General features: G+C 39.7%; 55 protein-coding genes and 2 pseudogenes. 28 read left to right on the top strand and 29 right to left on the bottom strand.

The window, feature by feature from the left end; genetic code table 11:
* Positions 1 to 102: 102 nt before the first annotated feature.
* Positions 103 to 303 (top strand): ribosome alternative rescue factor ArfA, encoded by a 201-nt coding sequence (arfA, locus tag H4J63_RS07510; protein ID WP_024591136.1) that lies wholly within the window; start codon positions 103 to 105, stop codon positions 301 to 303.
* A gap of 591 nt (positions 304 to 894) precedes the next feature.
* Here the strand turns inward: arfA and H4J63_RS20645 are convergent.
* Together H4J63_RS20645 and H4J63_RS20640 are read right to left on the bottom strand one after the other, a co-directional pair.
* Positions 895 to 1,461 (bottom strand): helix-turn-helix domain-containing protein, encoded by a 567-nt coding sequence (locus H4J63_RS20645; RefSeq protein ID WP_259365587.1) that lies wholly within the window; start codon positions 1,459 to 1,461, stop codon positions 895 to 897.
* 210 nt (positions 1,462 to 1,671) lie between these two features.
* Positions 1,672 to 1,875: a hypothetical protein gene (locus H4J63_RS20640; protein ID WP_259365586.1), complete on the bottom strand. Its 204-nt coding sequence runs from the start codon at positions 1,873 to 1,875 to the stop codon at positions 1,672 to 1,674.
* 219 nt (positions 1,876 to 2,094) lie between these two features.
* On the opposite strand from H4J63_RS20640, the pseudogene H4J63_RS07500 reads away from it, so the two are divergent.
* The 3 genes and pseudogenes from H4J63_RS07500 (at position 2,095) to eat (ending at position 5,863) form a co-directional block, all read left to right on the top strand.
* Positions 2,095 to 3,517 (top strand): annotated as a pseudogene (locus H4J63_RS07500) (ethanolamine ammonia-lyase subunit EutB).
* Positions 3,514 to 4,401, top strand: a complete 888-nt coding sequence (eutC, locus tag H4J63_RS07495; RefSeq protein ID WP_182195762.1) for an ethanolamine ammonia-lyase subunit EutC — start codon at positions 3,514 to 3,516, stop codon at positions 4,399 to 4,401. The pseudogene H4J63_RS07500 and the gene eutC overlap by 4 nt, the downstream one beginning before the upstream one ends.
* Positions 4,402 to 4,459: 58 nt before the next feature.
* Positions 4,460 to 5,863, top strand: a complete 1,404-nt coding sequence (gene eat, locus H4J63_RS07490) for an ethanolamine permease (protein ID WP_182195759.1) — start codon at positions 4,460 to 4,462, stop codon at positions 5,861 to 5,863.
* A gap of 125 nt (positions 5,864 to 5,988) precedes the next feature.
* Here the strand turns inward: eat and arfB are convergent, their stop codons facing one another.
* Positions 5,989 to 6,402, bottom strand: coding sequence for an alternative ribosome rescue aminoacyl-tRNA hydrolase ArfB (gene arfB, locus H4J63_RS07485; protein ID WP_002959105.1), 414 nt, complete (start codon positions 6,400 to 6,402; stop codon positions 5,989 to 5,991).
* A 193-nt stretch (positions 6,403 to 6,595) separates the two neighbouring features.
* Between arfB and H4J63_RS07480 the strand changes: the two genes are divergently transcribed.
* Complete coding sequence (locus H4J63_RS07480) at positions 6,596 to 7,168, top strand: short-chain dehydrogenase (RefSeq protein WP_182195756.1); 573 nt, start codon at positions 6,596 to 6,598, stop codon at positions 7,166 to 7,168.
* Between the two features lie 103 nt (positions 7,169 to 7,271).
* Here H4J63_RS07480 and katG read toward each other — a convergent pair whose 3' ends face one another.
* Entirely contained in the window at positions 7,272 to 9,452 is a 2,181-nt protein-coding gene (katG, locus tag H4J63_RS07475; protein WP_182195754.1) for a catalase/peroxidase HPI, read from the bottom strand.
* Positions 9,453 to 10,329: 877 nt separating this feature from the next.
* Here katG and H4J63_RS07470 point away from each other — a divergent pair.
* Positions 10,330 to 11,220, top strand: a complete 891-nt coding sequence (locus H4J63_RS07470; protein ID WP_002959108.1) for a TPR end-of-group domain-containing protein — start codon at positions 10,330 to 10,332, stop codon at positions 11,218 to 11,220.
* Between the two features lie 887 nt (positions 11,221 to 12,107).
* Here the strand turns inward: H4J63_RS07470 and deoD are convergent.
* Complete coding sequence (gene deoD / locus H4J63_RS07465; protein ID WP_024596283.1) at positions 12,108 to 12,812, bottom strand: purine-nucleoside phosphorylase; 705 nt, start codon at positions 12,810 to 12,812, stop codon at positions 12,108 to 12,110.
* Positions 12,812 to 14,044: a phosphopentomutase gene (locus tag H4J63_RS07460; protein WP_182195752.1), complete on the bottom strand. Its 1,233-nt coding sequence runs from the start codon at positions 14,042 to 14,044 to the stop codon at positions 12,812 to 12,814. The genes deoD and H4J63_RS07460 overlap by 1 nt, the downstream gene beginning before the upstream one ends.
* Before the next feature lie 192 nt (positions 14,045 to 14,236).
* Between H4J63_RS07460 and udk the strand changes: the two genes are divergently transcribed.
* The 3 genes from udk (at position 14,237) to H4J63_RS07445 (ending at position 17,118) form a co-directional block, all read left to right on the top strand.
* Positions 14,237 to 14,869: a uridine kinase gene (gene udk / locus H4J63_RS07455; RefSeq protein WP_024596281.1), complete on the top strand. Its 633-nt coding sequence runs from the start codon at positions 14,237 to 14,239 to the stop codon at positions 14,867 to 14,869.
* 17 nt (positions 14,870 to 14,886) lie between these two features.
* Entirely contained in the window at positions 14,887 to 16,113 is a 1,227-nt protein-coding gene (locus H4J63_RS07450; protein ID WP_149592762.1) for a NupC/NupG family nucleoside CNT transporter, read from the top strand.
* A 333-nt stretch (positions 16,114 to 16,446) separates the two neighbouring features.
* A complete protein-coding gene (locus H4J63_RS07445; RefSeq protein WP_050582216.1) occupies positions 16,447 to 17,118 on the top strand; it encodes an ABC transporter substrate-binding protein in 672 nt (223 codons plus the stop codon).
* A 2-nt stretch (positions 17,119 to 17,120) separates the two neighbouring features.
* Here the strand turns inward: H4J63_RS07445 and H4J63_RS07440 are convergent, their stop codons facing one another.
* The 12 genes from H4J63_RS07440 to H4J63_RS07385 all read right to left on the bottom strand — a co-directional run bounded on the left by H4J63_RS07440 (position 17,121) and on the right by H4J63_RS07385 (position 26,467).
* A complete protein-coding gene (locus H4J63_RS07440) occupies positions 17,121 to 17,834 on the bottom strand; it encodes an ABC transporter substrate-binding protein (protein WP_241764502.1) in 714 nt (237 codons plus the stop codon).
* A gap of 152 nt (positions 17,835 to 17,986) precedes the next feature.
* A complete protein-coding gene (locus H4J63_RS07435; RefSeq protein ID WP_002959120.1) occupies positions 17,987 to 18,196 on the bottom strand; it encodes a cold-shock protein in 210 nt (69 codons plus the stop codon).
* Between the two features lie 240 nt (positions 18,197 to 18,436).
* Entirely contained in the window at positions 18,437 to 19,153 is a 717-nt protein-coding gene (locus H4J63_RS07430) for a hypothetical protein (RefSeq protein WP_002959122.1), read from the bottom strand.
* Positions 19,150 to 19,890 carry a hypothetical protein gene (locus H4J63_RS07425; protein ID WP_024595838.1) on the bottom strand — a complete coding sequence of 247 codons (741 nt, stop codon included), beginning with the start codon at positions 19,888 to 19,890 and terminating at the stop codon, positions 19,150 to 19,152. Before H4J63_RS07425 ends, H4J63_RS07430 begins: the two co-directional genes overlap by 4 nt.
* Positions 19,877 to 20,230, bottom strand: a complete 354-nt coding sequence (locus H4J63_RS07420; protein WP_024605197.1) for a cupredoxin domain-containing protein — start codon at positions 20,228 to 20,230, stop codon at positions 19,877 to 19,879. Before H4J63_RS07420 ends, H4J63_RS07425 begins: the two co-directional genes overlap by 14 nt.
* Positions 20,223 to 21,536 (bottom strand): ATP-binding protein, encoded by a 1,314-nt coding sequence (locus tag H4J63_RS07415; RefSeq protein WP_182195751.1) that lies wholly within the window; start codon positions 21,534 to 21,536, stop codon positions 20,223 to 20,225. The genes H4J63_RS07420 and H4J63_RS07415 overlap by 8 nt, the downstream gene beginning before the upstream one ends.
* Positions 21,537 to 21,562: 26 nt before the next feature.
* Positions 21,563 to 22,222 (bottom strand): response regulator transcription factor, encoded by a 660-nt coding sequence (locus H4J63_RS07410; protein WP_182195749.1) that lies wholly within the window; start codon positions 22,220 to 22,222, stop codon positions 21,563 to 21,565.
* 7 nt (positions 22,223 to 22,229) lie between these two features.
* Positions 22,230 to 22,877: a hypothetical protein gene (locus tag H4J63_RS07405; RefSeq protein WP_182195747.1), complete on the bottom strand. Its 648-nt coding sequence runs from the start codon at positions 22,875 to 22,877 to the stop codon at positions 22,230 to 22,232.
* 21 nt (positions 22,878 to 22,898) lie between these two features.
* On the bottom strand, positions 22,899 to 23,669 hold the full coding sequence (locus H4J63_RS07400; RefSeq protein ID WP_182195745.1) for an SDR family oxidoreductase: 771 nt from the start codon (positions 23,667 to 23,669) through the stop codon (positions 22,899 to 22,901).
* Positions 23,666 to 24,355: a TenA family transcriptional regulator gene (locus H4J63_RS07395; RefSeq protein WP_182195743.1), complete on the bottom strand. Its 690-nt coding sequence runs from the start codon at positions 24,353 to 24,355 to the stop codon at positions 23,666 to 23,668. Before H4J63_RS07395 ends, H4J63_RS07400 begins: the two co-directional genes overlap by 4 nt.
* Positions 24,348 to 25,817 (bottom strand): AMP-binding protein, encoded by a 1,470-nt coding sequence (locus tag H4J63_RS07390; RefSeq protein ID WP_182195741.1) that lies wholly within the window; start codon positions 25,815 to 25,817, stop codon positions 24,348 to 24,350. Before H4J63_RS07390 ends, H4J63_RS07395 begins: the two co-directional genes overlap by 8 nt.
* Positions 25,814 to 26,467, bottom strand: a complete 654-nt coding sequence (locus tag H4J63_RS07385) for a thermostable hemolysin (protein WP_182195738.1) — start codon at positions 26,465 to 26,467, stop codon at positions 25,814 to 25,816. Before H4J63_RS07385 ends, H4J63_RS07390 begins: the two co-directional genes overlap by 4 nt.
* Before the next feature lie 265 nt (positions 26,468 to 26,732).
* Here H4J63_RS07385 and H4J63_RS07380 point away from each other — a divergent pair, with 265 nt between their 5' ends.
* The 5 genes from H4J63_RS07380 to H4J63_RS07360 all read left to right on the top strand — a co-directional run bounded on the left by H4J63_RS07380 (position 26,733) and on the right by H4J63_RS07360 (position 30,967).
* Entirely contained in the window at positions 26,733 to 27,356 is a 624-nt protein-coding gene (locus H4J63_RS07380; RefSeq protein ID WP_182195735.1) for a fused MFS/spermidine synthase, read from the top strand.
* Positions 27,349 to 28,233, top strand: coding sequence for a spermidine synthase (locus tag H4J63_RS07375; RefSeq protein WP_182195732.1), 885 nt, complete (start codon positions 27,349 to 27,351; stop codon positions 28,231 to 28,233). Before H4J63_RS07380 ends, H4J63_RS07375 begins: the two co-directional genes overlap by 8 nt.
* Before the next feature lie 133 nt (positions 28,234 to 28,366).
* Positions 28,367 to 28,834: a MarR family transcriptional regulator gene (locus H4J63_RS07370; protein ID WP_002959150.1), complete on the top strand. Its 468-nt coding sequence runs from the start codon at positions 28,367 to 28,369 to the stop codon at positions 28,832 to 28,834.
* An 8-nt stretch (positions 28,835 to 28,842) separates the two neighbouring features.
* Positions 28,843 to 29,907, top strand: a complete 1,065-nt coding sequence (locus tag H4J63_RS07365) for an HlyD family secretion protein (protein ID WP_182195729.1) — start codon at positions 28,843 to 28,845, stop codon at positions 29,905 to 29,907.
* A 10-nt stretch (positions 29,908 to 29,917) separates the two neighbouring features.
* Positions 29,918 to 30,967 (top strand): DUF2955 domain-containing protein, encoded by a 1,050-nt coding sequence (locus H4J63_RS07360; protein ID WP_024605206.1) that lies wholly within the window; start codon positions 29,918 to 29,920, stop codon positions 30,965 to 30,967.
* Positions 30,968 to 31,080: 113 nt separating this feature from the next.
* Here H4J63_RS07360 and H4J63_RS07355 read toward each other — a convergent pair whose 3' ends face one another.
* Complete coding sequence (locus H4J63_RS07355; RefSeq protein WP_024605207.1) at positions 31,081 to 32,238, bottom strand: benzoate/H(+) symporter BenE family transporter; 1,158 nt, start codon at positions 32,236 to 32,238, stop codon at positions 31,081 to 31,083.
* A 378-nt stretch (positions 32,239 to 32,616) separates the two neighbouring features.
* On the opposite strand from H4J63_RS07355, the gene H4J63_RS07350 reads away from it, so the two are divergent.
* Positions 32,617 to 33,321 carry a hypothetical protein gene (locus H4J63_RS07350; protein WP_182195726.1) on the top strand — a complete coding sequence of 235 codons (705 nt, stop codon included), beginning with the start codon at positions 32,617 to 32,619 and terminating at the stop codon, positions 33,319 to 33,321.
* A 120-nt stretch (positions 33,322 to 33,441) separates the two neighbouring features.
* Positions 33,442 to 34,185: a zinc-dependent metalloprotease family protein gene (locus H4J63_RS07345; RefSeq protein ID WP_002959157.1), complete on the top strand. Its 744-nt coding sequence runs from the start codon at positions 33,442 to 33,444 to the stop codon at positions 34,183 to 34,185.
* A 90-nt stretch (positions 34,186 to 34,275) separates the two neighbouring features.
* Here H4J63_RS07345 and H4J63_RS07340 read toward each other — a convergent pair whose 3' ends face one another.
* Positions 34,276 to 35,496, bottom strand: a complete 1,221-nt coding sequence (locus H4J63_RS07340; RefSeq protein ID WP_182195724.1) for an alkaline phosphatase family protein — start codon at positions 35,494 to 35,496, stop codon at positions 34,276 to 34,278.
* A gap of 162 nt (positions 35,497 to 35,658) precedes the next feature.
* Here H4J63_RS07340 and dgt point away from each other — a divergent pair, with 162 nt between their 5' ends.
* Entirely contained in the window at positions 35,659 to 37,125 is a 1,467-nt protein-coding gene (dgt, locus tag H4J63_RS07335) for a dGTPase (protein WP_182195722.1), read from the top strand.
* Between the two features lie 72 nt (positions 37,126 to 37,197).
* Positions 37,198 to 38,841, top strand: a complete 1,644-nt coding sequence (locus H4J63_RS07330; RefSeq protein WP_182195720.1) for a cell surface protein — start codon at positions 37,198 to 37,200, stop codon at positions 38,839 to 38,841.
* A gap of 304 nt (positions 38,842 to 39,145) precedes the next feature.
* Here the strand turns inward: H4J63_RS07330 and H4J63_RS07325 are convergent, their stop codons facing one another.
* The 3 genes from H4J63_RS07325 to H4J63_RS07315 all read right to left on the bottom strand — a co-directional run bounded on the left by H4J63_RS07325 (position 39,146) and on the right by H4J63_RS07315 (position 41,346).
* Positions 39,146 to 40,009: a bile acid:sodium symporter family protein gene (locus tag H4J63_RS07325; RefSeq protein ID WP_182195719.1), complete on the bottom strand. Its 864-nt coding sequence runs from the start codon at positions 40,007 to 40,009 to the stop codon at positions 39,146 to 39,148.
* Between the two features lie 248 nt (positions 40,010 to 40,257).
* Positions 40,258 to 40,839, bottom strand: coding sequence for a uracil-DNA glycosylase family protein (locus tag H4J63_RS07320; RefSeq protein WP_138490136.1), 582 nt, complete (start codon positions 40,837 to 40,839; stop codon positions 40,258 to 40,260).
* A gap of 150 nt (positions 40,840 to 40,989) precedes the next feature.
* Positions 40,990 to 41,346, bottom strand: coding sequence for a VOC family protein (locus tag H4J63_RS07315; protein ID WP_182195717.1), 357 nt, complete (start codon positions 41,344 to 41,346; stop codon positions 40,990 to 40,992).
* A 227-nt stretch (positions 41,347 to 41,573) separates the two neighbouring features.
* On the opposite strand from H4J63_RS07315, the gene H4J63_RS07310 reads away from it, so the two are divergent.
* The 3 genes from H4J63_RS07310 to H4J63_RS07300 are packed head-to-tail and all read left to right on the top strand — an operon-like array spanning position 41,574 to position 43,845.
* Complete coding sequence (locus H4J63_RS07310) at positions 41,574 to 41,915, top strand: hypothetical protein (RefSeq protein ID WP_182195716.1); 342 nt, start codon at positions 41,574 to 41,576, stop codon at positions 41,913 to 41,915.
* Positions 41,912 to 43,513: a PepSY domain-containing protein gene (locus H4J63_RS07305; protein ID WP_182195714.1), complete on the top strand. Its 1,602-nt coding sequence runs from the start codon at positions 41,912 to 41,914 to the stop codon at positions 43,511 to 43,513. The genes H4J63_RS07310 and H4J63_RS07305 overlap by 4 nt, the downstream gene beginning before the upstream one ends.
* On the top strand, positions 43,510 to 43,845 hold the full coding sequence (locus H4J63_RS07300) for a DUF3325 domain-containing protein (protein WP_182195713.1): 336 nt from the start codon (positions 43,510 to 43,512) through the stop codon (positions 43,843 to 43,845). The genes H4J63_RS07305 and H4J63_RS07300 overlap by 4 nt, the downstream gene beginning before the upstream one ends.
* 222 nt (positions 43,846 to 44,067) lie before the next feature.
* Here H4J63_RS07300 and H4J63_RS07295 read toward each other — a convergent pair whose 3' ends face one another.
* Positions 44,068 to 44,598: a lipocalin family protein gene (locus H4J63_RS07295; protein WP_182195711.1), complete on the bottom strand. Its 531-nt coding sequence runs from the start codon at positions 44,596 to 44,598 to the stop codon at positions 44,068 to 44,070.
* 130 nt (positions 44,599 to 44,728) lie between these two features.
* Here H4J63_RS07295 and H4J63_RS07290 point away from each other — a divergent pair, with 130 nt between their 5' ends.
* Genes H4J63_RS07290 through H4J63_RS07280 form a run of 3 tightly spaced genes read left to right on the top strand, consistent with a single transcriptional unit; the run spans position 44,729 to position 46,143 of the window.
* Positions 44,729 to 45,184, top strand: a complete 456-nt coding sequence (locus H4J63_RS07290; RefSeq protein WP_002959175.1) for a YaiI/YqxD family protein — start codon at positions 44,729 to 44,731, stop codon at positions 45,182 to 45,184.
* A gap of 1 nt (position 45,185) precedes the next feature.
* Positions 45,186 to 45,731, top strand: coding sequence for a DUF6942 family protein (locus tag H4J63_RS07285; RefSeq protein ID WP_182195709.1), 546 nt, complete (start codon positions 45,186 to 45,188; stop codon positions 45,729 to 45,731).
* A gap of 19 nt (positions 45,732 to 45,750) precedes the next feature.
* A complete protein-coding gene (locus tag H4J63_RS07280) occupies positions 45,751 to 46,143 on the top strand; it encodes an ACT domain-containing protein (protein ID WP_002959178.1) in 393 nt (130 codons plus the stop codon).
* Between the two features lie 182 nt (positions 46,144 to 46,325).
* Here H4J63_RS07280 and H4J63_RS07275 read toward each other — a convergent pair whose 3' ends face one another.
* The 4 genes from H4J63_RS07275 to H4J63_RS07260 form a co-directional block, all read right to left on the bottom strand.
* Positions 46,326 to 46,982, bottom strand: a complete 657-nt coding sequence (locus H4J63_RS07275; RefSeq protein ID WP_182195707.1) for a class I SAM-dependent methyltransferase — start codon at positions 46,980 to 46,982, stop codon at positions 46,326 to 46,328.
* A 28-nt stretch (positions 46,983 to 47,010) separates the two neighbouring features.
* Positions 47,011 to 50,661, bottom strand: coding sequence for an AAA family ATPase (locus H4J63_RS07270; RefSeq protein WP_182195706.1), 3,651 nt, complete (start codon positions 50,659 to 50,661; stop codon positions 47,011 to 47,013).
* Positions 50,658 to 51,905 carry an exonuclease SbcCD subunit D C-terminal domain-containing protein gene (locus tag H4J63_RS07265; RefSeq protein WP_182195704.1) on the bottom strand — a complete coding sequence of 416 codons (1,248 nt, stop codon included), beginning with the start codon at positions 51,903 to 51,905 and terminating at the stop codon, positions 50,658 to 50,660. The genes H4J63_RS07270 and H4J63_RS07265 overlap by 4 nt, the downstream gene beginning before the upstream one ends.
* Positions 51,906 to 51,983: 78 nt before the next feature.
* On the bottom strand, positions 51,984 to 52,220 hold the full coding sequence (locus H4J63_RS07260) for a hypothetical protein (RefSeq protein ID WP_002959190.1): 237 nt from the start codon (positions 52,218 to 52,220) through the stop codon (positions 51,984 to 51,986).
* A 579-nt stretch (positions 52,221 to 52,799) separates the two neighbouring features.
* Between H4J63_RS07260 and H4J63_RS07255 the strand changes: the two genes are divergently transcribed.
* From H4J63_RS07255 to H4J63_RS07240, 4 genes are all read left to right on the top strand, one after another.
* On the top strand, positions 52,800 to 55,247 hold the full coding sequence (locus H4J63_RS07255; RefSeq protein WP_182195702.1) for a M1 family metallopeptidase: 2,448 nt from the start codon (positions 52,800 to 52,802) through the stop codon (positions 55,245 to 55,247).
* Positions 55,247 to 55,741, top strand: a complete 495-nt coding sequence (locus H4J63_RS07250) for a DUF6702 family protein (RefSeq protein WP_024605824.1) — start codon at positions 55,247 to 55,249, stop codon at positions 55,739 to 55,741. The genes H4J63_RS07255 and H4J63_RS07250 overlap by 1 nt, the downstream gene beginning before the upstream one ends.
* A gap of 322 nt (positions 55,742 to 56,063) precedes the next feature.
* Positions 56,064 to 56,681, top strand: a complete 618-nt coding sequence (locus H4J63_RS07245) for an HAD family hydrolase (protein WP_024605825.1) — start codon at positions 56,064 to 56,066, stop codon at positions 56,679 to 56,681.
* Positions 56,682 to 56,814: 133 nt separating this feature from the next.
* Positions 56,815 to 57,540, top strand: coding sequence for a YebC/PmpR family DNA-binding transcriptional regulator (locus H4J63_RS07240; protein ID WP_024591562.1), 726 nt, complete (start codon positions 56,815 to 56,817; stop codon positions 57,538 to 57,540).
* A gap of 37 nt (positions 57,541 to 57,577) precedes the next feature.
* Here the strand turns inward: H4J63_RS07240 and H4J63_RS07235 are convergent.
* A pseudogene (locus H4J63_RS07235) lies at positions 57,578 to 57,671 on the bottom strand (IS5/IS1182 family transposase); the annotation flags it as partial.

Here is a 57,671-nt window from a genome sequence, read left to right as displayed (position 1 = left end):
GGTTCGGTGTAAAGTTTTCTGGCGAATTCAATTATACCTTATCTTCATGCTGTTTGTTTTTCATACCACAAAGATCAACACGCCCTAGTTGATAGGAAATATATGACTAAAAAATCTAAAGCAAAAACCGCAAGCAACAGCGCGGTAGATACAGGACGAGGCGTTATAAACCACAATGCACTAGCAGCGTTGGTAACCTCTAAATTATTTAAACCACAAGTGGTTAAAGCTAAAAAAGGCAAAGGCTCGTTTAAACGCAGCAACAAACATTCAGGACAAGAGTCCTATTTAATCGCGGCTTAAATAGCACCGATCAAATAGGGCTTTTGAATATAGTAAGCGAGGTTTTATACCTCGCTTTTACTTTTAAAGCATTAAAGCCACGTTACATGAGCGCGAAATAAATTCGCACCTACGGGCTTGGTGTTTGCACGATTGTAGGTGAGGTTTTACACCTCGCTTTTAAAGCATTGAAGCCACACTACCAGAGCGCGAAATAAATTCGCACCCACGGGGTCGGTGTTTGCACTATGTAGGTGAGGTTTTACACCTTGCTTTTAAAGCATTGAAGCCACGCTACCAGAGCGCGAAATAAATTCGCACCTACGGGCTTAGTGTTTGCACGATGTAGGTGAGGTTTTATACCTCGCTATTAAAGCATTGAAGCCACATTACCTGAGCGCGAAATAAATTCGCACCTACGGGCTTGGTGTTTGCACGATGTAGGTGAGGTTTTATACCTCGCTTTCACTTTTAAAGCATTAAAGCCACGTTACATGAGCGCGAAATAAATTCGCACCTACGGGTTTGGTATTTGCACGATTGTAGGTGAGGTTTTATACCTCGTTTTAAAACATTAAAGCTACGTTACATGAGGGCGATGTAAAATCGCACCTACGGGTTTGTAGAGCACGGTGGTTCAAACTGCTGTGCTGAATTTTTAACTGTTTGTGATGGGTTTTCACCAAAAAGTTGCGTGTAATCTTTAGCAAATTGTCCCGCGTGCCAAACCCCCCAATTGGCTGCTATTACTGAAATTGGCTTATCTTGGTTTAATTTTTTCAGTTCCCGCCTTACATTATTTAAACGTGTTAAACGTAAAAACCGCAAAGGGTTAATTCCTAAAATACTCTCAAAGCTATATTGAAGTGTGCGCCTACTTACAAAGGCAAGCTCGCACAGCTCGGTTATGGTTATTGTTTTTTGTGGATTTGTGGTCACATACTCTTTTACTTTATCTACCACGGCTTTTCGACGTTTATAACTTGGCGCAATATTTTGCTGTGGATTATCCGCTTGTAATAAGTGTAGCGCCAACATGTTTAGCATATCTTGTTGTGATTCGGTTTTAAGTCCAAAGCCCTTGCCTACAACCATGCTATTAATTATTTGCCTTGCCGTTTGCAATGATGAGTTGCTCACCGATAAGCGAGCTGATTGCGCAGATGACAGGTTTTTCAATGTTACACCTTGTAGCTGCGCCATATATTCAATTGAGTTTCAATCGATTACCAAACCATAAATATTAAATTACTCAGGGGTTATCAGTTCAAAGTCATTATCACTTGTACGGCACATAAATTGATTACTTGCCACATTTAGGCCATTAATTCTACTTTGCTGCGACTGATAAGGGATGCCAAGCCAAAAAGAATTGGGGGCTATGTTACATTACTGACGAAGCGCTCGCTCGGTGTATTCTTTAAACACGTGAATATTGGCGTAATCCGTTTCTTCAATAAAACCATAAAAGCTGCCGTCGCTCATTTGATCGTATTTTTGCTGCCATTGAGTAAGGCTATGCGCTTGCTCGTCTATGTCATGTGTTTGCACCTTGCTCTTAAGTGGTGCGCCGTACCTATTTTGCTGCGCCATATAGGGGATGCTCTTTTTCGTTACACTTTTATTATGCTTAAGTTAACACCGCTTTGCGTATGCAACCAATTGAATTGGATTAATAAATAATCTTTTGCCAAAATTCGATAGTTACTTGGTACAAAATAAGCTGTCTTGTAACTATTCAAAATTGATTTATAGCTAAAATATAGCAAAACCTATACCAAGGTTTGTCATGTTAGTTATGTGGAGTAAATCATGGGGCAAGCGTACAGTTACACTTTAGGTACACATACTTATAAATTCGATAACTTAGCCCAGTTAATGGCTAAAGCAACGCCGCAGCGTTCGGGTGATCGCTTACCGGGTGTAATTGCACAATCGGCGCAAGAGCGCGCTGTAGCACAAATGGCATTGGCCGATGTACCCCTTAAAACATTTTTAAATGAGGTACTTATTCCCTATGAAGATGACGAAATTACACGTTTAATTATTGACGAACATGATGCGAATGCTTTTATGGCTATTGCACATTTAACCGTAGGTGACTTTCGTAATTGGCTTTTAAGCGACTTTGCAACACCCGCTGTGCTTGCAAGTATAAGGCAGGGTATTACGCCCGAAATGGCCGCAGCTGTTAGCAAAATAATGCGCAATCAAGATCTCATATTAATTGCTAAAAAGTGTCATGTTACGAGTGCTTTTAGAAATACTATTGGCCTTCCTGGGCATTTATCTACACGTTTACAACCAAACCACCCTACTGATGATATTAATGGTATTGCTGCATGCATGCATGCATGCATGCATGCTCGATGGTCTGCTATACGGTAATGGCGATGCCGTAATAGGTATCAACCCTGCAACCGATAATGTTGCTCAAGCCATTAAATTAATGACGCTAATGGATGATGTTATTCAAAAATATGAAATACCAACCCAAAGCTGTGTACTCACCCATGTTACTAACACGATTGAATGCATAGAAGCAGGTGCACCGGTTGATTTAGTGTTTCAGTCGATTGGTGGCACAGAGGCTACTAATTCAAGTTTTGGCTTTAATTTAAATACCTTAGCCGAAGCGCAAGATGCGGCCTTGAGTTTAAAGCGCGGCACTGTTGGCAATAATGTGATGTATTTTGAAACTGGGCAAGGCAGCTCGCTTTCTGCAAATGCGCATCATGGGCTTGATCAGCAAACGTGCGAAGCTCGCGCTTATGCCGTTGCTCGTAAGTTTAACCCATTACTGGTAAATACCGTGGTGGGGTTTATTGGCCCTGAATATTTGTTTGATGGTAAAGAAATTACCCGAGCAGGACTTGAGGATCACTTTTGCGCTAAGTTATTGGGCATACCGATGGGGTCCGACGTGTGTTACACCAATCATGCAGAGGCTGATCAAAACGATATGGATAACTTGCTAACGCTATTAGGTGTTGCTGGTTGCTCGTTTGTAATGGGAATTCCTGGCTCTGACGATATTATGCTTAATTACCAAACGACATCGTTTCATGATGCATTATATGTTCGCCGTGTACTTGGCTCTAGACCTGCCCCCGAGTTTGAAGCATGGCTAAGCAAAATGAAAATAATGCAAAACACTTCCGATATTACACTTTCAGATACTTTACCTCCCGCTTTTGCTAAACCTCTGGGTGCAATTACTGGAGGTGGCTCATGAAATCACGTTTAAAACAGAGCACTCCTTTAGATAACTCAGTAAACGAGCATAAAAATAACGGTAATGTAGTGCACAACCCTTGGAGTGATTTACGCCGTTTTACCGATGCGCGTATTGGGCTTGGGCGTGCGGGTATAAGTTTGCCAACCTCAGAAATGCTGGCTTTTCAGCTATCTCATGCACAAGCACGCGATGCGGTGAGTTTTCCGCTTGATATTAACAAAATGGCTGAGCAACTAGGCAGTATTAGTGCTCTAAAAGAAGTTGCCCCTCCCCTGCATTTACACAGCCAAGCCGTTGACAGGGTTACTTACCTTCAGCGACCCGATTTAGGCCGCAAGCTTGATGAAAATGGTAGGCAAATACTTCTCAGCTATATGAATAAACAAAAGCACACTACTCAGGCTAAATACGATTTAGCGATTGTAGTGGTGGATGGACTCTCCTCGTTGGCGGTACAAAAAAATGCATACCCATTTATAACAGAGCTATTAACGCACCTTACAACAGACAAGCAATTTAAAATTGCCCCCATTACTTTGGTTGAACAAGGTCGAGTAGCAATTGGCGACGATATAGGTGAGTTGCTAAATGCGCAGGTGGTTATGGTGTTAATAGGAGAGCGCCCAGGACTTAGTTCGCCAGATAGCCTTGGCTTGTATTTAACATGGGAGCCTAAAACAGGACTTAACGATGCATGTCGTAATTGCATATCGAATATTCGCCCAGCAGGCCTACCTTATACAGAAGCGGCTAGGCGTGCGCTGTACTTATTACGTGAAGCTAAAAAACTAAAACTAACTGGGGTTAATTTAAAAGACCGTACACAAGACGATGTAATTGAGCATCAGGTTTCAACCACTAACTTTTTAATTGCTGAGTAATTTTAATTAAAAACACATGAAATAAAAAAAAAAAACTAAACATCAACGGAGAAGGGTTATGTCTACTAACAATACAGAGTACCTTGCTAAAAGACAGTTAAAACGAGGTACTGCGGGGTGGTTATTACTCGCAGGTTTGGGTGTGTCGTATGTAATATCGGGTGACTTTGCAGGTTGGAACTTTGGTATTGCCGAAGCGGGTTGGGGTGGCTTTGCCATTGCTGCAGTGTTAATGGCAGTTATGTATTTAGCGCTGGTATTGTCGCTTGCTGAAATGTCAGCTGCAGTACCTGCAGCAGGCGGTGGTTATAGTTTTGCGCGCCAAGCTATGGGGCCAGCGGGAGGCTATTTAACTGGGCTTGCGGTATTAATTGAATACGCTTTAGCGCCCGCTGCTATTGTTATTTTTATAGGCTCTGCAGTTGAAGCCCTCACTGGATTTAATGGACCATGGGTATATGCATTATTTTACTTACTATTTGTGGGAATTCATTTAGCAGGCGTAGGAGAAGCACTTAAAGTAATGATGGTAATAAGTGGTTTAGCAGTATTAGCTATTATTGCAACGGCTTTTGTTTTAATTACAAATTTTGATGCATCACGCTTATTTGACGTCCCCGTAACTGATGCAGTGGGAGCCAGTGAGTTTTTACCTTTAGGTTGGTACGGGGTTTGGGCTGCATTACCGTTTGCCATGTGGTTATTTTTAGCGGTAGAAGGTGTACCGCTTGCTGCAGAAGAGGCAAAAGATCCCGCTAAAGATGTGCCAAAAGGCATTATTGGTGCAATGATCTTTTTGTTATTTACTGCTTTTTTAGTTGTTGTTTTAGTGCCTGGCGCTGGCGGTGCTGCTGCAATGGGCGCAAGTGCTGTACCTTTGGTTGATGCATTAAATGCATCGGGTAGTGAGGGCTTAGCAACTGTAGTAAATATATTAGGGCTTGCGGGTTTAGTTGCTTCGTTTTTCTCTATTATTTATGGTTATAGTCGCTTAGTGTTTGCTTTATCTAGAGCCGGATATTTATCGCGTTCGTTGTCGATTACGACTAATCGCAAAGTGCCAGCACGTGCGTTGATTGTACCTGCCGTATTTGGTTTTTTAGTATCACTCAGTGGCGAGGGTGATTTAATACTTGCAATGGCTGTAGTAGGTGCAACTGTATCGTATGCATTGATGGCGCTGAGCCATATTTTGCTACGCGTTAAACAACCTGATTTACCTCGCCCGTATAAAACCCCTGGTGGTGTAGTAACTTCAAGTATTGCTTTAGTGCTTTCGCTTATAGCATTAACCGGTGTGTATGCGTTCGACCCTCGTGCATTTTTATACACTATGATGCTGTTTATTGTGGGCGCCGTATATTACTTTGGCTACAGCTCAAAACACTTAGTTGCTAAAAGCGCTGATGAAGAGTTTGCAATGTTGGCAGATGCAGAATCTGATTTAGAAATGGCTAAGTAAATATTAATAGTTATTATAAGTGAGGCTAGCCCTCACTTATATTTTTATACAAGCAACACGGTGTAAAAATAGTGCCTGCATGTAAACATCAAGCCCCTTCTCTACTTTATTAATACCATTTAAAGCTAAAACTTTATGCTGCCGCGTAGCGCTTTGTTTTGCCCATGTTTGGTTTTTTTGTCCATGCGCTTTCGCTGTGAATTACGGCTGGGCTTGGTGGCTCGACGCGCCTTATTAACTACCGTAGCACTAAGAATTAAATCCTTTAAACGCTTAAGGGCATCTTCTCGATTTAGCTCTTGAGTACGGTGGCTTTGCGCTTTAATGATTAAGACGCCGTCTTTGGTAATTCTTGTATCATTTAAGGCAAGTAAGCGTTCTTTGTAGAAGTCAGGTAATTTAGAGCGGTTAATATCAAAGCGTAAATGAATTGCACTTGCCACTTTGTTAACATTTTGACCACCGGCACCTTGCGAACGAATAGCCGTGAGCTCTAGTTCCCATTCATCGATAGTGACAGTATTTGAAATTGTTAACATTGTGTTCAGCTCTATTTGTCAAAAATGCATTATATCATTTGTAACTATATTTGTGCTGAATCAGCTTAAGTTATAGGACTTTAAAGTATTTATACTACTTTATAGCCTAAATCCCCCTAATACTTTAGTTTTGTATTGGCAAGCGCTTACATTTAGTTTTAAATAGCGTTAATTAAACAACAGGAAATGCCCAATGAAAAAAATACTTTTATCACTTAGCTTATTAGCAATGAGTTTTTCAAGCCTTGCAGAAGACATTAGCGAAGGCCAATTACAAAGCTACATGAAAGCATTACCTGCTGTAACTAGCTGGGCAAGCAGCCAAGAGTCGTTAAAAGACTTAGATTTAGCAAGTATGTTAGGTGGTTCTGCAGAGCAAAGCGTTGGCGAACAAAGCTCTTTAGCTAATAGTGCACTAAGCATGATTAAAGAGCAAGACCTGTACAAAAGCTTCGCGGGTGTTACAAACCGTTATGGTTTTACGCCAGAGCAGCTAGTAACGGTAGGTTCTGAAGTATCAATGGCTTATATCGAAAATCTTAAATCGGGCCTTTCTGCTGATAACCAAGAAACGGCAACTAAAGTAATGGGTGGCCTGCAAAGCCTTAAAAGTGCTAAAGATAGTGGCGCTAGCTCGTTAATGGGTTCGTTTGGTAAATCTTCAAGCGCAGCTGCGGAGTCTACGGATTCTTTAGTAAGCGAAAACAACCTTGAACTTGTGGGCGAATATATGCCACAACTACAAAAGCTTTTTGCACTTTTATAAGTTTTATTGCTTTAAAAAAAGCGGGCTTATCTAGCCGTGAAATTAAAACGCATAAAAAACGGGGGAGTATTCAATACTCCCCCGTTTTTATTTAGCGTACAGATTATTTAAGATCGAACCTGTCTGCGTTCATTACTTTTACCCATGCATTTACAAAGTCATGTACAAAACGTTCTTTATTATCGTCTTGTGCATAAAATTCACTTAGGGCACGTAAAATAGAGTTTGAACCAAACACTAAATCTACGCGTGTGGCAGTCCATTTAATGGTGCCTGTTTTGCGTTCAACAATATTATATATACCTGGCTCTAGTGGCTTCCAGTTGTTAGCCATGTCGGTTAGGTTTACAAAAAAGTCGGTAGATAGCGTGCCTACATTATCGGTAAGTACACCATGTTTAGTGCCTGCGTAGTTTGTACCTAGTACACGCATGCCGCCCACAAGTGCAGTCATTTCTGGTGCTGTTAAGCCCATTAACTGGCTACGCTCTAGTAATAACTCTTCGGCTGATACTGCGTAATCTTTTTTCAGCCAGTTTCTAAATCCATCGTGAATTGGTTCTAGTACATCAAACGATTCTGCATCAGTCATTTCGTCTGTTGCGTCTCCTCGTCCTGGTGCAAATGGTACTGTTACATTAACACCGGCTTGTTTTGCCGCTTGCTCTACAGCCGCGGTGCCACCTAAGACGATTAAATCAGCCATGCTTACTGGTTTAGATAAACCCGCTTGTACTTTTTCAAGGGCACTAAGCACACTTGCTAAGCGCTCTGGCTCATTACCTTGCCAATCTTTTTGTGGTGCTAGACGAATACGTGCGCCATTTGCGCCACCGCGTTTATCAGAACCACGATACGTACGCGCGCTATCCCACGCTGTATTTATTAAATCATTCGCGCTTACACCGCAATCAAGTAGCTGTGCTTTTAAGCTTGTGATTTCATCGTCTGATAATGTGTAATCAACTGCTGGAATAGGATCTTGCCAAATTAGGTCTTCGCTTGGCGCGTCTTTACCTAAGTAACATGCTTTAGGACCTAAATCGCGGTGAGTTAGCTTAAACCATGCACGTGCAAATACATCAGAGAAGTATTCAAAGTCGTTATAAAAACGCTCAATAATTTTACGGTACGCAGGGTCCACTTTCATGGCCATATCGGCATCGGTCATCATTGGGTTTAAACGAATTGATGAATCTTCTACGCCTACTGGTTTGTCTTCTTCTTTAATATTTACAGGCTCCCACTGATGAGCGCCAGCTGGGCTTTTAGTGAGTTCCCATTCGTAATTTAAAAGTAAATGGCAGTATCCGTTATCCCATGTTGTTGGGTGTGTGGTCCATGCGCCTTCAAGGCCCGAGGTTACAGTATGACGACCAAAGCCGCCTTCTTTGGTGCTGTTCCAACCTAAACCTTGCTCGTGTACATCAGCTGCTTCTGGCTCTGGGCCTAAGTGCTCTGCTTTACCATTACCATGAGTTTTACCTACTGTATGGCCGCCCACTGTTAGCGCTGCGGTTTCTTCGTCATCCATCGCCATGCGAGCAAATGTTTCACGTACATGAGCCGCTGTTTTAAGAGGATCTGGTATACCATTAACACCTTCAGGATTAACGTAAATTAGGCCCATTTGTACTGCGGCTAATGGGTTTTCCATTGTGTCTGGTTTTTCTACATTGTCGTAGCGCTCATCACTTGGTGCTAACCATTCTTTTTCTGCACCCCAGTAAATATCTTTTTCTGGATGCCAAATGTCTTCACGGCCGCCCGCAAAACCATAAATTTTAAGACCCATTGATTCGTATGCCATATTACCAGCAAGAATAAATAAATCGGCCCATGAGAGTTTGTTACCGTATTTTTTCTTAAGTGGCCATAAAAGTCTGCGTGCTTTATCTAAGCTTGCGTTATCTGGCCATGAATTTAAAGGCGAGAAACGTTGGTTACCCGTACTTGCGCCACCACGACCATCAGATAAACGGTATGTACCCGCTGAGTGCCATGCCATACGAATCATTAAACCACCGTAATGGCCCCAATCGGCAGGCCACCAATCTTGGCTGTCGGTCATAAAGGTTTTTAAGTCGGCTTTAACTTCGTCTAAATCTAGAGATTCAAATGCTTCTGCGTAGTTAAAATTAGTACCATATGGATTTGATTTAGTATCGTGTTGATGAAGAATGTCTAAGTTGAGTGTGTTTGGCCACCAATCGGTGTTTACTTTAGAAACAACTGAATTACTACCGTGCATAACAGGGCATTTACCCGCTGTTGGCTTGCTCATTGTGAAATCCTTAAAATAGAAAAGTAAAATACTTAATCAATCAGTATTATTGCTTATGTGTTTATAACTTTTTAAAAAGTAACGGTTATTTTTATTTAATAGGCTTACTTTTTACTCAGCGTGCCTACCCAAGTGCTTACGTATCCTTAATATAGGCGTATAAATTATGCTAAGCCAGCCTCAACATACTATTTAAAACGATTGCTCCAATTTATATTTTTGATTGCCCTTACGTTAATGATGTATTTAACAATAGGCTTAAAGTCGCGTTTAAAATAATAGTAAAAAAGTCAGATGGCGCTCATATAAAGCATTACGCAAAATAAAAATTTAAATATCGGTGAATTAACCTTAATCTTTTTACTAGACCTGTGATCGAATTGAAAAATTTCGGCGTAATGGTATGTGAAGGGTTTGAAAGTGGCTTTAGTTTACTAAAGCGCACATTGGAATACCCCCCTTCACCATGAAATTGTAGTTAGATAGTTATAATGATAAAGGTGCATTACTTAAGCCCAATGCACCTTTCTTTATTTTTAACTAATTGAATTAAGTTAAGTAATTGTTCAGATAAATTCAGTTAGTATGAAGTTGTTCTCCTGTGAACCCTTACGACATATTGTTGTTTTAAGCAGTTTTTGCCAGCTCTCCTTGAGCTGGCTTTTTTTTTGCCTATTTTTACTCAAATTACCTGAGCATGGGTAATATGCTCACGCTTTACCCTATTATTGCTAAGCTCACTAGGCTAAAAAAAATTTACAACTATTGCTCCTATCTAAATTAGGTCAATTTTAATCCACAAAGAACAACACGCCCTAGTGCCATTAAGCCCTGCATGCTAAAGTTATTACAGTAATTAATTTAATTAGGCGTACCAATGCGTTATTACCTATCTGTACTTTTTGTTTGTTTAACTTTGTTTTCGGGCATAGTGAACTCAGCTGAAAAGCAACCAGCTTCACCTACAGCACAACAAGAGCAACAAGCTCTTCAACAACTCAAAGAGCCTATGTATAAGCCGCTAATGGAGCGTTACATATTAGATGAGCTAAAAGCAGTTAGGCAAGATCAGCAAAAGCTTCGTGAAGATGTAACTAAGCAGGTTACTCATGCGCAACTTGATACTGCAGATCGCGCATTAACGTACACTACAGATACCATTAATAATGTGTTTTTTATAATTACCGCTACGGCGTCGATTTTAGTTTTAGTGGGTTGGAACTCGTTGCGCGATGTTAAAAATAAAGTAGAAGATATTGTAAATACGCGTGTGAGTGTAATTACAGACGAGTATGAAGACCGATTAAAAATTCTTGAAGAAAAACTACGCGTTCGCTCAGAAGAAATACTCAGCAACCAAGAACGCATATCGGTGACTAACGAAGTTCATTCGTTGTGGATGCGCGCAAACCTAGAAAGTGATTTTGCAAATAAAATTGAAATTTTTGATGAAATACTCAATCGCAAACCAGAAGATGTGGAAGCCATTGCTTATAAAGCCGATGCACTACTAGAAATTAATGAAACAGCACAAGCCATTGAGCTGTGTAACCAAGCAATTGATATAGACAGCGATTACGGTTATGCCTATTGGCAACGAGCCTGTGCTTATGCATTAACACATAAGCATGCTGATGCATTAGCCGATATTAAAATGGCACTTGAATACTCTCCAAACTTACGTAATGAATTATTACATGAGAGCGCTTTTGCAAGCCTGCATGACAACGACAGCTTTAATACGATAGTGGCTGGTGAAGTTGTTTAAGCACTCAGAATTTCGCCTGTATGATTAGGCGCAACACCATAAAAAAGGGCTTTGGCCCTTTTTTATGTTTTTAAAGGTAAAGTTTGTTGTGTAATTAGAAGCTTAACTGCGCTCTACAAACTCAGCTCTAGCGTAGAGCTAAGATCAAAAGTGATTACTTCACAAAGAGGTTTAGAGACGCTGCGCTTTTAGAGAAGAGCTTAGAAGTTAAAATAATAAAAACAATCAGAAACTGTGCTTCTAACATGAGCAACAAGTCATACTCTAAACTTGGTATAAACACAGCTATTCGCGCAGGTTACAAGCTTTTAAAGCAACGCTTGTACTTTTATAATGCCGAGTCAGCATTGGTTTTGCTCTTCTCATTTGCTCCTCCTTTTCTTCTCTGCGTGCATATTGTTTTTTAGGGCTGTTATACACAAATAGGTTTAGAGATGCTGCGCTTTTAGAGTAGTTAGCTTAAGTGCTTCTCGCGCGAGCAAGCTTAGTGCCTACCTGAGAAACTTACACTCAGCAGTTTAATTTACCTGTAGACGCGCTGCTTACAGGCGTTTAAAAACGAAGTTTTTAGGATGGTTGAATTAATACCAACCCGCAATAATACTTAATCATTTTTAGGGGCTAAACGTGTCGCTACCTGCGTAAAAAAATTCTCATTTAGAACAACTAAATAGCGAATTTTTTGCCTAGCTATCAACACGTTTTTCCATCCTCAAAATAGATCACTTAATTAAGCGAATTGGTATAAGTAATTAGAAGCTGCTACCCATTTTCTTCAGGCATAAAAAAAGCCGCATAAAATGCGGCTTTGGAGGTTAGTCTCACTTCACTTTGGGCGTGTCTCCAAAACTTAGTGAATACGTTACCAAGGAACTGTTATGTATTATTTAAGCTATTGACTCTAATGCAATTTTAACCATTTCGTTAAACGTGCTTTGACGCTCATCAGCAGGTGTTGCTTCACCGGTGATTACGTGGTCACTTACTGTAAATAATGCCATTGCATTTGCGCCGTATTCAGCTGCAACGCCATATAAACCGGCAGTTTCCATATCCACTGCTAGCATGCCTAACTTGTCTAAGTCTTTATAGAACGAGTCGTCTGCTTGGTAGAAAGTGTCGGTTGTAAATACGTTACCTACTTTTGCTTCTATTCCTAGCTCTTTAGCGGCGTTTACACCGTTTAAAAGTAAGTCAAAGTTAGCAATAGCAGCAAAATCGTAGCCACGAACACGTGCACGGTTTACGTTTGAATCTGTGCTTGCACCTTGTGCAAAAATTACGTCACGGATTTTGATATCTGTGCCAATACCGCCACACGTACCAATACGTATAATATTTTTAACGCCAAAGCTTACAATTAGCTCACGTGCATAAATAGACATTGATGGAATGCCCATGCCTGAACCCATGATGCTTACTGGCTTACCTTTGTAAGTACCAGTGAAACCGTACATGTTACGAACACCTGTAACTTGTACTGCATCATCTAAAAAGTTTTCAGCAATATATTGCGCACGTAGCGGATCGCCTGGCATTAATACTGTTTCGGCGAAATCACCAACGTTTGCACTGATATGCGGAGTACTCATTAATTGTTTTCCTTTTTATTTGGCGTTGTTAGCTCATTTAAAAAGCTGTCGCCGTAATCAAGCGCAGATAAGTTAAACCACTGTGCCAGTGTTTGACCGATATCTGCAAAGCTGTTGCGTTCACCTAGTGGTGTGTTACTCATACCTGGTTTATATGCAATAACCGGTACGTATTCGCGAGTGTGCTCAGAACCTGGAAAGGTTGGGTCACAACCGTGATCTGCAGTGATCATTAATATATCATCTGCGTTTAACTGTTTTAGTATAGTTGGTAAATAGTCATCAAATTCTTTTAATGCTTTTGCATAACCTACTGGGTTACGGCGATGACCAAATTTTTCATCAAAATCAACTAGGTTAGTAAAGATTAAGCTATGTTCTGGTGCGCTTTTCATTACTTCGCTGGTTTTTTCTAGCAAGTTCATAAGCCCAGGTGCTTTATGCTTTTGGGTTATGCCCTGGTGCGCGTAAATATCTGAAATTTTACCAATACTAATTACTTCGCCGCCGGCTTTTGCTAACACATCTAGCAATGTTGGTGCTGGCGGAAGCACTGAATAGTCGCGACGATTACCCGTTCGAGCAAAGTCTTGGCTATTTGAACCCAAAAATGGCCGCGCAATCACTCGTCCTATATTCATTTCATCAAGTAGCGCCCGTGCGATTTCGCAAACTTGATAAAGCTTCTCTAGGCCGAATGACTCTTCATGCGCGGCTATTTGAAACACGCTATCAGCTGAGGTGTAACAGATTGGTTTACCTGTTTTTACGTGCTCTTCACCTAGCTGTTCTAAAATGGTTGTTCCCGATGCATGGCAGTTGCCTAAAATGCCAGGAATACCAGTACGAGCTATAAACTCGTCTATAAATTCTTGTGGGAAACTTGGCTGTGTTTTTGGGAAATATCCCCAATCAAATAACACAGGTACTCCTGCCATTTCCCAATGACCTGATGGCGTGTCTTTTCCGCTAGATAATTCTTTAGCGTAACCCCATGCTCCTTGAGAAGCTTGGCGGTCTGAAATTAAACACGGTTCTCCACCGGCAGCTTCACATGCATCCACTAACCCAAGTTTTGATAGGTTAGGAAGCGATAATGCAGCGCCTGTTTCGTCGTAATATGCTTTTAGTAAGTGAGCGAATGTATTAGCCCCAAGATCGCCGAATTTATCTGCATCTGGTGCTGCACCGATTCCTAGGCTATCTGCCATTAAGATAATTGCTCTTGCCATTTTGACCTCACTTTGATTCTAGGTGGTTACTTTATCCGCTGATCGATTTTTCCGTACAGGACAAAAGTCCTGTTTCATAAAACCTAAACATTATAAATTTGCATTCTTAAGCGAAGCAAAAGAGATTAATCGTGTCTTTTTTGCTATTGTGATCTACCAACAATATATCCTTCTGTGTGGGTGAGAACTTTAGTGACACGAACTACTATTATAGCTATTGCAGGCGCGTCTGCGTCGGGCAAATCTCTTTTTAGCCAAACTATATACAATGAATTGGTTAATGAGCTTGAACCAGGCGCTATCGCCATTATTGAAGAAGATGCTTACTACAAGGATCAGTCGCATTTACCGATGGCGCATCGTACGCAAACGAATTACGACCATCCTGATGCATTTGAACATGCGTTAATGCTTGAGCATTTAACACAGCTTCGTAGTGGAAATTCAGTTGAAGTACCAACGTATGATTATGCACAGCATACACGTAGCGAGAAAACTCGCCGAGTGCCTGCTGCTAAAATACTCATTGTTGAAGGTATTTTATTATTGAGTGACAAAGCGCTTAATAAAGAATTTGATATTAAGGTGTTTATAGATACGCCTTTAGATATTTGCTTAATGCGTCGTATGCAACGTGATATGGAGCAACGAGGCAGAACATTACAATCTGTTGTTGAGCAGTACCAAGCAACTGTTAGACCGATGTTTTATCAATTTATTGAGCCTTCTAAGCATAACGCAGATTTAGTTGTGACTCGAGGCGGTATGAACCGCGTTGCGATTGATATAATAAAAAGTAAGATAAAATATTTACTACAAGAATAACAACGGGAAACATTTGTATGACAACATTTATGAGCTTAGTGGGCATGTGTGTGCTACTAAGCATTGCCTTTGCGGCATCAACTAATCGCAAGGCAATTAATTTAAGAACCGTTGGTATAGCATTTGCTATGCAAGTAGTTATTGGCGGTTTTGTCCTGTTTTTTGAAGCAGGAAAAAATGTGTTAACGAGCATGTCAGCAGCCGTATCGTCGGTTATTGGTTATGCAAACGACGGTATTGGGTTTTTGTTTGGCCCACTTGCCTCACAAGACACATTAGGTTTTATTTTTGCGATTCAAGTTTTGCCCGTTATCGTGTTTTTCTCAGCACTTGTTGCTGTGTTGTATCACCTTGGCATTATGGATTGGATAATTAGGATTTTAGGCGGCGGTTTACAAAAATTATTGAAAACCTCTCGCACAGAATCGCTTTCAGCGACGGCAAATATTTTTGTTGGCCAAACTGAAGCACCGCTAATAGTTAAGCCATTTATAGCAACGATGACCAAATCGGAATTGTTTGCTGTGATGGTAGGTGGCTTAGCCACTGTGGCAGGCTCTGTAATGGCCGGTTACGTTATTATTGGCGTAGATCTTAAGTATTTAATAGCAGCGAGCTTTATGGCTGCTCCTGGTGGTTTTTTAATGGCAAAAATGATTGTGCCAGAAACTGAAACGCCTAAAGATAACTTAGCAGATCTAGATTTAAATGATGATGATAAACCAGTTAATGTAATTGATGCAGCTGCATCAGGTGCAGCAAATGGTATGCATTTAGCACTTAACGTTGGTGCAATGTTACTTGCTTTTGTAGCGCTAATTGCACTACTAAACGGTTTATTAGGTGGTATTGGCGGGTGGTTTGATTACCCAACATTAACGCTTCAAGAAATATTAGGCTATTTATTTGCTCCTGTTGCATGGTTACTCGGTGTACCGTGGGATGAAGCAATTATAGCCGGCAGCTTTATTGGTCAAAAGATAGTAGTAAACGAGTTTGTTGCTTACTTAGACTTTATAAATTATCGCGATACGTTAAGCGCGCACACACAAGCAATTGTTACTTTTGCTCTATGTGGCTTTGCTAACTTATCATCGATAGCCATTTTACTAGGTGGGTTAGGCGGTATGGCGCCTAGTCGGCGGAAGGATATCGCACGCTTAGGGCTCAGAGCAGTGTTAGCAGGATCTATGGCTAACCTTATGAGCGCAGCAATTGCTGGGTTTTTCCTCTCGCTAGCTTAGAAACTTATTGAGATGAACACCGGTGTTGCAAAACAAGAGGATAGCGCTTTAAGGGGTTAAAGCTCTATCTGACTTGAACGATACTTCACCAAGGGCCGCAAGGCCCTTTTATCGTTTTAGGCCTTCCACATTTATACACTCCCCCACCTTCAAGCTATTTAACCTTATTTATGGTTATATATAACTCAAATAAACCAATATCTTAGTAACAAATTCACATAAATATTTTTTGTGTTTTTCGTATTTTCAGCCACACTTACTATTACTTAAGCTAACCGACTAACGATCCGCTATTGTGAAATATATTCTTATTCTCTTTTTTTAATTTGTTCTGTGTATGTTCAAGCAAAGGAACCCATCCTTGTTGTTACAGAGTTAGCACCGCCAAACCAGGTGTTGATTGATGGTGAGGTAGCAGGTGAAGGTACTCAATTTATTAGAGATATATTTGCTGAGGCTGATCTAACACCTAACATTCAAATGTACCCTTGGGCACGTGCTTATAAAATTGCAGATGAGCTTAAAAATACCTTTATATACAGCCTTGCACGCACTGTAGAGCGAGAAGACAAATTTTATTGGATAGGACCTGTCGAACGTTTTGAACTAGGCTTTATTGGCCTATCAGAGCGAGATGATCTTATTATAAACACTACTGAACAAGCTAAAGTGTACAAAATTGCTATGCAGCGCAATGATTTTTCAACACAAACCCTCGCAAAACTGGGGTTTGAAGTTGTTTTAACCTCTGATATTCAAAAGTCATACTCTTTACTACTCGCTAAAAAAGTAGATTTAATTGTAGACGATCCTTTATATATGCAGCAGATGAGTGATTATCTAAAGCTCAAACCAGCACACTTAAAGTTTATTTATAAAATAGATGAGCTAACAATTGATGCTTATTTAGCTGCGAATAAAAAAACAGATATGCATTTAATAGAATCACTGCAAGCTGCATTTTTAAAAATAAAGCAAAAGAAAGGGCTGCCTTACAGGTACTAACATTAGCGCTTATAACGTTTTTTATAAGCCGAAAAGTTATCCTTCTTTTTAAGCTTTTCAAACTCCCTATTAAAACGCTCTACAATGTAATTGGGTACTGATTTATTAAACGCGATGTAGTTACCTGCTATCTCAGGTAATGGTAATTCCTGCAGCCTAACGACATCGTCTTCACTATACCCAAAAGGCGAAAGTTGATAACCAATGGTGTATTCAGAGCCTAAAATCAAATCTATTTTACTATTTAAAAACAAGTGCATATATTGCTTTTCATCACCTATGGACAAAAGGTTTTTACCTGCTTCAAACCCTACTTTTTTAATTATGGATTCGTAAATATCCCCTCTTACGATAGCAAGTGAAAACTGCTTTGCTTCATTTAAGCTATTCATTTTTAACTGAGTATTTTTTTTAAGTTTATAAAAAAATGTTTCACTGGATGCCAAAGGCCCTACCCAATTAAAAATAGGCGTTCTTTGAGATGTTTTAGCGATAGAGATAATACCTGAATGCTTTTCTTTTTGGACTAGGCTGTAAGCACGTTTCCAAGGAAGTATTTTAAATTCACAGGTAATGTCTGACGCAATGCATACATCTTTTACAATATCGAGATTTATGCCAACAAGTTGACGCGCTTTGTTTTCAAAATTGTATGGCGAAAAGTGCTCAGTGTAGACCGTGAGCTTGAAATCTTCAGCCTGTGCGTAATGACTGATAAATATAAAAACAAGTATAAGGAAGGATTTAATGATAACGATACCTACTGATGAACTTACATTAATAATAAGTGCAGCTTAGGTTGAGTCAAATTTCAGACACAAAAAAAGCGCCTTAAGCGCTTTTTTTTCATTTTACTTAAAAAGTAAAATTATACAGCTGTGATGTTATCAGCTTGTGGACCTTTTTGACCTTGTGAAAGAGTAAACTCTACACGTTGGCCTTCAGCTAAAGTTTTGAAACCTTCGCTTTTGATTGCTGAGAAATGTGCGAAAACGTCTGGGCCATTTTCTTGCTCGATGAAACCAAAACCTTTAGACTCGTTGAACCACTTAACTGTACCTGATACGATGTTAGACATTGTAATATCCTGATATAAAATAAAAAATATGCTCATAAGAGCGGGTGTAGCAAAAAATGAGATGGTACTTTAAAAACTTCAGGACGGTACTACAAGTATTACTTATACAACATCGAAATGGAGATTTATAGCTTACATGCTTTCTTTCTAGCTGCAGCCCACTATATAGATTTTTTAAAATATGTCAAGTACCTATCTATAATCAGAGTGATAAACAACCAAAACCGCTTTCCTTGGTTATTAAAATTCAAATTCTAATGCGAGCCTAAAACTATGATTTTTTTCTGATTGGCTTATCTCAGTGATAAAACCCGCTTCCCATTTTAACTGCTTTTGTCCATCAAAACGCTGCAAACCTATAAACCCAGGCCCTATGCCAACAAAGTCTTCACCTACGTACACCTCAATAGATGGCTGAAAAGCAGAACGATAGCGATAGCGATATTGCGCTCTAAACTCGCTTTCCCATTCATTTTGTATATCCTGCCCCCACTCGTAAACCAAAAAAGCATTCATAGTTAAGCTTGTTTTGCCAAACTCTTTTTCGATCACAAAACCCGAAGTTGCCTCATACACATCTTCGTTATGTTTTTTTTCAAGCTCAAATAATGCCCCCCAATCAGCCCATAATTTACCTTGCTCAATTAATTGCCAGCGTAGTTCAAGCTCATAAGCTTCTAAACCAAAGTCGCCGTTGTCATCTCGCTCACCAACTAAATAGCCTTCGAGTGCCATTGTATCGTTAATAGCACCGCCACCACCCAAACGCTGCGCTAGTATGTTGCCACTATCTGTTTGGTGCGACACTAACCGCCATTCAAACTCTCGCTCAAAAGGTAAAACATAGGGGTGATATACCTTATCAACAACAATTCCATCGGCCTTTGCTGGGGTTGAAAGTACCAACAAACAAAAAACGGTAAAGCTAAGCGCTAAATATAGGTTGAGTGCTTTCATACACGTTCCTTAGAAATTGAAGCCGAAATAACATAACAAAGTGATAAAAATATCACGCTACTTGTACTATATATAAGTACACTCATTAGATCCGGGGTAGCCTCGTAACCAACCAGGGCGCGCAGTACGCGCCCGAGTTCAGAGTTTTCGCTTAAAACATCGCGTAAATCCCACACGGTTGCGGTGTTGGTAATTAAGTCTATTTGGCTTGCCAAATCCAGTGCAACTAATAACTTAGCCGCGCTGTTAAAAGCAAGCAAAGTAAAAAGCGGATACATACCAAAGCGGTGCTTAATTGCATTCATTAAAAAGTACAGCAATACGCTAAAACTTAAACAAATTCCAACACCTAATAAAGTGCCAATAAATAAGCTTTGCCCTGCATCATTACTTTGCCAAAAACTGGTGAGGTAAATAATATAGTGGCTTAAATACAATGTTATTGTGCTTATAACAGCAATATAAAAAGCCGCTGATTTTTGTTTTATTGCAAATACTAATACGGCTATAAATATAGTAATACATAGCCCTATTTGTGAGTACTCTAGCCCTTGGTGTTCAAACCACTGGCTCACCCACGACGCACTTTGCATGTACAAAAACGACATGAGCGCGCCAATTAATAAAGCAGATCCTATTTTTAAAGCGCTTTGTTTTTTAACTACTTGTAGTAGCACTAATAAAATAGCCACAGGTAGCAATTGATTAAGGCTCATGACTAAACTAGTTATTAGCATGCTTCGCCTCCTCATCACCAACTATTACAACGCCCCTTGCTGTATTGGGCGAAAACTCACCAAAAAATTCGTAATACCCTTTACTAAGCGGCCCTATATAAATAATGCTTTTACGGTTTGGGTAGAGTACTTTTTCTCTGTTTAGATCAAAGCTATCAAACTCTTCTGGTGTGCTGTCTTGGTTTTCTATCAATAGTTTTACTTTTTTATTCGCGGGAATGGTAATTTGCGAGGGATAAAACAAATGATCTTTTAAAATAATAAGGTACTCTTTACTCGCCGCGTTAAACGACAAAAATAGCAAACAACAAAGGCACCGATTAAATAAACGTTTAGTCACTTTTTACTCCTGTAAAAGTAACCTTAACGGTTAGCCCACCTAAAGGGCTATTCGCTAAATGAATACTTGCGCCATAAATAGCAATTATATGTTGTACAATCGCCATACCTAAACCAGCACCTTGCTCGCCTGATGGATGCTGATCGCCACCCACGCGATAAAAGCGATTGAATATTCGCTCTTTTTGCTCTTCAGTCATGCCCGCACCAGAATCATCAATTTGCCAACTAAAGCTGTTATTATTTGATGCTAGTTTAATTATTATTTGACCATTATTGGGTGTGTATTTTATGGCATTGCTAAGTAAATTAGCGATGAGTGTGGTTAATGTAAACTCATCACCATTAATTACAAAATCATCACCTTCGAGGCTAATAGTTTGGTTTTTTTCATCTATTTTTTCGTATTGCTCCGATACGACTTGCTGAGTAATCGCTAGCAATGACTGTTCACTAAACTGCTTTTGCCATTGCTCAGGCTGAGTGCGCCCTAAAATTAGCATTTGTTCAACAATATTACTTAAGCGATTAATGCCTTGTGACATGGCTTGTAATTCTTGATGGTTTTGCGAGTTACTTTGTTTATTAGCCAAATTATGTACATTAATTTTTAAGCTACTGAGCGGGGTACGTAATTCGTGAGCTGCATCTGAGGCAAAAAAACGCTCTCGTAAGTAAGCGGTTTCTACTCGTTTAAATAAATCGTTTAAACGATTAATAACAGGTTTAATTTCTTCATCGGTTACCTGCCAGTTAATTGGCGTAAAGTCGTTAGCTTGGCGAGACGCCAACTGCTTAGATAATCGAGTAAGAGGGGCTAATGCGTATTTAACAAAAAAGCTAATAAAAATAGCAAGCAGAGGGACTGCCCATAGCATAGGTAACATTGCAGATAAAATAACGGCTTCAGCTAATTCAAAACGCTTTGCCATAGGTTCAGCAACGATGATTTTACGGGTGTTTTTACTCATCACAAATACCCGCATACGCTGCCCTGCTACATTGGCCGTTTGAAAGCCCTCGCTAAAACTAATTTGGTTATTCGTTAAACTCGATGAGCCACTAAGTAAATTATTATTTTGCCAAATTTGATACAACAACTGAGCGCTATTATTACTTACTTGTACTGCATCTGTGCTTAGTGCCAATGGTTGCTCAATTAAAACGCCAGCTACTATTTTAAGTTCATCATCAAGCAAACTTTCGCCGTGGTGCATACTTTTTTGATAGCCTTTTACTAATGCTAAAAAGCAAGTTAGCACCATCATTGAAAGTAAAATTAAGGTCAGACGTTTACGAATAGACATTTTCAACCTCGAAAAACAAATACACTCTAACGCTTACCAACCACGTAGCCAATGCCACGTAAGGTTTTAATAAAATCACTAGGGAATTTTTTACGAAGATGATGAATATGCACCTCTATGGCATTAGAGCCAACTTCTTCACCCCATTGGTAAAGTTTGTTTTCGAGTTGTTGTTTTGATTGTACCCTTCCCTGATTTTCCATCAGCGCTTTTAAAAGCATGTATTCTCTTCGCGGTAGCGTAAGTGACTGCCCACTTAGTTTAACTGTATGAGCAGAGGTATCCATTACTACATCACCACAGCGCAATAAGCTTGACTGAGTTTGGTTAATGCGCCGGCTTGCTACACGTAATCGAGCAAATAACTCAGCAGGGTCAAACGGCTTTGCAAGATAATCGTCTGCTCCCATATCTAGCCCTTGGACTTTGTCATCAATACTGCCGCGAGCAGTTAAAATAACCACTGGTATAACTTTTTTTTGTGCTTTAATATGCTTTAAAACTTGCGAGCCATCGCCATCAGGCAATCCTAAATCGAGAATAACAAGTTCAATCTCACCACTAGAAAGGCACTCCAAGGCATATTTTACAGTGCCACTGTGCTCTACGCTGTAGCCCTCTTGGCGCAAAGAGCGGATAAGCCCTTGCGCCACTAAATGATCATCTTCAACGAGTAATAAATGCATTATGTGTTTATCTTTTTAATTTTTTATCTACTTTTTCCAATAGCTGACTTATTGCTTGTTGACGATATTTATCTGCTTTCGCACGAGTATCACGAATTCCCGCCGCTTGTGCTACAAGTAGTCGTGCTCTCGCTTCTTTATAATCGCCTTCGTCATACAAGTATTCACCGTATAAGTAATTAGTATCAATGCCTTCGAGATTAAAAGCTAGCGCTTGTTTAAATAATTTTTCAGCTTTGTCGTCATCACCAAAACCAATTGGCCAGCCAGGTACTTTGCTATAAAGTGTTGCTAGGCTAGCGTAAGCTGAGCCATTGAGTGCAGTGCCATCAATCGAGAGTGCATTTTCGAGTGACGCTTTTGCTTCTTTTGCTAAACCAAGTGCGCCCAAGCCCCCTTTTGCGCCAGCAAAGCTGGCTAACACAATGCCATTCCAAATATGTGTCTGCGCCGAACCTGGATAGTTTTTAACAAATAGTGCACTTTGCTCACTTAGTTGAGTAAACGCGTCTATTTGTGCATCGTCTTCAAGTTCGTAATTAGCAATTGCCCACTTTTGTTGAATATCGGTTAAGTCTTGCGCTTCATCTGCGTGTACTGCAGTCGCAAATACAGAGGTTAGTATTAAATAAAATGCGAGTGTAAATTTATACATAATTTTGCCTTTGTGTGTTTGTTAACTTAAAAAACGTTTAATTTTAGGAAGTTGCTTTGCAATAGCGTTATCAACAACGCTTGGGAATACGCCATTTATGCGTGCAAATAATTTTTCAGGAAAACCAATAAAGCGCCTTGTTTGGTTTGAACTTATAAGAGCTAATAACTCTTGAGCAACTAATTCTGGCGAGTCCATTTTATTACCGAGTTCTTTATTCATTGCCCGCGCTTTACTGCTATTAATAGATGTATCTGTCGCTCTTGGTGCTAAATAGGTCACTTTAACGCCTGAGCCGTTAAGCTCACGCGAGAGCGCTTCTGTAAAGCCACGTAAACCAAATTTACTGGCGCAATAAAGCGTTTGAAACGGGTAGCCAATACTGCCAAACGATGATCCCACGTTAACAATGGTGCCTTTGGTATACGCTAACTGCCCTAAAAATAGCTGGCATAATTTAATAGGCACCGACAAATTAGTAGTAAGCATATTATCTATTTGCTCATTACTTGTGTGCTCAAGGCTTTGCATTGTATTTATACCGGCATTGTTAATAAGTAACTTAACGCCACCGAGTTGCTTGGCTTTTATTGCTAAGTTAATGCGTGTTGTATCGTCGGTTAAATCGCCTGTAAATATTTCACTGTCTGGGCATTCACGGCTCAGTTTTTCAAGGTCTTGCGTATTACGTCCTACAAGCAGTAACTTCCACCCTTTTGCATATAGGGCTTTAGCAATCGCTTGCCCTATTCCGCCTGTTGCACCAGTGAGCACACACAAAGAACTACTCATGCCAATTTGCCTTGTGCACGTGCTTTAAAAAACGGTTCGTCATCGAGCCCACGAAATATATCGCCGTATAAACGATAAAAGCACTTTGCACCATGGAGTATGGCTTGTTGATCCGCCTCATTTGTTATTTGGTTCATTAGGTTTTCAAAAAACTTTACATGCTCTATGTCAAGTGCGCCGTGAGAGGTTAAATAACTAAATGCTTTTTTAGGTAAGCCCACAGCACTTGCAATGTTTGAAGCCGCGCCATCAGCAAGCGCTATAGAAGTGCCTTCAAGCACATGCACCATGCCAAAAAAGCTCAACGGATTTTTACGTGCAATGGAGTCGTACGCATACGACACCATCATTTCGGTTGCAAATTGCGGCTGACTACTCCGTACTGTTTCTTTGTCAAAACCACAGGCTGCAATGTCATTAAGTACCCACTCTTGATGACCAATCTCTTCTTCAATATATTCTGCTACGGCTTCGCGCAGCCATTCTTGATTGTCGGTTAATCGTGCACCAACCGACATCATTAATGGCACGGTGTGCTTAACATGGTGATACGCTTGTGCTAAAAACGAGGCGTATTCTTCAAGTGATGCTTCGCCTTTAAAAACACGCTGAATAATAGGCGCTGCAAGCAGATAGTTTTGCTCTTGTTTAGTTTGCTCTTTAAGGGTGTTAAAAAAATCACTCATTAATTACTTCTCCAAGTCGGTAAAATTGCTCAAACACAGCATGGTACTGCTTACTTATGGCATCTCGTTTTGGGCGATTATTTGTTGTTAATAATCCTTGTTGCACACTTAATGGGGCGGCTAAACGATGCCACTTTTGAATTCGAGCATAGTCGGGTAGTTGTTTATTAATTTCGCTAATGTACTGCGCTAACACTGGGTTACTTAGCTTTGTATCGGCGTAAATAATGGCACTGAGAAAAGGTCGCCCCTCACCAAACACAACCGCTTGTAAAATACCGCTTTGACTGAGTAATAGTGATTCAGGCCACTCGGCACTGATATTGCGCCCCATGCTGGTAATAATTAGATTTTTTAATCGGCCTTTAATAAATAAGGTATTTTGATGCTGTTCGACCAAGTCGCCAGTTGCATACCACTGGTTTTTGTCGTGAGGTTGATGATTTAAGTAGCCTAAAAACAAATCGCCTTTTATAAAAAGCTGGCCATTTTCAATTTTGGTTTGAATATGAGGTAACACAGAACCTGCACTTTGGAGGTTATCGTTTGTGGGCGAATTTAAACTAACTACAGATGCCGCCTCAGAAAGCCCATAACCTTGGTACACCGGTAAGTTTAAGCCACGCGCTTTAACTATTAGCATTTCGCTGACACGCGCACCACCTACTGCAATAAACTGTACCGAACTAGGCAGTTGCCACCCTTGTTCAGCAAAAGCAACTAAGCATGCTAATAGTTCAGGCACTAAAATAAGCGTATTTGGCTTAACTTTATCAATAGCAGCTATAAGCTGTGCGGGCTGTTTTAATGCAGTGCCAACAAAGCCTAATTCATTTAACGGCATTAAATGCACTGTACCGCCACTTTTTAAAGGGGCATACACACCGGCTATATTTTCAAGCAATACAGCAAGCGGTAGTAAACATAGATGAATAGGATTACTAATATTAATTTTATCGCAAAGCGATTGCGCAACCTGCATTTGGCTATTTGCAGATAAGCACACACCTTTAGGTTGCCCAGTTGAACCAGACGTAAACGTTACTTTTTGAGTTTCTGGAAAATAACTGACGGGTTTAGCTACAACGATTTCGTAAATATATAATGTGTAAAACTCAAATAAAGTAATTGATGCCGTCGGCTCCCCGAGTAAAGGGTTTAGTGTGTCGCTCATAAATAAATTAGCGCCGCATTGCGCTAGTACATATTGAGTTTGTTGTTCACTAAAAAAGTGAGCAATTGGCACAGCCACTTTATTAGAAACCGCAGTAGCGGCATCAATAACAAGCCAAGCTGGCGTATTATCGAGCTTATAAGCGACACATTTGCCGTTAAAGCTTTGTAGAATTTTTACTACTTTTTGTATTTGCTGGTTAAACTCATCACTGTTAATTTCAAGTGTTTGCTCTTTATTATGCGCAATAATTAATGGCGATACTGAATGTGTATTATAGTAATTCATACATTCACCAATGCATTTACCAAAGAATTGATATTTGAGTGGTTTTGCTGCATCAAACTATAAAGCATTGGGGTATTTAGTACTTGTTGGTGAGCTTGCTCTAGGCTCACAATGCATACTGTTGGTTGGTTGGCGTAATAGCTGCCCCACTTTAATGGGTTCTCAACTACAAAACTGCTAGCAAGTGCAATTTCAGTACACGTAACACCAAGTAAGCGCAATAAAGCACGCACTTTACTGGTTGCACAAAACACTAAATGTTTTGCGCCCACACTTTGCAGAGCTTCGTTAACAATAATAAAATGTGCAAGTGTTGCTCTTCGATTTGTAGAGCAAAGATTACCAAGTTCAAAAATTTTATTACGAGAAATACTCTCATCTAAAAAATCTTCAACGGGTGATGCTAAATATTGCTCAATAAACAATGGCGAAGTTGCTTGCCTTAGCCCTAAGGTGCATTTTCCTTGCTCGGTAACGTATTGGCAAAGTAGTGGCATAAACGAAGTAAGCTTAGCGTTATACGCAACTAAAAAACCTTCTTTTACTGTATTTTCGAGATTTTTTCGATGCACATCATCAATACGAGCACTAATAAACTGACTGTTATTTTGTGTTAAACCTAATGATGTAGAAGTGTGGGCTAATTGCATAAGCTCGCTCATTTAAACCTGTTTATATTTCAGGGTTTAAATTTAACGAGTGAAACTTAAAGAAAACTTAAGAAAAAATTAATTTAAATAAAAAAGCGTCTTAAGTGTTAAATCGCGAGGGCGTGTTAAATAGATCAACACGCCCTAACTAACAAATCGTTATAACAAAACTTCTTTTTAATTAAACTTAGGTCAACAGGCTCTAGCAGCTTTGTATGCATCACGTTAGTATAGTGTTCTACTTAAGTTACATAATGATAATTACATGAGCATAAAAACAAACGCGTTAATTTACTTTTTAGCCTTTTGCAGCGGCTTTTGCATAATGGGCATTGAGCTTTTAGGTGGGAGAATTCTTGCCCCCTTTTTTGGCAGTAGCGTGCATATTTGGGGCAGTATAATTACTGTGTTTATGCTTAGTTTATCTTTTGGTTATTTACTTGGCGGTAAACTCAGCACTAAAAATGCATCTCTTACCAAGTATGGTTTAATATTTTTAATTGCCAGCATTATGGTCGTCCCTATTACATTATTTTCGCAGCCTATAATGGAATTTATATTTACCCATATTGAAGATAGCCGCTACGGCTCACTCTTAGCGTCAACTGCTTTATTTTTTATACCTACCGTTATTTTAGGAATGATCTCGCCTTACTCTGTCCGCTTACTGGTAACAGATAGCGATAAAAGCGGTCAAGTGGCAGGTCGTTTATACTTTGTAAGTACGCTTGGCAGCGCTCTGGGTACTATAATTACCTCGTTTTACTTTGTACTCGCATTTGACGTAAATACTATTATTAGCGCCTTTGCTTTAACGCTTGGGTCACTGGGTATAGTCGCGATTGTAATTAACACCTTGGCTAGTAATAAGGAGCTTGCTCATGCTTAAATATTTACTACTACCGTTAATTGCATTTTCGGGTTTTGCGTGCAGTAAAGTTATCCACGAAGAGCGCTCGCTTTATCGCAATATTATTGTTGAAGAAACGAGCGACTTACGTTGCCTTAAATTTAATACTAAAAGTAGCCAAACAAGCCAAAGCTGTATGTATAAAAACAATCCCGACAAACTTGTTTTTAATTACACTAAACTGACTTTTGCGAGCCTTTTAGTAGCCGACAATCCTAAAAATGTACTTATTATAGGGCTAGGTGGCGGTACGCTTTCTAACGTTATTCATGAGCTATACCCCACTGCAAAAATTCATAATGTTGAAATAGATCCCGCAGTAACTAAAGTTGCACGCGATTACTTTAACTTTATAGAAAACGATTTAGTGACATCAAGCGTGCAAGATGGCCGTATTTTTATAAAACGTGCCGCTATTAAAAAACAAAAGTACGATTGGATTATTTTGGATGCATTTAACGGCGACTATATTCCGGAGCATTTGCTTACTAAAGAGTTTTTTGAAGAAGTTCAAAGCGTATTAGCCGAAGGCGGCGTTATAGCTGCAAATACGTTTTCAAGTAGTAAACTTTATCAGCATGAGTCGGCAACTTACCACGCTGTATTTGGCGACTTTATAAATGTAAGTCGCGAAAATCGTAGTAACCGTATTATTTTAGCGGGACTTAAATCAATGCCGAGCGAAGCGCAAATTAACACGCGTGTAAATGCTCTTGCCCCTAAATTAGTAAAATACGGTATAGACATAAAAGCGATTAGCCAATTTATGCAATTTACTAAAAACGACCAAGATTGGCCCGCAGATACAAAAGTACTTACCGATCAATACTCCCCTGCTAATTTACTTAACTTTTAAACTCCTGCTAAACCTCACCATTTTTACAAGTGAGGTTTAGCAAATATTTTGCCACTTCCCGCACTTACACATATTTACTTAGCAAGCTAAGTAATGATAAAATAGTTAGCTTGCTAACTATGTTGGGATGGCTATGCCTACACACAAACCTTTTCACGAAACACTCGATTTAACTGTTATCGGTAATATGGGCCGAGTTCATCGCTTATGCCGCGAAGCGGTAACCATTGCGGTTGAGCCTTTAGGACTTACTCAATCGCGCTGGACTGCACTAATGCATATTAGTATGCGTGGTGAGGGACTAACACAACTTGAACTTGCTAATAGCTTAGGGATAGAAATGCCCTCACTGACTCGTACACTTAAGCAATTAGAGGAGCAATCGTTAATTGTTCGCCGTGTAGACAAACATGATAAGCGCAGTAAAAGACTCTATTTTACTGAGCAAAGTGATGCCATTTTACATTCATTGCAAGAGACTATTTCCGATATAAAAAATCAGTTATACAGCGGTTTATCTGTTGAGCAACTAGATGCGATTGCATTTGGTTTGATCAAAATGGAGCAAAACGCCCTTAAATGTATTCAAGTTAATAAGTAAGGCTAAAAATGACACCGGATCAAAAGTTTGCACGCTATGTAAGGTTTTCTCTCATAGGATTTATCTTAGTATTTATTTACTATTTAGTGGCCGATATGGTTTTGCCTGTGACACCACAAGCACGTGTTTATCACCCTGTTGTGCAAATATCACCGCAAATTAGTGGCCGAGTCACTAGTGTGCAAGTTAGTAATAACCAATCAGTTAAAGCAGGCGATATATTATTTAGTATCGATGAAGGCCCATATAATTTAGCTAAAGAACAAGCTCAACTCGCCCTTGATGATGCCAAATTACAAAATAAACGCCTTGATACCAATGTTAAAGCGCTTGAGGCACAAATAAGTGCTGCAAACGCTAAACAGCATGAGCAAAAACTATTAAAAAGCAGAGGCGAAAAGCTTTATAAGCAAAAGTCTATATCGGAGCAAGAACTTGAAAGCATTCGTGCTAATTTTGAAGCGAGTAAAGCAAATGTTGCAGCCCTTGAAGCGCAGTTAGCTGAAGCGGTTTTAGCTAGAGGTGACTCAGGTAACAAAAACTTAGCCATGCGCCACGCTGCAAACCAGTTAGCGCAAGCTGAGCTAAATTTATCCTACACAAAAGTGCGCGCATTAAGTGACGGCGTAGTTGCTAACTTACAATTATTAAACGGCGCATACGCAGTTGCAGGCAGCCCGTTATTAGCTATTGTCGCTAAAAAGGCAGATTTAGTTGCCGACTTTAGAGAAAAGTCACTCTCAAATATGAAGAAAGGCACACAAGCGCGCGTAGTATTTGATAGCCGTCCAGGTGAAGTTTACGACGCAATACTTGAAACATTTGAAGCAGGCGTTAGCAGTGGTCAACTTAGTGCTAATGGTTTACTAAGTACAACAGAAACCAGTAATCGCTGGGTTCGTGATGCACAGCGTCAACGCATTCACTTAAAGCTGATAAATCATCAAGACTTAATAGCAAACATGCCTAGTGGCTCACGTGCAACAGTACAATTATTACCAGAATCAACAATTGGGCAATGGTTTGGCTCTGCACAAATCAGGTTTATTAGCTGGTTACACTACATTTATTAATGGAGGCTTTATGACTCAAATTGTTAGCCAAGGCCCACAATTAGACTCCAATGGCCTTCGCCAAGCACTGCGCATTGCAGGTGGGTGTACCCTTGGCTTTACCATTAGTAAATTAATGAACTGGCCCAATGGTATATTTTTTACCGTTTATCCTATGTTGATATTGGGCATGGTACCTACGTTAAGTCGTGGGCTTATAAATCAATTTATAGCATCTGCTGCATTTAGCGCACTTATAGTGCTGATAATGCAGGGATTGTTTTCTCACTTGCCAGTCGTTATGACATTGTTAGTGTTTGGTGTTTTCTGCTTTTTATTTCATAAAATGAGTAGCGGTAGTGCCTTTTTATTTGGCGCTTTAGGCGTGATCAGTCTTTCTATTCAGCTACATTTTTCCAGCTATGTTGATCAAGGAAGCAGTATTTATCCATTAATCTTAACTAATGGTTTGGCTATATTTTTAACCGTTATTATTGGAGCATTAATGCATGGCCTATTTCCTGATGTAACCGCAAGGCCCGGGCGAGTAATGCCAGCTAAAGCAAAAGAAAGTATTCGCCATGAGGTATTGTTATGCTCAACCGTGGCTACGCTCTCTTTTGTTGTTTTTCAGGTTCTTGATTTACAAGACTCAATATCTGCGCAGGCAGCTTCTGTGCTTATTTTATTTTCGTTGTGCTGGAAAGCCGCAGGTATGGCCGGTTGGCAGCGAGCAATTGGAACGCTTATAGGCTGTAATGCAGCGTTACTATCGCAACTATTTTTGTATAGTCACTCTGATTTTTTACTTTTTCCGATGGCTATTTTATGGATACTTTCATTTGTTTTTGCGCGCTTTCATATTTTAGGCGGAGGCATACCTGGCATTGGTTTTGGTGTGTTGACTACATTTGGTATTTTGTTTGGAAATTCACTCGGGCCAGGCCAAGATCTTGTTTATAGTGCAATGTACCGGTTTAGTTCGGTATCTGTGGCTATAATCTCAAGCTTATGTGTTGTGTATGTTATCCATCATATACTTAATCGGTTTAGCGTAACTCGCCATCATACTTATGATTAGGTAAACCCTGTTTGTAAAACTAAAGGCTGCAATTGCAGCCTTTTTAATAAGCGTGGTTAAACTATTTTAATCATCTATATGAGCAGTATTTTCGCTTTAGATATTCACAGTTTTTAGTCTTTCCTGGTGATAATAAGCGTTAGCACACCCGCTATAATCCCCCAAAAAGCCGACCCCACTGAAAGTAATGTTAAGTTAGATGCAGTTACTAAAAAAGTGACTATTGCGGCCTCAGTATATTCAGTACGACTAAGGGCTTGCTGCAAACTATTAGCAATGGTGCCAAATAGCGCAATGCCCGCCAAAGCTAAAATAAGAGCCTGCGGTAAACTTGCCACCAAGCCAACTAATGTAGCTGCGCACAGCGCCATTAAAATATAAAATACGCCAGCCGCTATACTCGCCCAATAACGTTTATCATGATTTTTATCCGCCTCATCACTCATACAAATAGCTGCGGTAATAGCGGCTAAATTAATAGAGTAGGCTCCAAAAGGAGCGCTAAGCATATTTACAAAGCCAGTAACATTAAGAGATGCAGATATAGGCGCTTTATATTTATGTGCTTTTAAAACCGCAATACCCGGTAAATTTTGCGAAGTCATGGTAACTATATAAAGTGGTAAACCTATACTAATACATGCTTGCAAGTGGAAAGCGGGTTCAATATAAGCAAATTCGCTCATTTTCCAGTGCAGTGCGCTGGTATCAATATGACCCATTTGCCAAGCGAGTAATACACCTATAATAAGCACGCTTAACATAGCAAAGCGGGCAAAAAAGCGTTTACCAATAAAGTACATAACAACCATTAAGCCAATTACTAAAGGCATGTCGTTCATAAAATTAAACACATCGATACCAAAGGTAACAAGCACGCCGGCCAACATGGCGCATGCAAGCTCACTTGGAATACGGTTCATTATTTTTTCAAACCAGCCCGTAACCCCCGACAAAAACACGAGCAATGCACTGAGCATAAACGCGCCAATAGCCTCATTTAAGTTATACCCTTGGGCACTTGAAATAAGTAATGCAGCTCCCGTGGTAGACCACGCAATTAAAACAGGTACTTTGTAATAGTACGATAAACCAATTGACGTTGTGCCCATCACTAAACCGAGCATTAAAATCCAACTAGCTACTAAATCGGGCGTACCACCAAGGGTTATCACTACCTGATAAATTAATGCAATAGAACTCGAAAAACCAATAATTACAGCCACAAGTCCTGCTGTAATTCGGTTAAGCAACTGATCAGACACCTTCATAAATTCCTCGTAATGCATTTATGCAGCACACAACATACGTGCCCAATAATTACATTGCAATTAGCGATTAGTTTACAAAAGGTGAAATAAATTCACTTTTTATTTTTCATTGTAATTAACGTCAAAAAGTCACCTTTAACCATTGTATTTAACTAAACAAACAAGTACCTGTAACTGCGCCAAAGCCCGCGTGAACACTACTAAAAACCAATACTAAAAAGAGCAAAAAACACACCAAAAATAAATATCCTTATATTTTATAAGGAATTATAAAATTAAGAAATAATTCTTTTCGGTTACATTTATTATCTTGATCTAATCCATTTAATAATATAAAACGCAACAAATAGTTAACCAAAAACACTAAAAGAGAAACAAATGAAGAGTTCTGTCGTCTTACTAATTGCTATTCCATTATCGGCATTTGCAGTTTATGGGCTATTTTTTAATGCAGATGAAACGGGCGAACCTATAGCGCCTGTTGCTATTGATTTTGTTCCTATTGATTTACAAAAAACGCGCAATACGCATCCCCCTGCACCTATTGATATGAGTAAAGATCCCATTACCGTTAAACCCATTGTTGCCCCTGACAACAACTTACCGTTTGAAGAATTTGATGCCGTAAATCGCCTATCAGACAAAGCAAAGCAAGTGCTTATAAACGCAAAAGTTTTACCTACCGACTTACATAACGAAGCCTACATTGAGTTTGATTTAAATTCTTTACAGGCGTTAGAGACTGGCGAAAACTTTGATTTAGCTATTCCGCAAACAGCCGAAACATTCACCGCAGAAGTGACTAATGTGGTTGAGTCTGAAAATGGCGATAAGAGCATATTTGGTAAAATAGTGGGTGTTGACGGTCGCATGCATAATACCGTTTTAACGGTAGGTAAAGATGCCGTATATGGCCAATTTACTGCACCTTCTGGCAACTATGTATTCGAAAGTAAAGGTAAGTACGGATGGATTGCAGCAAAACGCGATTTATATAAAAGCCACATAGAGCATGATGTAACCGCACCAAAACCCAAATCAGATAAAAGCATCGATATATTTGCACCAAAAATTGATGGCTAACCAAAAAGTATAAAAAGCAATTAAAGCCGCACTATAAGGCAGCTTTAGTGTGTCTGCTTTTTATGATCTTAACCAAGTTAAAAACAGTTCCAACCACAACAAGAGTAAGGAAATACAATAATGAAAAAAGTAATCACAACAACCGCACTAGCTGCGGCATTATGTGCAGCAAGTGTTGCACAAGCAGAAACAATCGATATCGGTATTTTATATACCGACCAATCAGCTGCTGCAACTAGTAATATTGACACTAAAATAAATCAACTAATTGCTTTTAGTAATCAGGTATATAGCCAAAATGGCGTTGATATAACACTACGCTTAGCTGGCAAACAAAACTTAGGTGACTACGCAGTAACGCCATCTGAGGATTGGTTAGATTCGGTTACAAATAGCAGCTACGTAGATGGTTTACGCAGCGATTGGAAAGCCGACATGATTGCCGTATTAGGTACTGGCCAAAGTGCTGGCAATGGGCTTATTTCATGTGGTTTAGCGTGGGTTGGCCAAGGCACTAATGGCAATCTATATAGCTCAATGAGCAGCCGTATGTACTCAATCACTGCTATTGATTGTGGTGCAACTACATTTGTACACGAACTTGGTCATAACCAAGGTTTAGCGCATTCACGCAAACAAGGTGACACATCTGGCGGTGTATATGTAGATGGCATGGGTCATGGCGTACAAAATGAGTTTGCAAGTATTATGGCTTACCCGCACGTTTACGGTAGCGCAACTCAGTACGATTACTTCTCTAACCCTAACTGGAGCGTAAATGGTATTGCATTTGGTATTACAAACCAAGCGTATGCAATTCGCACGGTTACTGCTACAAAAACAAGTATTGCTAACTTTAAGTAAGTAGCGCATTAAAAAGTGGGCTAAATAGCCCACTTTAAAGTTTTAACATGTTCTTCCCTGCAGAGCGCTTACGCGCTCTTATAGATTAAGCTAATGCACAACCACTTTTTGCTTAATTGCTGGCATTAATGTTTTACCATTGCCATCTACTTTGTTTAACAATTTAAGCCCCATCACTTTTGCAAGTACTGGGTAAATATCAAGGTTACTCACTTCTTTAAGGCTTACACCTTGTTTAAATGCAGGGCCTACAGCAATAAATGATGCTGCCATATCCTCGGTATATGCATAACCGTGAGTCCCTAAATAGGTTGGTTTTTTACCATTGGTAAATACCGCTGGCGCTGTAGTTTGCACCACAATATCGCCTACGCGAGTGCCTTTATTGTAATGGTACGCTGCTAACTGCTCGTCAGTTAATACTGTATAGCGACCGTTTGACGCATCCCGTAAGCGTGCTTTGTAACCTTCAATATCAGCATTTTTAGCATCAGGCTGAGTATAAATAAGTAAACGTGGACCGGTGTTTTTAACTAAAAAGTTTTCATCTTTAGGTAGTGTGGTTACATCAATGCTTTTATCTGGATCTATACTCGCCATACCATGATCCGAGACAATAACTAAGTTTACCTCTTGCTCTAATTTACTTAAGCGGGTTTGTAATTGTCCCATTAATTCATCAAGTTGTTTAACTGCATCTCGCGTTTGTGGTGCGTCTGGTCCAAACTCATGACCCATGCTATCAACTAGCGAAAAGTAACTCGCAATAAAACGTGGGCGCTGTGCTTTTGGTAAACTTAACCACTGAATAATTTGATCAACACGGCTTTGGTAATCGCTGTATTTAGAATAGTGATAAAAGTAATCTGGTGTCATGCCGTTAAATAATGCATCTGACTCAGGCCAAAAATAAGTAGCCGATTTAAGTCCCTGCATTTTTGCTAAATTCCAAAGCGGAATCCCCTTCACCCAAGTGCTATCGCCCAATGCTTTGCCCATGCTGTAACAGTCGTTTTTACGCGCTTTATCACAAAAGCTATTATCAACAATGCCATGGTTTACCGGCAATAAGCCCGTAATAATAGAAATATGGTTAGGAAACGTTTTAGTTGGATAAACAGGTATTAGTTTTTGTGCGCGAACACCGCGCTCGGCCATTGCTTTTAAATTTGGCGCACCGTGTTTTTCAATATAATCCCAACGCAGGCCATCAATTGATACAAGCACCACAGTTTGCTCTTTTGCAGCAAATGCGCTGTTCATTCCTAACATTAGGCAAATTGATACCGCCTTTAAAATCCACTGTTTCATTATAAACACCTATAAATGCACAACAATTACTCAAAAAATTATTTTAAAGCAAGTTGTTACTTTATGATACAAACTGATAGATTAAACCCTGTATATTAAAGACAAATGACTATGTGCTAAAAACTATGCCAGTCATCAATTGTAAAAAGGACAAGTATAAAGATGACCATAGACTTTAGTAAAAAAATAACGCCAGCACGAATGTACCGCACAACCTCTAACTTACAGATGGCGCTAGAAAGCGACCGTGGCCGTATTATTAACAGTGCCGCTATTCGCAGGCTGCAGCAAAAAACCCAAGTGTTTCCGCTTGAGCGCAACGCAGCTGTTCGTTCGCGCTTAACTCACTCGCTTGAGGTACAACAGGTTGGTCGTTTTATAGTGCAACGTATTTTTGCTAATTTAAGCTACCAACAACAAAAAGATTACGGCTTAACCGACCTAGAACGCCCCCTAGAAAGCTTAGTAGAAATGGCCTGCCTAATGCACGACATAGGCAACCCACCGTTTGGACATTTTGGCGAAGCGGCAATAAACCACTGGTTTAATAACAACCTAGCAAGCGTAACACCCGAGCGCTGCAAAGAGCCCAATACCGGTATAGGTGTTGTTTTTAAACACCTTGCGCTTGATATTTGTAACTTTGAAGGCAACGCTCAAGGCATACGTATAATTCATTCGTTGCAAACGCTTAATTTAACTTACAGCCAAAGTGCTGGTATTTTAAAATACACTCGCCCTGCTGGGCTTGATGTAAAAGACATACCCCAAAATAAAAACTACTTAATGAAAAAAGTGGGTTACTACTACAGCGAAAAAAACTTTGTTGAAGCGCTACAAAAAGAGCTCACTATTGAGCCTTACTGTCGCCATCCTGCAAGTTACATAATGGAAGCCGCCGACGACATTTCGTATTGCCTAGCCGATATAGAGGATGCTGTTGAAAAAGGGATCATAAGCACTGAATTCTTATGTAAACAGCTTAAAAGTCATTATAAAAAAGCACTCATAAACCTAACAATAGACGACACAGAGCACCAAACTTTTGTAGATAAAGCAGTTGACTACGCACATGAACGCGCCAAAGCGCAACCGTATAACTTTAACAGCGAATTTTTTATATACCTGCGTGTAGCACTTTTACATCCGCTAGTAAATCACGCCGCAAAACGCTTTATTGAGAACATAGAACCTATTTATCATGGCGATTTTAACCAAGCACTTTTAGAAGATAGGAGCCATCTACACGCTGTAACCAAAATGCTAAAGCAAGTGGCACTTGAGCATGTATTTTCAAACAAAGAAGTCGAAAAATTAGAGCTGCAAGGTTATAGAATAATTAATGGCTTACTCGATTGCTACAAACCGCTACTGCAATTGAACAGCGATGACTTTAGGCGCGCTCTAAATGGCGATTCACGTTTATTAATTGAGTCGCGACTTGTAAAAAAGCTCTCTAAAAAGCACTTAAATAGTTACCAACACGCAATAGATGCGATGCAAGAAGAGCCCGATCACTTTGCAGCGTACGAATTTTATTATCGCTGTAGATTAATTCAAGATTATATAAGTGGTATGACAGACCAATTTGCTTACGATGAATATCGCAGCCTTATGGTTATTGATTAGTCGTATTACTCTGGATAATTTTCAATTTTGCGCTTAAAATCAAACTATTAATATTTAAGCGCGCATAACTTTATGATATCAAAACTAATTAGATTTACCCTTTGCTTTGCCCTATTTTATAGTGCGCAAAGTGCTGCATACAACGAAGCTATGTGCATTTTAATTAAACAAGAAATGCAGCAAAATAGTAATAATAAAGCGAGTCAAAAATATCGTAAGGCAGCGCGTGATTACAAAAACAACTGTAATAAGCCAAAAGAAATTCAAGCACAACCAAAGCCACAGATAATAGAGCCAGAGCCGGCGATTATTACTCAGCCACAACCAAAAATTGTTGAACCTGCCCCTGTAATTGAACCCACTGAAGAAGCTGTTAAAGATAGCATCAACGAGCAAACACTTAATTTAACTGATGATCAAAAACAACAAATAAACGATCAGCTAAATACCAACAGTAACGAAATAGTAATTGATGCAGAGCCAACAACAGTAGCACCCGAGCAAGTAGTTACAGAGCAAAAAAACGAAGCTGTGATAGAGCAAGTACAACCGGCGACGCCAAAGCAAAGCGTGCAACCTACGCTTGAAAAGCCTGTACCTGTAAAACCAGCACCTGTGTTAACTAAACCAGCGCCAGTAATTGCGCCGCAACCTGTAGCACAAAGCCCAAGCTCGTTACTTTTACCCACTTTAATACTTGTTATAGTAATACTTATTGGCGCTATGGTCGTCGTGCGCCTGCGCCGTGCAAAACAAAGTAAAGCGATGGCAGAACCGACTATAGCGGCTCCACCTGAAGTTAAATCAGAAAAAATTGCTACGCCAGCTAAACCTGAAACTACAAAAGAGCCAGAGATTGAGCCTGTTGTCATCAACGAAGTAACTCAAAATAATAAACCAGTTGAGAGCAGCGTAGAGGCAAATGAAGAGCCTTTAGAGCCTACGAACACTACACAAAATGCTGATATTGAACATACACCACCGCAAATTTCAGATGAGCAAAACAACGTAGCTACACAAGTGCAAACAAGCGAAATTGAGCCTACACCGCTTAACTCAATTGATACTTTAGAGCAAACAAGTACCGCTACGTTTAACGAAGTAAAGCAAAAACCTGAGCCTAATACAGCCGAGTTTGAAGCAGCAGCAAAAACAACCTTAGAGCGTATTAAAAATGCCAGCAGCTTTAATGAGCCAGAAGTACGCGACTTTGATCCAGATGCAAAGCCTGTAAAAAAACAACGTAAGCACCATACAGCGCAAGTAACCGAATCTGCGCCAATAGAAGCCGAACACAACACTGTAGAGCCGGTTATTAGTACTCCTGAGCCAGTAACAGCGAGTGAGCCGGTTGTAGATTTACACGCACCAGAGCAAATAGCTGACGCTCAATCGACTACATATACAACAGAGCAAGACTTTAAAGAACCAGAGGTACGTACATTTAACCCAGATGCACCATTACCTGGTGAAAAGCCGATGCCTAAAAAACAAAGCGCAACACCTGAGCAAACACAAACAACACCGCAAGTTGATGAGCCAGTAAGTGAGCCTAAAAAAGCAGACAGTAACAATCCATTTGCTAACTTGTCGTTAGACTCAAGCTGGGATCCTGACTCAACTGAAAAGCCCAAAATAGAAGAGAAAAAACGCGCGCCTAAATCGCAAGCATTGATAGATGCAGAAGAACGCGCTAAAAACATGCAAACCAAATAGTAAGTTTTAAAGTAGCGCCTCATATTTGAGGCGCTGCTTCCGTAACCAAATAATTAACTGCTTTTTTACCGTATTACTTACACTCCTATTTCATCCTAAAATGCGCCTTAGTAATTAGGAGCTTCGCTCCTTGCGCGATCAAGCTCAGCGCCTGGCGTAATATTCAAGCTTAAGAGTGTTTATAAGCCTACAACTTGTTGGCGCGATGAGTGCAGTGCATACATTTAACTGGTGGTATTTTTAGACTGGAGTTTACGTCTACGTTATCCGCAGCCATAAATTAAAGTAACTTGGTCAACATGCCCTAGGTAAGTTTATTTTTAAGCTTTAACCCGCCAATTAATAGCAGTGGCCCTATAAACATGGCAAGGCCATACACGCCACCGGTAACTGCGTATTCTGGTTTATTTAAAAAGCTAATAGCGATTAAAATAGCTAACGATGCATTTTGAATTCCAACCTCAATTGAAAGCGTCAGCGAATCAGTTAAATTTAATTTTGAACACTTAGCAATTAACCAACCAACAACCATTGAGCCAATATTAAGCACTATGCACGCCCAAAATACATCGTTAAATGAGCTAACTAATAAATCGCGCTCTTTTATTACTAGTGCGGCAATCATCATAAGCATAAAAAACAACGAGAAGCGTCTAAAAAACGGCTCTGCTTTAATGGCAAAATCACTTTTAAAGTGACGTAACCAAATGCCTATAGCAACTGGCACTAAGGTAATAAAAAATAGCCCTAATGAAGTAGTTAAAATAGAAAAAGTAACATCGTCTGCTGGGGCAAACTGACTCATAGCAAAGCCAATAATAAACGGTGTGGTTATTATACTAATTGCAGTAGAGGCAGCTGTTAAACTTACCGAAAGTGCTAAATTAGCTTTAACAAGCTGACTTACTACATTTGACATAGTGCCGCCGGGGCAAGCAGCTAATATCATTAAACCAATAGCGATAGGCGTTGGTAGGTTAAGTAAATAACACAGCCCTAATGCTAATAAAGGCATTGCTACAAGTTGGCCTATTAAACCCATGACAATGCCAAGCGGGTTTTTAAATAGACGAGTAAAATCGGTTGTTGTGAGTCCAAGACCCATACCAAACATAATAAGTGCAAGAGCGAGCGGAAGTATTACTTCGGTTAATATAGATGCATTCAAATTAGACAGCCTCGTTTGCTATTGTTTTTAATTGGAGTGTTAATTTTTAAGTTAACTGTATACCAATTCGCTTAATTAAGTGATCTATTTTGAGGATGGAAAAACGTGTTGATAGCTAGGCAAAAAATTCGCGATTTAGTTGTTCTAAATGAGAATTTTTTAACACAGGTAGCGACACGTTTAGCCCCGCAAAATGATTAAGTATTATTGCGGATTGGTATAAAGCCCCTTTACAATAACTAGAAGTATTACTTATTTAAAATAGCAGCCACGTGCTTATCTAGTTCTGGAAGTACATCTTGTTCAAACCATGGGTTCTTTTTAAGCCATATATTATTACGCGGACTCGGATGTGGAAGCACTAAATAATTTGGCCAATACTCACGCCACGATTTTACTAACTCCGTAAGCGGCATTTTTTTAGTCTCTGGTAAATGATACGCCTGCGCGTATTTACCAAGCACTATTGTCAGCTCAATATTTGGTAGTGCAGCCAATAATTGCTCGCGCCATGCAGGCGCACATTCTTTTCTCGGTGGTAAATCACCCGACTTCCCCCTACCCGGGTAGCAAAAGCCCATAGGTAAAATGGCTATATTATTAGCGTCGTAAAATTCATCACGTGTTAGCCCAAGCCATTCTCGCAGGCGGTTTCCGCTTGCATCGTTAAACGGCACACCTGTTTCGTGAACTTTGATTCCAGGTGCTTGCCCTGCAATTAAAATACGTGCGTTTGGGTTAAATTGTATAACAGGACGAGCCCCTAAAGGTAAATGAGGTTCACAGATCACGCATTTACTAACTTGCTCTATTAATTGGTGACTATTCATGTTTATTTGGCCTTAAATGCTTAATATTTATCCTAAATGGCCATTTAGGATAAATGAGTTGGTAAAAAATCGGTTTATTTTAATTAAAACGAGCGTTAGTTAGTAAAATCGTGATCTTTAAGCTCATTCGCTCTACAGGCCCTTTAAAACCTAGTGTTGCTCTGCCCATACAGCAAATTCATTGCCGCTTGGCTCTGCAAAATGAAACCGGCAACCACCCGGAAATTCAAAAATAGGTTTTAATATTGTGCCACCATGGAGTTGTACTTTTTTATACGTAGCTTGAATGTCGTTACTATAAAAAACCAATAGCGCAGCACCGTTTTGAGTTAGCGATTTAAGCGGCGCATTAAAAAAGCCACCATCAAGCCCTTGGCCACTAAACGCCGTGTATTCTGGGCCGTAATCGGTAAACTGCCAATTAAATACACGACTAAAAAAGGCCTTAGTTGCGGGTAAGTCGCATGCAGGAAACTCAACGTAATTTAGTTTTTCGTGATCGCTCATCGTTATTCACTCTTTATTTTTACTCAGTTTATTAACCTTAAGCTTTACATAGAGCCTGTGCAATATCATTAAATAATATCAGATCAGTATTTTACTAAGTGACCAGGTACGTATAACTTACTTAAAAATTAAATATCACAAATGAGAATAACTATCTTTTGTATTTGTAACATATATAATAGCGCCTTTGTTTTATTCTCAACTTTAAATAAAGGGATTAATTAACTATGCAGGCACCTTTGCACAGTGCGCCATTCGATAAGGTTAACGTGATTGCGCTTATGGTAAAAAGCGTAAGCAGTTATCGAGTTTTGGTATTTTTACGTTTTTTTATTGCCATAATTGGTGGCTATGCTTTTACCTCTGCAAGTACTGCGTTATTAAGCTTTGTGTTGCCAATAGCTAAACAAGACGCTGTGCTTTTTAGTGTTTCAATTAGCATTTTAATTTATGCCGTTGTATTTATTTATGCCTTTAGCGTTAAATCATTAAAAACAGCGTGGATCAGTATTTTACTAAGTACGGGAGCGTTCATTAGTTTGCTTGCATTACTGAAGGGTTGGGTATGAAAGATAGCTTTTTCAGATCGATGACTTGGTTGCACACTTGGGTAGGGTTACTCGTTTGCTGGTTATTATATTTAATATTTTTTGCAGGGACTCTTAGCTTTTTTAGAGACGAAATAACGTTGTGGAATCAACCAGCCATTCATAATGTGCAAGCCCAAACACAGCGTATAGAAGCGCAAAAACAACAAATAATTACCGGATTTGATTACTTAGCTAACCATGGAGCTAACTCATCAAGCTGGCGTATTACATTACCTGAGCCGCGTATTCCATATTTAATTTATGGTTATGCAAAGCCAAAAGAACCAGGCCAGCGCCGCAGTAAGTTTGAAAACACGCAGCTTAACCCTAATACCATGCAAGAGCTTGAGCCCTTTGTAGATACTAAAGGTGGTAACTTTTTTTATCGGTTGCACTATGATTTACATTACATGGATGCAATAACAGCACGCTGGATTGTGTGCTTTGCTAGCTTTTTTATGCTGATTGCCATTATATCGGGCGTGGTTATTCATAAGCGTATTTTTAAAGATATGTTTAGCTTTAGGCGTAACAAAGGTAGCCGTACATGGTTAGATGCCCATAACTTAAGCTCTGTACTTGCCCTTCCTTTTCATTTAATGATTACTTACACGGGCATGATTACGCTCATATTTATGTTGTTTCCCTACCCTGCGCAAACGTCTTACGATAACGGCATGCGTGGCTTTTTTAACGATGTAACCCCTCGCAACACCATGACCGATAAAGCTCAAGGCGAATCATCAATGGTGCCGATTCAAAGCATTTTGGATCAGGTTTATACTAAGTGGCCTCATGCAGATATTACTCGCGTACAAGTTAACCAACCAAATATGGCAGCTTCAACAATTACCGTATTGGTAAGCGCAGGTAAAACACTGCGTGACCAAGCACCACGCTTAATATTTAGTGGTGCTACAGGGCAAATGGTCGCTAAAACTGATGACGAGCTAACTAGCAGCAAAGCGCTTTACGAATCACTTAATTCTATGCATACAGGGCGTTTAGCTACGTGGTTGTTGCGCTGGTTATACGTATTAGGCGGTATTGCAGGCTGTGTAATGATTGGCTCTGGCTGTATTATGTGGGCTAAACGAATTCGCGAGCGAACTAAAAATAACGTTAAACCTTCGTTTGGTTTAAAACTAGTTGAGGGGTTAAACCTAGCCACTATTATGGGGCTTCCACTGGCAACGTGTGCATTTTTTATTGCTAACAGACTACTTAGCCCAACTACCGCAGAGCGCGCAGATAAAGAAATACTCGCGTTCTTTTTAACATGGCTAGCGGTTGCTCTTTTAGCACTTATAAAGCGCGATGCACTGCAATGGCGAGTTATGGCAGCTATAAATGCTGTTGCATGTTTAAGCGTACCGGTTATTAATGCACTTACAACTAACGGTAATATAGTTAGCTATTTGATGCACAAACAGTGGGCTTTACTTACTTTTGATGCACTGTTTTTGTTATTTAGTATATTGTTTTTTATACAAACCGAAAAATTACGTACTGCTAAAAACAACTCAAAAATAATCAGCCCTAGTCAATCTAATAACCTTAAAAGGCAAAAACCATGATTGATTTACTTGGGTTTAGCCTATGCCTGCTCAGTTTTAACTGTTTTGCGCTGGCTAAGTATAATCATTTTAAAGATATATTTAAAAAACGTCCTACAGAATCCCAATGTAAAAAGCTGCTATTAGCTGCTTGGATCAGTATTTTACTAAGCTTGATGCTTTGTATAGTTACTCAAGGTGGTTATGGAGCATTACTATTTTGCGGATTTATGAGCCTAAGTGTTTTAATTATAATGGTTTTTTATAATTTTTTAGTAGGCTACGTAAAGTGGTTTAGTGTTTTAAATAGCGTGTTAATTGTACTAAGTGGGTTGTTTTTAGCATTAAACTAGCCTTAGTTAGTAAAAACGTGATCCGCTACTTTCCCATAGATTAGGCAAAAAAAATGGCAAGCTATATAGCTTGCCAACAATAGGGGATATTCAGTGTTTCCAATACTTGCTGTCTCACGGCAAGTACACACAATATAACCATAATATATTTAAGTTACTTTACAGTTAGGTGACTCTTTTATTACTACTTTAAAAACGTATATAACTAACTGTAAACCCCCTTTACATAGTCTCTTGGTTTACCCAAATTATTTCATCGGTAGCAAAGCCCAACTCTTTAGCTTTAGTTAAAAAGTGTTCTTTAAGCTCTTTACTAACCGTTGGTGTACGCGACAAAAACCACAAGTAATCTTTGTTGTAACTGGTTATAAATGCATATTGATAATCGGGTTGGTCAAGTTCAAAAATCACATAAGCGCCATAAAATGGACCAAAAAACGAGACTTTAAAATGCCCTGTGTCGGTGCCCTCAACAAACTTGGCTAAGCCTTCGGCGTAATCCCATTTTTTATCATCCGTTAAATACCCTTTGTTAAGGACCTTTACTGTGCCGTCGTCGTTAATTGAATAAGTCGCGGTAACTTGCTCCATCCCTTCTTCGAATGAGTGATTAAGACGCGCTATTTCAAACCATTTGCCTTTATATTTTTGTATATCAAAGTTTTTAACGGGTGTTATTCCCTCAGGAGGGCTGGTGCAGGCACTAAGAAAAAATAACCCTGTAATAAGTAAACCGTATTTTATAGCCTTCATGTAAGCTCCTTTTTAAATTACATAAATAGTACGTATTATCTAAATATAGATGGATATAAAGTTTGCTAGCCGATTAAAAAAATTTGCTATAGGATCATATTAATTCTAAAGCAATAAAAATGACCATAGCATGAAAATTTGGGTAGATGCAGACGCGTGTCCTGTTGTTATAAAAGAAATACTTTTTAGAGCTGCAGAGCGTATGAAAATCGAGACTATTTTAGTGGCTAATCACGCAATGCGTATTCCGCCCTCAAAATACATAAGTCGCGTACAAGTATCGTCGGGGTTTGATGTAGCCGACGACGAAATAGTAAAACGTGTTGAAAAAGGCGATTTAGTTATTACAGGCGATATTCCGCTAGCAAGTGAAGTAATTGATAACGGCGGGCAAGCACTCAACCCACGTGGCGAGCTTTATACCACCGAGAATATCCGCTCAATACTTAACGTGCGCGACTTTATGGATACCATGCGCTCAAGTGGCGTAGAAATGAGTGGTGGGCCGCCGCCACTTAGCCAAACCGATCGCCAAAACTTTGCAAATAACCTCGACCGTATTTTAGCGCAAAACAAGGCTAACTAACTTGAATACCCAATTAGTTGGCTTAGGTGATACGCAATTTAGCGTGGCGGTATACGTAGCAAAAGCACCGCCCATGCCGTTTTTTGAAACACTTGAATGCCTAGAACCGGTTATAAATGAGCAAATAAATACCATAAACCAGCACTGTGGTAATGGTTGGCGCAAAGTGTTTAACGTGTATGCAAAAGTGCTATTTGCTCTGCCAAGTGAGCATTATTCATTTGCTAAACAAGCCCCTACTTGGCAACAATATCGCGATGAGTTTTTACTGCAAAAAAACAGTAAAACCGCCCTGCTATTTACCGCGCCTGATATTAGCAAAGCCAGCAATAAAAACCAGCTACACATAATTGCTGGGCGTACGCACGCTAAAGACTTATTACAACAAGGTAAGTTGCATGCACAATTTGATTGGCTCGACGACGAGTTTGCAATAGACACCAGTAACAACATTATTGTGTGCCCATATTTTGATTACAGGCAATTAAGTAATATAAAAATTGCGAGGTTAAGCGAGCTAGTCGCGCAGCTAAAAGGCACTAAATAACACATTGTAAGGAACGACCATGGCCGGAATTTTAGAGTTAAACGAATTATTAAAGTCAATGCAGCCAGCACTAAAGCAAGGCGAGTATATTTTTTGTTGCTTGGCAGGGAAATTGGCTGATTATGTTCACTTAGAGCCACTTGCTACTTATGTTGAAGAAGAAGGGCTAACCCTTATTTTAAAAGCTGAAACCGCCGATAAAGCAGGTATTACTTACGAAGGTAAATATAATTTAATTACCCTTAATGTACATTCAAGCTTAGAGGCCGTTGGGCTAACAGCTGCGGTATCTGCAAAGCTAACTGAGCATGGCATTAGCGCTAATGTGGTAGCTGCGTTTTATCACGACCATATTTTTGTACAAACAGATAAAGCACAAGCCGCGATGAAAGCACTTGGAGAGATTGGTTAGGATTGCTGGCACAGTAATGATTTGAGTGATGTGGATATTAGAGCGTCGGGTGGCGCTTCGCTTAACCGACCTACGTATAAAATAAAAGCGTGGTGTAGAGAGGGTTATATAAAAACACCGAGTTTGTTCACTCGGTGTTTTTATTGGTGCTAAATAGCGAGTGCTTGTTTAGCTTGTAACACTTAAACTACATATCCGCTAAAGCCTAGTGCTTTAAAATACAGCTTTGGAATGCCAAATTTGCACTCATTTAGCAGTTCGCTAAAGCGCATTCTATCAAGCGGGTAAAACTCATTTTCTAAGTCGTGCCCTGTTTGTGTTTTACCTGTTTCGGTTAAACCCAATTGCGCGCACGTTGTGAGCTGGGCTTCGCGCTCAAATGAAGTTTCGGGGCGCATTAAATCTGCAATAAAAAGGTTTGCGTCTTTTTTAAGACTTCCTTTAATTGCTTTTAATAACTCTTTTTTATCGCCGTTATCTTCTAAAAAATGCATTACTAATAAACATAAAACGGCATCGGCTTTAACCGATAACTTATCAACTGGGCCATTATGTACATCTACGCGACTTGTTATGCCTTGTTCATCAAATTGCTGCTGTGCGATAGCAAGCATATCGGCTGCTGTATCTTGCGCAGTAAATTGCCATGTAGGGTTTAGTGCAGCCAGTGCAAGTACTTCTTTGCCTGTGCCTGCCCCTACTACCAAAATATGCGCATTGTCGCTTAGCGTTGCTTGTAGTTGCGCATTAGTGAGCTGATGTAATAATTCATAACCAGGCACTAAACGGGTTATGCGGCTATCGTATTGTGTTGCTTGCTCGCCTGTAAACGTTGGCATTGTATCTCCTTGTTTTCAGTAATGTTGCTTATAAAACTTCAACTGTGGAATATCCACCTGGCTTTTTGGCTACATGCACTTGAGTGGCTACACGCTCGCTCATTTGTGTTACGTGCGATATAACGCCTACTTTTCTGCCTTGTGCTTGCAAAGAATCCAAAGCGTCCATTGCAATGCTTAGGGTTTCGCTGTCTAACGTACCAAACCCTTCGTCAATAAACAAAGAATTGATTTGTACTTTGTTAGACGAAAGCGATGCTAAACCAAGTGCAAGCGCTAGCGATACTAAAAATGACTCACCGCCCGAGAGCGTATTAACAGAGCGTTGCTCGTCGGCCATGTCGCGGTCGATAATTGCAATGTCGAGCGTTTGCGCTATGGCGGTTAATTCGTAGCGTTTGTTGAGTGTTCTTAAATGGCTGTTGGCATAGTGCAGTAATATTTTTAACGTTTGTGTTTGTGCTAAGTTACGCATGGTTTTACCCGTTGCATCGCCCAATACTTTATTAAGCAAGTGCCACTGCTCTACCTGTGTTTTAAGCGTAGTTAACTCAGCTTGTTTGCCTTCAAGCGCCTTTGCGTTTTGGTTGTGTTGCTCAATAGCGGTATTAGTTGCTAGTAATGAATTTTGCAGCTGCGTTTGTTGCTTATTTAAGCTGCTTAATTGCGTACTTAAAGCCTCTGCACTTTGTGTTGGTTTATCGCTACTGTTGTGTTTTTCAAGCGTAAGTTGCTGCTGTTTTAATGCGGCATTTGCATCTGTTAACGCTTGAGTTAACTGCTCGTGTTGATTTAAATGTGCTTTAATAGTCTCACTACTTAGCGTTAGTAAAATTTTGATCTGTTCGTGCGTTGCATCGTTGTATTGCGCTTTAAAGTCAGTAAACCACTGGTTATAACGTGCCTCAAGTGTTGCTAGTTCTTGGCTGTTTTCAAGTAAGCGTTGCTCTACATTTTTAAGCGTTATAGCGTGCTCATCTCGTTGTTTTATCGCGTCGTCATAGGCTTTTTGGCTCGCTTGAACCTGCGATTGTTTTTGCTCTTGCTCACTTGTGAGTTTTGCTTGGTAGTCATCTGCGCTTATTTGCTCGTTATTAAATAAAGCTAAGCGCTCACTTTGCACAGTGCTTAGTAAATTTTTAGCTTTAGCAAGCTCTTCATTAAGTGCTTTTAACGATTGCTCGCTTTTACTAACAAGCGGTGTGAGCTGCTTTATTTGCTCATTAGCTGTGTCTTGGCGCTTTTGGCTTTGCTCAAGTTGCGCTTGAGTTTGCTGATACTGTGTAACCTGCTTGTTCAGCTCGGTAAGTTCAAGCGTATTGGCTTGTAATTGCTGCCAAAAATCACTGTTTTCAAATTGATTATTGAGCGTTGTACCTAGCTCGTTAATTTGCGCACTTAGCTCGCTATGCTTACTCGTTAACTGGTTTTGCTGGTGTGTAAGCTCAAGGTGTTTATTACTCAACTGCTGCTGTACTTGCTGCTCTGCTTTAAGTGCTGCTAGTAGCTCATTTACTTTGGTTTGCAGTGTACGTTGGCGTTTTTGTTGCTCAAAGTATTGCGCTTTTTGCTGCGTTAATTGCTTATAAGTTACTTCAAGCTGATCAGGCGTTAAGTCGTTAAGCTCACTACGTGCGCCTTGCATGGTATTTTTAATGTCGAGCTGTTTGGCTTTTGCTGTTTGTATTATTTGCTCAAGTTGTCCGTGTTCAGCAGTTAATACAGCATGTTGAGTTTGATGCTTATGCAGCTCGCTTTGTGCATGGTCAAATTGCTTTTTAGCGGTATTAAAAGCATTTTCAAAATCGGTAATTAAGTTATTTAATTGCTGATTTTGGTTTACCGCATACGGGTGCTCCGTTGCGCCGCACACTAAACAAGGCTCATTAGGGCGAAGCTCTGTGCGTAAATGTTCTACGTTTTCGCTGGCTCTTAAGCGCGCTTGGTTAAGTGCGTACTCGCTGCCTTTAAGCGCTTGCTCGCTGGTTATTAAATGCTGATTAAGTAAAGCATGGGCTTGCTGGCTTTCATTTAACTGCTGATTAAGTACTTGTTGGCGTTGAGTGCTTTGTTTTAGTTCTGCGTTAAATTGCTTATAGCGCTCTCGCTGCTCTTTTAAGTAATCAATACTTTTTAGCTGCGCGTCGCAGTGCTCTGCATTAAATTCATTAAGCTGAGTATTTAATGCCTGTAAAGTTGATTGCTCACCACTAAGTGCCACCTCGCACTGCTGCACTTTATTATTTTGCGTATTTAAAAGATCGCTCTGATTTGCAAGCTCGCTATTAAGAGTTTGGCTTTGCGCAGCGTTTGCAGTTAATTGCTGCTGTGCATTTAAGTAAGTATTAAAGCTTTGCTGATAGTAGCTCCAGTCTTTTGCTAAAACATGCAGCTGTGCATGCTCATTAAGCCATTGCTGGCTTTTAGTTGATTCGGTATTAGCGAGTTCAAGCTCGTTATTGCTTTGTTTAAGCTGCTGATTGAGCTCATCAAGTTGAGATTGCTCTTTGGTTATTTGCGACTCAGTACCTTTTACAGCTTGAGTTTGCAAGGCAATGTTACTGTCGAGCTCTCGCGCTTTAGCTATAACGGGCGCTGCATTTTGTTTTTGCTCATTGGCGTTATTAAGCAGCTCGGTATGCTTAGTAAGCGCGGTATTACGCTCGTTAATTACCGCTAAATGATCAACACTTTTAAGCGATGAAATTTGCTGGTTTTGCGCCGTATTTTGATCGGTTAACAAAGTAAAACGGCTGCGGTTATCTTTTATTTCAAGCGCTTGTTTAGCTTGTTTTGCCTGCTCGCTTTGCTCAACGATACTTTCAAGCGCTGAGCTTGCTTGTTGCTGGGTTTGCTGTGCTTGCAGTAAGTTTTGCTCAAGTACTGTAGCTTGCTGATACCAGTTAAGTGCTTTTTCGGTTTTGGTCAGCTCTTTTTTAGTGTGTTCGGTTTGCGCTTTTAAATCGGTTAACTTGGTTTGTTGTAGCTCAAGTTCATCGCTCGTTAACAAAGTATAGCTTTCAAGACCAGCTTTAAGCGCTTCAAGCTTTGCTACTTGCTCTTTATGGCGCTCAAAAATACGCACGCCAATACGGCTAAATTTATCGGTACCTGTTAAGCACTCTAAAAGTTGCGCTCGCTCATCGCCAGTGGCTTTTAAAAACGCAGCAAACTCATGTTGTGCTAAAAGTACGGCACGGGAGAATTGCTCAAAGTTAAGCCCTATTTTACTCTCGACTTCTTTTATTGTGTGGCTTTTGTCAGCTATAAGGGTTTCGTCTGGCAGGGTTACTAAAGTGTGCTCTGCTACTTTAAGTTTGCCTGTTACTTTTTTATGGGTCCGTGCAATTGTATAGCGCGCACGATAAAGCTGTTTATCTTGTCCTAAAAAGTCGACCTCGGCGTAGCCTTCCCATGTACCTCTGCGTAGCAAGTTTCGCGCATCATTAAGCTTAATGCTGTCGCCGTTAAACTCAATTAAGTTACCTTTATCGCCGCGCAGCCTCGCTGTTTTTGTATAAAGGGCTAAACAAATGGCATCTAAAAAGGTACTTTTACCAGCGCCAGTATCGCCTGTGATGGCAAATAGACCTGCGTCTTTTAATGGGGCTTTAGTAAAATCTATTTCAGCGTCAACTATTGAGGCTAAATTATGAATACGAACTGCGGTTATTTTCATAGTTGTTCTTGCTCCGTTAGCTCGTTTATCACGTCACTTAAAAGTGCTTTTAGCTCATCGGGTACGCTTTGCCCTGCCATGTCTTTATCGTTTGCGAATGCTTGTTCTAATAGGTTTAGTGGGTTGAGCATTTCAACTTCGCTTAAATCTTCAAATACGGTGTTGTCGTCATTTTGCGCTGATTGCTCACGTACACGTTCAATACCACAAAATTTAATATGCTTGCCTTCAAGTGCTTGTTCTATTTGTTCTCTGAAGGTGGTGTCGGTATCGCTTGATTTAAGCTTTACACGTAAATAAGGCGCTATTGTATTTTGTGCAGTGTCGAGCGCTTTAATTTGCTCGCATAGTTCGCTTAATGGCACACACTCCCCTTTTGGTAAAACAATTACATCGGCAGAGCGCGGAATGTAAAGGGGGTTTACAGTTGTACTAATATGTTGTTTTTCATCAATAATAAACTCAACAACATTTACTTGGTGCGTGTAGTTACGTTCTGAAAACGACATAGGGATAGGTGTGCCGCTGTAGCGAATAATATCGCTTTTAGCGACTTGTTGCGCTTTGTGTAAATGACCAAGGGCAACATAGTTGGCTTGTTTACCAAATACATTGGCTGAAATAGACTCCTCACCACCTATTACTAAGTTACGCTCAGAATCACTTGAGATATCCCCGCCTTTTGCGTGTAAATGCCCCATAACTATTAATGGTGAGTTTTGCTCGTTTATATTAGTAGCTTGTTCTAGTGCAAGCTCGTAAGCTTTTGCAACGCCTTGAGCATAACTAGGGCCGCTTTCGGTTTGGCTAAGTAAACTTACATCGCTTGCACGTAAAAATGGCATAGCGACGATTACAGCGCGTTTACCATTGGTATTTATGGTAATAACAGTTTCATCGGGTGTTGCGACATCAAAGCGCCCTACTACGTGCGTATCAAATTGCGCTAGTAATGGCTGAGCTGCCAAAATACGATTTGCAGAGTCGTGGTTACCCGCAATAATTACTACGTGTAATTGTGGGGATGCCTTTTTGGCGTCTTTAATAAATTGGTAAAGCTGATTTTCGGCGCTAGCGCTTGGAGTCGCGGTATGATAAATATCGCCAGCAACTAAAAGTAAGTCTATTTGTTGTTCAACAAGAGTGGCTAATAACCATGTAAAAAAAGCTTGATGTTCAACACGGCGGTCGTGTTCGTAGAATTGTTGGCCAAGGTGCCAATCTGAGGTGTGGAGGACTTTCATGTCGCGCTCTTAATTAAACCGTAAGAGCGCCAATATACCCAAGGCAGTTAAAGATGCAAGCCCAAGCCGTGTATTACCTTAGGTTAAACTGTACCAAGCTGAAAAAACAACCGGTAATGCTAAAAGTGCCATTAATAATGGAATTTTTAACGTTTTAGTTTGTTTTGCGTGTAGCGCCTTTAATGCATTAGTTTCGTTGCACGCTGCTACTTTATCGATATAAAAATAACCCGAATCGAGATACTGCTTACAGTTATTCTCACTTGCTGGAATCGCAATTAGTTCTTGTTGTTTTTTTAGGATGTAAAAATCCATAAGCCCACCGCATTTCTTGCTAGTAATCGATATTAATTTGAGGATAAATGTGACGAATTTATTTGCCTCAAATAAAAAGGTTGGCGATTTTAAATATAAACTGCACTAAAGATCAACCTAAAATTGCACTATTTATCATTTATCGTAAAAATAGCGAACATTAAGGAAGTTCGGCAATATTTGAGCCAATAATTCAGCTGTTTTCACTGTATTTTTGTTCAGTAGAGTGGGCTTTTAGCTCATTTTACTTGTTGGAAATTTGAGACACTTATACATAGGATTATTGGTTTACCTGATAATGTTAAAGTAATACTTTTTTAGCAACGTAGGTAAAATTAATGTGCTTTTACCAAGCTCTAAAACTTGTATTTAACAGCTCAAAACCATTATTAAAAACCACTTTTGTAAAGCCCCTTTACAGTTTTTATTTATTCGTATTTTGTTACAAAATAATTGTACTTTTCAATCTAATAAACTAAGTGAACATCACCCTAAAAATACGGTACTTGGTCGCTAATTTATTGAAGCTAACTGGTATATTTGTCAAAGTATGCTCACAAAATTATATTAGGACTAACAATGAAAAAAATAGGTCTTACGCTAAGTGCTTTTGTATTGCCTTTGGCAATATCTAGTGCGGTTATAGCGTCTTCGGTTGAGCAAACAAAAGGTTCTTTTGTTGATAAATTTCGTCAATTAGACGAAGCGCTTCCTACACCCAACGTTTATCGTAGTGCCGCTGGCGAACCAGGTGAAAAATACTGGCAGCAACGTGTAAACTACGACATTGATGTAAAGCTAGATGAAAAAAAGCACCGTATTACCGGTAGCCAAAGCATTGAATATAAAAATAACTCTCCGCATACACTTAAATATTTATGGTTACAGTTAGATCAAAATATTTTTAAAAGTGATTCTATTGCCGAAACAACTAAAACGTTTAAAAGCACTTTAGAAAGCCTACCAGCTCAAAAGCCTGCTAAATTAAGTTTAGGTGACTTACGCCGTCAGCAATTTATGAGCGACAACGAACTGGGTTATACAATCAGTGGCGTAAAGGATGACGATGGTAAAGAGCTACGCGTAACTGTAGTTGATACCTTAATGCGCATCGATTTAAACGAGCCGTTAAAACCAGGTAAAGAAGTCGAATTTAGCATGAACTTTGCCTTCAACATTGTTGAAGAAGATGCAGTGGGTGCACGTTCTGGTTACGAGCACTTTGAAGAAGACGGCAACGACATATTCTTAATTGCTCAGTGGTTTCCTCGTTTAGCGGCTTATACCGATTACGAAGCATGGACAAACAAGCCGTTTTTAGGCTCTGGTGAGTTTACGCTTGAGTTTGGTGATTACGATGTTGAGATTACTGTTCCGGCAGATCACATTGTATCGGCAACAGGTAAACTTGATAACGCGAGCAAAGTACTTACAAGTACTCAGCGCAAACGTTTAAAGCAAGCCGAAACATCTAAGCGTCCTGTGTTTATTGTTAACGCAGAAGAAGCGCTAGAAAACGAAAAAGAAGGCACCGACAAAACTAAAACGTGGCACTTTAAAGCGCAAAACGTACGTGACTTTGCTTGGGCGTCGTCTCGTAAGTTTATGTGGGATGCAAAGGGTTATCAGCAAGGTGGTGACGTTCAGCCTTTAGTTATGGCAATGTCGTTCTTCCCTAAAGAAGGTGGTGACTTATGGGAGAAGTACTCAACTGAAGCGGTAGTACACACAATGGAAGTGTACTCTAAGTATTCTTTTGACTACCCATACCCAACTGCGCAATCGGTAAATGGCCCTGTTGGCGGTATGGAATACCCAATGATTACCTTTAACGGCCCACGTACTAAGTTACAAGATGATGGTACACGTACTTATTCTCAAGCTGAAAAGCGCTTTTTACTTGGCGTAGTTATTCATGAAGTGGGTCATATTTACTTTCCAATGATTGTTAACTCAGATGAGCGCCAATGGACGTGGATGGATGAAGGCTTAAATAGCTTTTTAGATGGCGTTGCTGGTCGTGAATGGGATCCTACTATTCCTTGGGGTGTTGAGCCTCGCGATATAGTGAGCTACATGAAGTCTGAAAACCAAGTACCTGTTATGACTCAGTCAGACAGTGTATTACGCTTAGGCCCTAATGCTTATACTAAACCTGCAGCAGCCCTTAATATTTTACGTGAAGTAATTTTAGGTCGTGACTTATTCGACTTTGCATTTAAAGAGTATGCTCAGCGCTGGAAATACAAGCGCCCTACTCCAGCTGATTTTTTCCGTACAATGGAAGAAGCCTCTGGTGTTGATTTAGATTGGTTTTGGCGTGGCTGGTTTTACACCACAGACCATGTAGATATCTCTTTAGATAAAGTATATCAACTACGTTTAGACACTAAAAACCCTGATATTGATTACAGCCGTTTACGTGATATTGAAGCAGACAAACCTACTTCATTATTTGTTGAGCGTAACCGCGCACAGGGTAAAAAAACATGGGTTGAGAAAAACTCTGATGTTACCGATTTTTATGACGAAAACGACCGTTTTACTGTAACCAATAAAGAACGTAACTCGTACAATAAGTTTTTAAAAGGCTTAGAGCCGTGGGAGCGTAAAACGCTTGAGCGTGCTTTAGAAGAAGATAAAAACTATTACGTTATGGAATTTTCAAACCTTGGTGGTTTGGTAATGCCTATTTTATTAGAGCTAACATATGAAGATGGCACTAAAGAAGAGCGCTATATTCCTGCTGAAATTTGGCGTCGTAATTATAAAAACGTTCAAAAGCTGATTGTTACCGATAAAAACAAACCGCTTGTATCAGTTACTGTTGACCCAGGCTGGGAAACAGCTGACGTAGATGTTGAAAACAATAACTACCCTCGTCGTATTATTCCTTCACGTATTGAAGTGTTTAAAAAGGAAAAGAGTAAAGCTAAAGTAAGTCGCGATATCATGCAAGATATTAAAACTGAGCTTAAAACTGATGAGAAGAAAGACGAAAAGGATGACGGTGAGGAGCAGCAATAATGCGCTTTTTGCTTATTATTGTTTGCCTTTTAGTTGCTGCGCCAAGTATGGCGCATCAACTAAAGTCGTCAGTTACAACCGTACTTTTTAATAAACGAACGCATAATGTTGAATTAATGCATCGCTTTTATTTACATGATACTGAACACGCCGTAGGAACATTGTTTAAAGGCAAAATTGATATTATTAGTAATAAAGCCGACCAACAACGTTTTGCTAAGTATGTTGAATCGCATGTTGCTCTACAAACGTTAAGTGGCGAACCTTTACCACTTAGCTTTGTAGGGGCACAAGTTGATGGTAAGTTTTTTTGGGTTTACCAAGAAGCACCAATTCCTGCAGGAATTGAAGGAATTAAAATGAGTAATGGCGCACTTCGTGATTTATGGCCATCTCAGGTAAATATGGTAAACGTTGAGGGCAAAGGTAAGATTAAAACTTTAAACTTTGCTCAAGATGATACTTGGCTCGAAGCCCGCTTTGAGCAAAATTAATATTTAAAACTTCCCCAACCGACGCGCACAGCAGTTGTTTATGTGCGCGTTTTCTTCATACGTTTAAACTGCGTTCATGTTTGATCTGTTATTTGTAAATTTACGTAAAATTTGTGAGTTCAATTTGTATATTTACCTTTTTTTGCGCATGATATATCAAGCACTTAAATTACTTTGTTATCAATAGATTGATAATGGTGCGTATTAATATTTAAATATAGTTAGTTTCATTTATCCCTTTGTATTTACCGGCCTAGGGCATAAGCAGTAGAGAATTTTATGTTTAAATTTCATTTAGTAATAACTAAATTCAGGGAATGATATGACTACTCAGGTTGAGGCTATTTTTGGAGTGATTTTTGATTTAGATGGAACATTGGTTTCATCTAAATTAGATTTTGCATTAATAAAGGCCCAAATAGGTTGCCCTTGCGAGCAAGACTTACTTGATTACATTGCTCAGTTGCCCTCACCGTATATGCGTGAAGAGGCAATGAATATAGTTCACCAACACGAATTAATAGATGCACAACATGCCAGTATATTACCTGGTGTGAGTGAAGCTATTCATGCTTTAAAGTCTAAAAATATTCCGATGGCGATTGTTACTCGCAATTTTGATAAAGCAGCGGCAATTAAATTACAAAATAATCCACTCCCTATCAGCACAGTTTTAACGCGAAGCGATGCCCCTGCAAAGCCAGATCCCAGCGCTTTAAATGCCATTGCTACACTTTGGAACATTAACGCCAGAAATTTACTTTATGTAGGCGATTACCTTTACGACATTCAAGCTGCGCACAATGCAAATATGCGCGCGTGTTTATACGCTCCAGAGTCAACGCCTGCTTATGCCGATCAGGCAGATTACGTTTTACATGACTTTGTTGAATTAGTGACATTAGTTGAGAGTTATTCTGAAAAAATAGAGTTATGTTAAATAGGGTGCTATTAAATTTATTTAAGAATAAGTGCTATGTTATTTAAATTACAAAATAACGTTTGTTCCTAGCCCAATACGTTTTGAATTGGTAAAATACCGCAAAACGTAACGTATTCATTAGGGGCACAAAATGGGCAGAGCATTTGTAGTTCGTCAAAGTTCTATGATCAAAACAGCCAATGCAAAAACAAAAGTAAACTCAAAGTATGGTAAAGAGATTTACGTTGCAGCAAAAAGTGGCGATCCCGATCCCGAAGTAAATCAAACACTACGCCGTCTAATCGAAAAAGCTAAAAAAGACCAAGTACCAGCGCACGTTATCGATAAAGCAATTGAAAAAGCAGCCGGTGGTGCAGGGGAAGATTACTCTGTTGCCCGTTACGAAGGCTATGGCCCAGGTAATTGCATGGTTATTGTTGACTGTTTAACTGACAATCCGAACCGTACAATTAAAGATGTACGTTTGCCATTTACTAAAACAGACTCAAAAATTGGTACTCCTGGCTGTGTAGCACATATGTTTGATCATTATGCGGTACTTGGCTTTGCGGGTGATGACGACGAAATAGTATTAGAAGCATTAATGATGGCTGATGTTGATGTTAGCGATGTTGAAGCCGAGGACGGTAAAATATCGGTATTTGCACCGCCAACAGAATACTTTAAAGCTAAAACAGCCCTTGAAGACGCATTTGAAGGCATTAACTTTGAAGTAGACGAAATTACGTTTATTCCTCAAGTTAATATTGAAATTGAAGACGAAGAAGTTATTGCTAACTTTGATAAATTTATAAATATGCTTGAAGATTGTGACGATGTACAAAATATTTATCACAATGCTATTGTAAAAAATTAGATTTAATTAGGGGCTGTTGATCTTTGTAGTACATATATCAATCAGCCCACATTGGTAGCCACATCATAGTAAATGCTAAAGCGAGCATTGAATGATAATTTCGTTCAAGCTTTTCATACCGCGTGGCTATC

This window comes from Pseudoalteromonas sp. 5Ae-yellow, assembly GCF_014077565.1.
Taxonomy (GTDB): Bacteria; Pseudomonadota; Gammaproteobacteria; order Enterobacterales; family Alteromonadaceae; genus Pseudoalteromonas.
The sequence above is the reverse complement of the archived record's forward strand: the minus strand, read 5'-3'. Positions and strand labels throughout refer to the sequence as shown.

Bases quoted from the DNA above. Each gene is read 5' to 3' on its own strand.
- katG (WP_182195754.1), bottom strand. From the start codon at position 9,452: ATGAGCAAGCCAACAGCGGGTAAATGCCCTGTTATGCACGGTAGTAAT.
- H4J63_RS07350 (WP_182195726.1), top strand. From the start codon at position 32,617: ATGAAGAGTTCTGTCGTCTTACTAATTGCTATTCCATTATCGGCATTT.
- H4J63_RS07460 (WP_182195752.1), bottom strand. From the start codon at position 14,044: ATGGCAAGAGCAATTATCTTAATGGCAGATAGCCTAGGAATCGGTGCA.
- H4J63_RS07330 (WP_182195720.1), top strand. From the start codon at position 37,198: ATGATATCAAAACTAATTAGATTTACCCTTTGCTTTGCCCTATTTTAT.
- H4J63_RS07265 (WP_182195704.1), bottom strand. From the start codon at position 51,905: ATGAAAGTCCTCCACACCTCAGATTGGCACCTTGGCCAACAATTCTAC.
- H4J63_RS07280 (WP_002959178.1), top strand. From the start codon at position 45,751: ATGGCCGGAATTTTAGAGTTAAACGAATTATTAAAGTCAATGCAGCCA.
- H4J63_RS07375 (WP_182195732.1), top strand. From the start codon at position 27,349: ATGCTTAAATATTTACTACTACCGTTAATTGCATTTTCGGGTTTTGCG.
- H4J63_RS07240 (WP_024591562.1), top strand. From the start codon at position 56,815: ATGGGCAGAGCATTTGTAGTTCGTCAAAGTTCTATGATCAAAACAGCC.
- H4J63_RS07290 (WP_002959175.1), top strand. From the start codon at position 44,729: ATGAAAATTTGGGTAGATGCAGACGCGTGTCCTGTTGTTATAAAAGAA.
- eutC (WP_182195762.1), top strand. From the start codon at position 3,514: ATGAAATCACGTTTAAAACAGAGCACTCCTTTAGATAACTCAGTAAAC.
- H4J63_RS07395 (WP_182195743.1), bottom strand. From the start codon at position 24,355: ATGAGTGATTTTTTTAACACCCTTAAAGAGCAAACTAAACAAGAGCAA.
- H4J63_RS07255 (WP_182195702.1), top strand. From the start codon at position 52,800: ATGAAAAAAATAGGTCTTACGCTAAGTGCTTTTGTATTGCCTTTGGCA.
- H4J63_RS07405 (WP_182195747.1), bottom strand. From the start codon at position 22,877: ATGTATAAATTTACACTCGCATTTTATTTAATACTAACCTCTGTATTT.
- H4J63_RS07410 (WP_182195749.1), bottom strand. From the start codon at position 22,222: ATGCATTTATTACTCGTTGAAGATGATCATTTAGTGGCGCAAGGGCTT.
- H4J63_RS07425 (WP_024595838.1), bottom strand. From the start codon at position 19,890: ATGCTAATAACTAGTTTAGTCATGAGCCTTAATCAATTGCTACCTGTG.
- H4J63_RS07320 (WP_138490136.1), bottom strand. From the start codon at position 40,839: ATGAATAGTCACCAATTAATAGAGCAAGTTAGTAAATGCGTGATCTGT.
- H4J63_RS07315 (WP_182195717.1), bottom strand. From the start codon at position 41,346: ATGAGCGATCACGAAAAACTAAATTACGTTGAGTTTCCTGCATGCGAC.
- H4J63_RS07380 (WP_182195735.1), top strand. From the start codon at position 26,733: ATGAGCATAAAAACAAACGCGTTAATTTACTTTTTAGCCTTTTGCAGC.
- H4J63_RS07310 (WP_182195716.1), top strand. From the start codon at position 41,574: ATGCAGGCACCTTTGCACAGTGCGCCATTCGATAAGGTTAACGTGATT.
- H4J63_RS07385 (WP_182195738.1), bottom strand. From the start codon at position 26,467: ATGCAATTAGCCCACACTTCTACATCATTAGGTTTAACACAAAATAAC.
- eat (WP_182195759.1), top strand. From the start codon at position 4,460: ATGTCTACTAACAATACAGAGTACCTTGCTAAAAGACAGTTAAAACGA.
- H4J63_RS07470 (WP_002959108.1), top strand. From the start codon at position 10,330: ATGCGTTATTACCTATCTGTACTTTTTGTTTGTTTAACTTTGTTTTCG.
- arfB (WP_002959105.1), bottom strand. From the start codon at position 6,402: ATGTTAACAATTTCAAATACTGTCACTATCGATGAATGGGAACTAGAG.
- H4J63_RS07415 (WP_182195751.1), bottom strand. From the start codon at position 21,536: ATGTCTATTCGTAAACGTCTGACCTTAATTTTACTTTCAATGATGGTG.
- arfA (WP_024591136.1), top strand. From the start codon at position 103: ATGACTAAAAAATCTAAAGCAAAAACCGCAAGCAACAGCGCGGTAGAT.
- H4J63_RS07275 (WP_182195707.1), bottom strand. From the start codon at position 46,982: ATGCCAACGTTTACAGGCGAGCAAGCAACACAATACGATAGCCGCATA.
- H4J63_RS07340 (WP_182195724.1), bottom strand. From the start codon at position 35,496: ATGAAACAGTGGATTTTAAAGGCGGTATCAATTTGCCTAATGTTAGGA.
- H4J63_RS07260 (WP_002959190.1), bottom strand. From the start codon at position 52,220: ATGGATTTTTACATCCTAAAAAAACAACAAGAACTAATTGCGATTCCA.
- H4J63_RS07370 (WP_002959150.1), top strand. From the start codon at position 28,367: ATGCCTACACACAAACCTTTTCACGAAACACTCGATTTAACTGTTATC.
- H4J63_RS07360 (WP_024605206.1), top strand. From the start codon at position 29,918: ATGACTCAAATTGTTAGCCAAGGCCCACAATTAGACTCCAATGGCCTT.
- H4J63_RS07270 (WP_182195706.1), bottom strand. From the start codon at position 50,661: ATGAAAATAACCGCAGTTCGTATTCATAATTTAGCCTCAATAGTTGAC.
- H4J63_RS07390 (WP_182195741.1), bottom strand. From the start codon at position 25,817: ATGAATTACTATAATACACATTCAGTATCGCCATTAATTATTGCGCAT.
- H4J63_RS07250 (WP_024605824.1), top strand. From the start codon at position 55,247: ATGCGCTTTTTGCTTATTATTGTTTGCCTTTTAGTTGCTGCGCCAAGT.
- H4J63_RS07435 (WP_002959120.1), bottom strand. From the start codon at position 18,196: ATGTCTAACATCGTATCAGGTACAGTTAAGTGGTTCAACGAGTCTAAA.
- H4J63_RS07365 (WP_182195729.1), top strand. From the start codon at position 28,843: ATGACACCGGATCAAAAGTTTGCACGCTATGTAAGGTTTTCTCTCATA.
- dgt (WP_182195722.1), top strand. From the start codon at position 35,659: ATGACCATAGACTTTAGTAAAAAAATAACGCCAGCACGAATGTACCGC.
- H4J63_RS20640 (WP_259365586.1), bottom strand. From the start codon at position 1,875: ATGGCGCAGCAAAATAGGTACGGCGCACCACTTAAGAGCAAGGTGCAA.
- H4J63_RS07430 (WP_002959122.1), bottom strand. From the start codon at position 19,153: ATGAAAGCACTCAACCTATATTTAGCGCTTAGCTTTACCGTTTTTTGT.
- H4J63_RS07400 (WP_182195745.1), bottom strand. From the start codon at position 23,669: ATGAGTAGTTCTTTGTGTGTGCTCACTGGTGCAACAGGCGGAATAGGG.
- H4J63_RS07345 (WP_002959157.1), top strand. From the start codon at position 33,442: ATGAAAAAAGTAATCACAACAACCGCACTAGCTGCGGCATTATGTGCA.
- H4J63_RS07355 (WP_024605207.1), bottom strand. From the start codon at position 32,238: ATGAAGGTGTCTGATCAGTTGCTTAACCGAATTACAGCAGGACTTGTG.
- H4J63_RS07305 (WP_182195714.1), top strand. From the start codon at position 41,912: ATGAAAGATAGCTTTTTCAGATCGATGACTTGGTTGCACACTTGGGTA.
- H4J63_RS07300 (WP_182195713.1), top strand. From the start codon at position 43,510: ATGATTGATTTACTTGGGTTTAGCCTATGCCTGCTCAGTTTTAACTGT.
- H4J63_RS07245 (WP_024605825.1), top strand. From the start codon at position 56,064: ATGACTACTCAGGTTGAGGCTATTTTTGGAGTGATTTTTGATTTAGAT.
- H4J63_RS07480 (WP_182195756.1), top strand. From the start codon at position 6,596: ATGAAAAAAATACTTTTATCACTTAGCTTATTAGCAATGAGTTTTTCA.
- H4J63_RS07295 (WP_182195711.1), bottom strand. From the start codon at position 44,598: ATGAAGGCTATAAAATACGGTTTACTTATTACAGGGTTATTTTTTCTT.
- deoD (WP_024596283.1), bottom strand. From the start codon at position 12,812: ATGAGTACTCCGCATATCAGTGCAAACGTTGGTGATTTCGCCGAAACA.
- H4J63_RS07450 (WP_149592762.1), top strand. From the start codon at position 14,887: ATGACAACATTTATGAGCTTAGTGGGCATGTGTGTGCTACTAAGCATT.